Origin of the sequence: Agarivorans sp. Z349TD_8, assembly GCF_050870825.2 — a bacterium.
Taxonomy (GTDB): Bacteria; Pseudomonadota; Gammaproteobacteria; order Enterobacterales; family Celerinatantimonadaceae; genus Agarivorans.
In genome coordinates, this window is sequence record NZ_CP194037.2 from 2304104 (window position 1) to 2361774 (window position 57671).

Annotated in this window: 48 protein-coding genes and 6 tRNA genes (2 of these 54 running past the window's edge); 44 read left to right on the top strand and 10 right to left on the bottom strand. The window is 44.4% G+C overall.

Going from position 1 to position 57671, the window contains the following annotated elements:
* On the top strand, nt 1–267 hold the 3' portion of the coding sequence (locus tag ACRRS1_RS10445; protein ID WP_432453246.1) for a lipase family protein. Its footprint begins 555 nt before the window's first position; only the last 267 of its 822 coding nucleotides appear in the window; its start codon lies beyond the left edge, outside the window; it ends in the stop codon at nt 265–267.
* Between the two features lie 18 nt (nt 268–285).
* Here ACRRS1_RS10445 and ACRRS1_RS10450 read toward each other — a convergent pair whose 3' ends face one another.
* Nucleotides 286–729 carry a hypothetical protein gene (locus ACRRS1_RS10450; RefSeq protein ID WP_432453245.1) on the bottom strand — a complete coding sequence of 148 codons (444 nt, stop codon included), beginning with the start codon at nt 727–729 and terminating at the stop codon, nt 286–288.
* Nucleotides 730–910: 181 nt separating this feature from the next.
* Between ACRRS1_RS10450 and ACRRS1_RS10455 the strand changes: the two genes are divergently transcribed.
* Nucleotides 911–1078 (top strand): hypothetical protein, encoded by a 168-nt coding sequence (locus ACRRS1_RS10455; RefSeq protein WP_432453244.1) that lies wholly within the window; start codon nt 911–913, stop codon nt 1076–1078.
* Nucleotides 1079–1090: 12 nt separating this feature from the next.
* On the opposite strand, the gene ACRRS1_RS10460 is transcribed toward ACRRS1_RS10455, so the two are convergent.
* Both ACRRS1_RS10460 and rssA read right to left on the bottom strand, forming a co-directional pair.
* The gene (locus ACRRS1_RS10460; protein ID WP_432453243.1) at nt 1091–2032 is read right to left on the bottom strand and encodes a YeiH family protein; all 942 of its coding nucleotides are present in this window, start codon (nt 2030–2032) and stop codon (nt 1091–1093) included.
* Between the two features lie 181 nt (nt 2033–2213).
* Nucleotides 2214–3128 (bottom strand): patatin-like phospholipase RssA, encoded by a 915-nt coding sequence (gene rssA / locus ACRRS1_RS10465; RefSeq protein ID WP_432467851.1) that lies wholly within the window; start codon nt 3126–3128, stop codon nt 2214–2216.
* Between the two features lie 148 nt (nt 3129–3276).
* Here rssA and ACRRS1_RS10470 point away from each other — a divergent pair, with 148 nt between their 5' ends.
* From ACRRS1_RS10470 to ACRRS1_RS10555, 18 genes are all read left to right on the top strand, one after another.
* The gene (locus tag ACRRS1_RS10470; protein ID WP_432463259.1) at nt 3277–3909 is read left to right on the top strand and encodes a TetR/AcrR family transcriptional regulator; all 633 of its coding nucleotides are present in this window, start codon (nt 3277–3279) and stop codon (nt 3907–3909) included.
* 224 nt (nt 3910–4133) lie between these two features.
* The gene (ruvA, locus tag ACRRS1_RS10475; protein ID WP_432453240.1) at nt 4134–4754 is read left to right on the top strand and encodes a Holliday junction branch migration protein RuvA; all 621 of its coding nucleotides are present in this window, start codon (nt 4134–4136) and stop codon (nt 4752–4754) included.
* Nucleotides 4755–4769: 15 nt separating this feature from the next.
* Nucleotides 4770–5777: a Holliday junction branch migration DNA helicase RuvB gene (gene ruvB / locus ACRRS1_RS10480; protein WP_432453239.1), complete on the top strand. Its 1008-nt coding sequence runs from the start codon at nt 4770–4772 to the stop codon at nt 5775–5777.
* Nucleotides 5778–5950: 173 nt separating this feature from the next.
* Nucleotides 5951–6349 carry a tol-pal system-associated acyl-CoA thioesterase gene (ybgC, locus tag ACRRS1_RS10485; RefSeq protein WP_432453238.1) on the top strand — a complete coding sequence of 133 codons (399 nt, stop codon included), beginning with the start codon at nt 5951–5953 and terminating at the stop codon, nt 6347–6349.
* Entirely contained in the window at nt 6339–7022 is a 684-nt protein-coding gene (gene tolQ, locus ACRRS1_RS10490; protein ID WP_432453237.1) for a protein TolQ, read from the top strand. The genes ybgC and tolQ overlap by 11 nt, the downstream gene beginning before the upstream one ends.
* An 8-nt stretch (nt 7023–7030) precedes the next feature.
* Nucleotides 7031–7468, top strand: a complete 438-nt coding sequence (gene tolR, locus ACRRS1_RS10495) for a protein TolR (protein WP_432453236.1) — start codon at nt 7031–7033, stop codon at nt 7466–7468.
* 13 nt (nt 7469–7481) lie between these two features.
* Entirely contained in the window at nt 7482–8546 is a 1065-nt protein-coding gene (gene tolA / locus ACRRS1_RS10500) for a cell envelope integrity protein TolA (RefSeq protein ID WP_432453235.1), read from the top strand.
* Nucleotides 8546–9895, top strand: a complete 1350-nt coding sequence (tolB, locus tag ACRRS1_RS10505) for a Tol-Pal system beta propeller repeat protein TolB (RefSeq protein WP_432453234.1) — start codon at nt 8546–8548, stop codon at nt 9893–9895. The genes tolA and tolB overlap by 1 nt, the downstream gene beginning before the upstream one ends.
* 30 nt (nt 9896–9925) lie before the next feature.
* Nucleotides 9926–10483, top strand: coding sequence for a peptidoglycan-associated lipoprotein Pal (gene pal, locus ACRRS1_RS10510; protein ID WP_432453233.1), 558 nt, complete (start codon nt 9926–9928; stop codon nt 10481–10483).
* A 25-nt stretch (nt 10484–10508) separates the two neighbouring features.
* Nucleotides 10509–11270, top strand: coding sequence for a tol-pal system protein YbgF (ybgF, locus tag ACRRS1_RS10515; RefSeq protein ID WP_432459339.1), 762 nt, complete (start codon nt 10509–10511; stop codon nt 11268–11270).
* 197 nt (nt 11271–11467) lie between these two features.
* Nucleotides 11468–11543: transfer RNA gene (locus ACRRS1_RS10520), tRNA-Lys, on the top strand.
* Between the two features lie 30 nt (nt 11544–11573).
* Nucleotides 11574–11649 (top strand) — tRNA-Lys (locus ACRRS1_RS10525).
* A 19-nt stretch (nt 11650–11668) separates the two neighbouring features.
* A tRNA-Lys gene (locus tag ACRRS1_RS10530) sits at nt 11669–11744 on the top strand.
* A gap of 17 nt (nt 11745–11761) precedes the next feature.
* Nucleotides 11762–11837 (top strand) — tRNA-Lys (locus ACRRS1_RS10535).
* 35 nt (nt 11838–11872) lie between these two features.
* A tRNA-Lys gene (locus ACRRS1_RS10540) sits at nt 11873–11948 on the top strand.
* Nucleotides 11949–11971: 23 nt separating this feature from the next.
* Nucleotides 11972–12047 (top strand) — tRNA-Lys (locus tag ACRRS1_RS10545).
* Nucleotides 12048–12164: 117 nt separating this feature from the next.
* Nucleotides 12165–13223, top strand: coding sequence for a quinolinate synthase NadA (nadA, locus tag ACRRS1_RS10550; protein ID WP_432463255.1), 1059 nt, complete (start codon nt 12165–12167; stop codon nt 13221–13223).
* A gap of 436 nt (nt 13224–13659) precedes the next feature.
* A complete protein-coding gene (locus ACRRS1_RS10555; protein WP_432453230.1) occupies nt 13660–14709 on the top strand; it encodes a GMP reductase in 1050 nt (349 codons plus the stop codon).
* Nucleotides 14710–15220: 511 nt separating this feature from the next.
* Here ACRRS1_RS10555 and ACRRS1_RS10560 read toward each other — a convergent pair.
* Nucleotides 15221–16252, bottom strand: coding sequence for an aldo/keto reductase (locus ACRRS1_RS10560; protein WP_432453229.1), 1032 nt, complete (start codon nt 16250–16252; stop codon nt 15221–15223).
* Nucleotides 16253–16335: 83 nt separating this feature from the next.
* Between ACRRS1_RS10560 and ACRRS1_RS10565 the strand changes: the two genes are divergently transcribed.
* On the top strand, nt 16336–17259 hold the full coding sequence (locus tag ACRRS1_RS10565; RefSeq protein ID WP_432453228.1) for a LysR family transcriptional regulator: 924 nt from the start codon (nt 16336–16338) through the stop codon (nt 17257–17259).
* A 533-nt stretch (nt 17260–17792) separates the two neighbouring features.
* Here ACRRS1_RS10565 and ACRRS1_RS10570 read toward each other — a convergent pair.
* Nucleotides 17793–19061, bottom strand: coding sequence for a hypothetical protein (locus tag ACRRS1_RS10570; RefSeq protein ID WP_432467850.1), 1269 nt, complete (start codon nt 19059–19061; stop codon nt 17793–17795).
* A gap of 280 nt (nt 19062–19341) precedes the next feature.
* Between ACRRS1_RS10570 and ACRRS1_RS10575 the strand changes: the two genes are divergently transcribed.
* The 6 genes from ACRRS1_RS10575 (at nt 19342) to ACRRS1_RS10600 (ending at nt 28080) form a co-directional block, all read left to right on the top strand.
* Nucleotides 19342–22419, top strand: coding sequence for a contractile injection system protein, VgrG/Pvc8 family (locus ACRRS1_RS10575; protein ID WP_432467848.1), 3078 nt, complete (start codon nt 19342–19344; stop codon nt 22417–22419).
* Nucleotides 22416–24977, top strand: a complete 2562-nt coding sequence (locus tag ACRRS1_RS10580) for a DUF2169 domain-containing protein (RefSeq protein WP_432467847.1) — start codon at nt 22416–22418, stop codon at nt 24975–24977. The genes ACRRS1_RS10575 and ACRRS1_RS10580 overlap by 4 nt, the downstream gene beginning before the upstream one ends.
* The gene (locus tag ACRRS1_RS10585) at nt 24964–26028 is read left to right on the top strand and encodes a pentapeptide repeat-containing protein (protein ID WP_432463231.1); all 1065 of its coding nucleotides are present in this window, start codon (nt 24964–24966) and stop codon (nt 26026–26028) included. The genes ACRRS1_RS10580 and ACRRS1_RS10585 overlap by 14 nt, the downstream gene beginning before the upstream one ends.
* Nucleotides 26025–26582 (top strand): hypothetical protein, encoded by a 558-nt coding sequence (locus tag ACRRS1_RS10590; protein WP_432463230.1) that lies wholly within the window; start codon nt 26025–26027, stop codon nt 26580–26582. Before ACRRS1_RS10585 ends, ACRRS1_RS10590 begins: the two co-directional genes overlap by 4 nt.
* A gap of 5 nt (nt 26583–26587) precedes the next feature.
* Entirely contained in the window at nt 26588–26986 is a 399-nt protein-coding gene (locus tag ACRRS1_RS10595) for a DUF4150 domain-containing protein (RefSeq protein WP_432453222.1), read from the top strand.
* A gap of 104 nt (nt 26987–27090) precedes the next feature.
* Complete coding sequence (locus tag ACRRS1_RS10600) at nt 27091–28080, top strand: hypothetical protein (RefSeq protein ID WP_432467845.1); 990 nt, start codon at nt 27091–27093, stop codon at nt 28078–28080.
* Nucleotides 28081–28088: 8 nt separating this feature from the next.
* Here the strand turns inward: ACRRS1_RS10600 and ACRRS1_RS10605 are convergent, their stop codons facing one another.
* From ACRRS1_RS10605 to ACRRS1_RS10615, 3 genes are all read right to left on the bottom strand, one after another.
* Nucleotides 28089–28577 (bottom strand): hypothetical protein, encoded by a 489-nt coding sequence (locus ACRRS1_RS10605; protein ID WP_432453220.1) that lies wholly within the window; start codon nt 28575–28577, stop codon nt 28089–28091.
* Complete coding sequence (locus tag ACRRS1_RS10610) at nt 28574–29017, bottom strand: SPOR domain-containing protein (protein ID WP_432453219.1); 444 nt, start codon at nt 29015–29017, stop codon at nt 28574–28576. The genes ACRRS1_RS10605 and ACRRS1_RS10610 overlap by 4 nt, the downstream gene beginning before the upstream one ends.
* Nucleotides 29018–29098: 81 nt before the next feature.
* Nucleotides 29099–30229: a GNAT family N-acetyltransferase gene (locus ACRRS1_RS10615; protein WP_432453218.1), complete on the bottom strand. Its 1131-nt coding sequence runs from the start codon at nt 30227–30229 to the stop codon at nt 29099–29101.
* A gap of 386 nt (nt 30230–30615) precedes the next feature.
* Here ACRRS1_RS10615 and ACRRS1_RS10620 point away from each other — a divergent pair, with 386 nt between their 5' ends.
* The 15 genes from ACRRS1_RS10620 to ACRRS1_RS10690 all read left to right on the top strand — a co-directional run bounded on the left by ACRRS1_RS10620 (nt 30616) and on the right by ACRRS1_RS10690 (nt 51596).
* A complete protein-coding gene (locus tag ACRRS1_RS10620) occupies nt 30616–31647 on the top strand; it encodes a sigma 54-interacting transcriptional regulator (protein WP_432453217.1) in 1032 nt (343 codons plus the stop codon).
* Between the two features lie 410 nt (nt 31648–32057).
* Complete coding sequence (locus ACRRS1_RS10625) at nt 32058–32288, top strand: hypothetical protein (RefSeq protein ID WP_432453216.1); 231 nt, start codon at nt 32058–32060, stop codon at nt 32286–32288.
* Between the two features lie 83 nt (nt 32289–32371).
* A complete protein-coding gene (gene tssC, locus ACRRS1_RS10630; protein WP_432467844.1) occupies nt 32372–34444 on the top strand; it encodes a type VI secretion system contractile sheath large subunit in 2073 nt (690 codons plus the stop codon).
* A 71-nt stretch (nt 34445–34515) separates the two neighbouring features.
* On the top strand, nt 34516–35136 hold the full coding sequence (locus tag ACRRS1_RS10635) for a type VI secretion system tube protein Hcp (RefSeq protein WP_432453214.1): 621 nt from the start codon (nt 34516–34518) through the stop codon (nt 35134–35136).
* A 118-nt stretch (nt 35137–35254) separates the two neighbouring features.
* Entirely contained in the window at nt 35255–35605 is a 351-nt protein-coding gene (locus ACRRS1_RS10640) for a hypothetical protein (protein ID WP_432453213.1), read from the top strand.
* 41 nt (nt 35606–35646) lie between these two features.
* Entirely contained in the window at nt 35647–37446 is a 1800-nt protein-coding gene (gene tssF, locus ACRRS1_RS10645) for a type VI secretion system baseplate subunit TssF (protein WP_432453212.1), read from the top strand.
* On the top strand, nt 37410–38576 hold the full coding sequence (gene tssG, locus ACRRS1_RS10650; RefSeq protein ID WP_432467843.1) for a type VI secretion system baseplate subunit TssG: 1167 nt from the start codon (nt 37410–37412) through the stop codon (nt 38574–38576). Before tssF ends, tssG begins: the two co-directional genes overlap by 37 nt.
* Nucleotides 38573–39043 (top strand): hypothetical protein, encoded by a 471-nt coding sequence (locus tag ACRRS1_RS10655; protein WP_432467842.1) that lies wholly within the window; start codon nt 38573–38575, stop codon nt 39041–39043. The genes tssG and ACRRS1_RS10655 overlap by 4 nt, the downstream gene beginning before the upstream one ends.
* Complete coding sequence (tssK, locus tag ACRRS1_RS10660; protein WP_432467840.1) at nt 39040–40434, top strand: type VI secretion system baseplate subunit TssK; 1395 nt, start codon at nt 39040–39042, stop codon at nt 40432–40434. Before ACRRS1_RS10655 ends, tssK begins: the two co-directional genes overlap by 4 nt.
* A 1-nt stretch (nt 40435) precedes the next feature.
* Nucleotides 40436–41197, top strand: a complete 762-nt coding sequence (locus ACRRS1_RS10665; RefSeq protein ID WP_432467839.1) for a DotU family type IV/VI secretion system protein — start codon at nt 40436–40438, stop codon at nt 41195–41197.
* The gene (locus ACRRS1_RS10670; protein ID WP_432467838.1) at nt 41197–45276 is read left to right on the top strand and encodes a type VI secretion system protein; all 4080 of its coding nucleotides are present in this window, start codon (nt 41197–41199) and stop codon (nt 45274–45276) included. The genes ACRRS1_RS10665 and ACRRS1_RS10670 overlap by 1 nt, the downstream gene beginning before the upstream one ends.
* Nucleotides 45277–45286: 10 nt before the next feature.
* Nucleotides 45287–46405 (top strand): type VI secretion system protein TssA, encoded by a 1119-nt coding sequence (tssA, locus tag ACRRS1_RS10675; RefSeq protein ID WP_432453206.1) that lies wholly within the window; start codon nt 45287–45289, stop codon nt 46403–46405.
* 34 nt (nt 46406–46439) lie between these two features.
* Nucleotides 46440–47243 (top strand): M91 family zinc metallopeptidase, encoded by an 804-nt coding sequence (locus ACRRS1_RS10680; protein WP_432453205.1) that lies wholly within the window; start codon nt 46440–46442, stop codon nt 47241–47243.
* 22 nt (nt 47244–47265) lie between these two features.
* Complete coding sequence (locus ACRRS1_RS10685) at nt 47266–47850, top strand: hypothetical protein (RefSeq protein ID WP_432453204.1); 585 nt, start codon at nt 47266–47268, stop codon at nt 47848–47850.
* Nucleotides 47851–49094: 1244 nt separating this feature from the next.
* Nucleotides 49095–51596 (top strand): pectinesterase family protein, encoded by a 2502-nt coding sequence (locus ACRRS1_RS10690; protein WP_432467837.1) that lies wholly within the window; start codon nt 49095–49097, stop codon nt 51594–51596.
* 71 nt (nt 51597–51667) lie between these two features.
* Here ACRRS1_RS10690 and ACRRS1_RS10695 read toward each other — a convergent pair whose 3' ends face one another.
* Nucleotides 51668–52516, bottom strand: a complete 849-nt coding sequence (locus tag ACRRS1_RS10695) for a D-hexose-6-phosphate mutarotase (protein ID WP_432453202.1) — start codon at nt 52514–52516, stop codon at nt 51668–51670.
* A gap of 63 nt (nt 52517–52579) precedes the next feature.
* Nucleotides 52580–53575 (bottom strand): type I glyceraldehyde-3-phosphate dehydrogenase, encoded by a 996-nt coding sequence (gene gap, locus ACRRS1_RS10700; RefSeq protein WP_432453201.1) that lies wholly within the window; start codon nt 53573–53575, stop codon nt 52580–52582.
* 317 nt (nt 53576–53892) lie between these two features.
* Between gap and malQ the strand changes: the two genes are divergently transcribed.
* The gene (gene malQ, locus ACRRS1_RS10705) at nt 53893–56088 is read left to right on the top strand and encodes a 4-alpha-glucanotransferase (protein WP_432453200.1); all 2196 of its coding nucleotides are present in this window, start codon (nt 53893–53895) and stop codon (nt 56086–56088) included.
* A gap of 171 nt (nt 56089–56259) precedes the next feature.
* On the top strand, nt 56260–57671 hold the 5' portion of the coding sequence (glgB, locus tag ACRRS1_RS10710; protein ID WP_432453199.1) for a 1,4-alpha-glucan branching protein GlgB. 799 nt of this gene lie beyond the right edge of the window; 1412 of the gene's 2211 nt are visible here — the first part of the coding sequence; the start codon lies at nt 56260–56262; its stop codon lies beyond the right edge, outside the window.

The following is a 57671-nucleotide window of genomic DNA, read 5'->3' on the forward strand; positions in this document are numbered from 1 at the left end:
CTGTGGAATTTTAAGCGTCACTATAAACTTCATCGTAAAACCTATCGAATCTGTTGTGACTTAGATATTGTGACTTTCTTACCGCCTTTGCCTTTTGTTTACTGGCATGTCGGGAGGATGCTGTGGTTACATGATGAGAAAATATATGAGAATACGCCCACTTGGTATCGAATGTCGAAGTCGCTAATTAGCTGGATGCTGTTGCCTTTTACTTATCATTACATGCGTAAATATATTCGAAATAAAGATTATTTTGACGAGCATTAACTGCAAAAAAGTATTCCATCAGTTCGCATAAGCGCGCGCTGACTTCAGTTGTGCTTTGTTAATCGTGAGGGTCTCGGTTCGAGGCCAGCGGCCACAGAGTATCGTCAGTTCTTGTTCATTTTCTTTATAATAAACGTAACGTTGCCCCTTACCTAAGCTACAACAAATCGCTTGGTCACCTAGATAGCTGATGCTAATAAAGCCCTTCTCAGAATGAATATTTGGACACCAGTCTTTACTATTGCCACCGTGAGTATTGGGTTGTCGTGCACGCAATACCTCGAGTACATCGATGGTATTCACGGGATGAGTAGAAAACCAATTGAGGTATTCTTTAAGGCTAAGCTGCTTTCCATAAAATTCGGCAAGGGTAACTTTTTGCATTTCCAATATCAGTAGGATAATAGCGAGTATTACGATGATGAAAGGAAATAGTATTCTGTAGAGCAATGTTTGAAGCATGTTTCTGCCATTAATTTCAATAATTGCTGACGATTTTAACAAAAACGTGATGTAAGTCTAATATTTGTTACTTTTTGCGTCTGCCTCTCACTTATACCCGAGTGAACTAGCTTATGGATATTCGGAATTTGTTACGGCCTTTGATTGGTTTAAGCTTAGCTTGCTTAAATGAGGAGCCAATATGTTACAGACTCTGTTGTGGATACTTATCCCTTTATTTTTATTACTATCGGTCTTTAGTGGCGAGTTGATGCGTTTGATTTTTGAATCTTTGGCTTTCCTTAGCTTACTGTTGATTTTGGCTAGCAAGCTTAAAGCTAAGGATGAAAAAGCCAGTCATGAAAGCTGAACATCGTCGATGTTAATAATAAGCGAGGATAATCAGTAATGATGCGCTAGCAATGCTAAACCATAGGCTAAGGCCTAATAGTAAGGGTTTCATCCCAGCCGCTTGAATATTTTTTGTGGTAAGCCCATAACCAATGAAAAACAGACAAACCCCGAGTAGTTGTTTCGATACCTTAAATAAACCTTGATAAAGTGACTCAAATATTGGCACATAGTTACTGACCAACATTGCTAAGATATAAAACAAAATGAAGTAAGGTACCGAAAGCTTACCGTCTTTTTCTTTAAATAATACCGCGCTAATTAAGGCCACTGGAATGATCCATAGAGCTCTTGCCAGCTTGACGGTGGTAGCAACGTTTAAGGCTTGGTCTCCATAACTTGCGGCAGCGCCGACTACAGAAGACGTATCATGAATGGCAATCGCCGCCCAGTAACCAAATTGGACTTGGCTGAGGTGAAGTAAGTGTCCTAGCAGTGGAAAGATAAATAAAGCACAAGCGTTGAGAATAAATACGGTGGCTAAGGCTAAGGAAATCTGCTTGCTGTTGGCCTTTATCGCGGGAGAAACCGCGGCAATTGCGCTACCGCCACAAATCGCGGTACCCACAGAAATGAGATAAGCCGTTTTTCGCTCTACTTTTAGCAACTTTGCGACCACAAAACCTAAACATAAGGTAAAGGCGATAGAGCCAACAATTAAACCAAAGCCTGCTTGGGTATATTCAATGGCTTGCTCGATAGAAATGCCAAAGCCAAGGCCAACTACGGAAATGGCTAACAAACGCTTGGTGACTATGCCGATATTTATGTTGTTTGGCGTCAAGCCTAAACTGGCTAAACATGCACCAATAATCAGCGCTCCCGGCCCATTTACCCAAGGGGTTAATACTGATAAAGCAACCGCAATACATAGATAATCATTAGTCGATAAAAGTTTTAATTTGTTCAGCATAACGTGCCCCTAACTGTGAAGTTTTATTATAGAGCACTGATGGTTTAGTTAAATGGCTAATTAAGACCTGAAAAAAAGCAATAATTGACCATTAATAATTGATTTAATAGAAGTTAATTTGTCGTTATCAATATTATTGATTAAAGTAATCAATAATATTCCTAGATCAATATAGCTGTTTTTATCTCAATTCTTCTTCGATATGTGGTTGTAGTAACTCGGTGACTCGCCGTCCTTCTTGAATCGCTTCTTCGGCGCGGTGGAAATCCATCACACTAATACTACCTAATTTAGGGTTTAACAAAATATCAGGTGGATCGCCGGCCATACGGGCCCGGGTAAGGCGCTCTTGCATAATATTAATTGAGGTCGACATAACGCCGATCATTCCTGGTGACCGATCATCATTATTCTGTTTGATGCTTGCCAGCATTGATGTTAAAAATTCTTTACCTCCGCCCAATAAGCGTAAGAAGGGTTGGTCGTGTTCATTAGTGCTATCTTTAAGCTCATCGTCGAAGTTATCGAGGTGAGACTTGTCACTATTTAGGTTGACAGCAATCACCACATCGGCGCCCATGGCTCTGCATAGCGAAACAGGAACGGGATTGACTAAAGCGCCATCCACCAACCATTGATTATTCAGCTGGTAAGGAGCCATTAAGCCTGGCATGGCACAGGAAGAGCGGACCGCATCGCGGACTCGGCCTTGCTGCAGCCACACTTCTTTCCCCGATCCCAACTCTGTTGCGATAGCACCAAAGGGAATACTTAATTGCTCAATATTGCTACGTCCAATATATTGCTCGGCGGCGTTAAACACTTTTTCACCAGTTAATAGCCCCCCTTTATAGAACGAAAAGTCCATAAGGTTGAATACTTGCCAACTAGATAATCCTAGCGCCCAGTTGGTTAATTGGTCGACACGTTGGCATGCATAAGCCGCGCCAACAAGAGCTCCAATGGAGCAGCCTGCGACTAGGTGTGGACGGATCCCCATCTCACGTAATGCCAAAATTACGCCTAAGTGAGCCCATCCTCTGGCGGCTCCACTGCCAAGTGCTAAGCCGATCACTCTGTCTTTTCGTTTGGCCATGGACTACCTCCTCGGGGGTGATGCACATATTAATGACGCGAAACAAGTCGTTTTCACCGTTTTATATTGAGTTAATTGTGCCAATATATGAGGTGATTTGTGTAGCTATTCAGTAAACTATTCTATAGCTGATGAATAGGAAAAAGTAATGAATTCAAAAAATAAAGTCGGTCGACCGAAAGGTGAGAGTCAAGCCCGGCAACGGTTATTAGAGGTGGCAACAGCGTTATTTATTGAGTTTGACTATGACCGAGTGTCGTTGAGGATGATTGGTAAGCAGGCGCAATTAGATCCTGCCTTAATTGCTTACTATTTCGGATCTAAGGCTGGTCTATTTGGCGAAATGCTAAGCTCGGTATCCAGTCCGGTGTTTGCTACTTTACAGCAGGTTACGGCGCAGCTAGGCAGCCGCAGCTTAAATGACTTAATGCGTATTTATTATCAAACGATGGCCGATAATCCTCATTTTCCGAAGCTAATCTTTCAGTTGGCAAGTATGCCCGGCAACCATGAAAGTCTCGAGCAATTGAATTTAATTTTGCAAAATCTTGGCCGTTTGTTGGGGAAGGGCCTATTTCAACGTTTAGCGGCAGAGGGCTCTTTTGCGGAAGGGGTTGATGCTGAATTAGCTCAGTTGAGCTTTATGAGTTTAATGGTCTTTCCGTTTTTGATCCCGGAGCGTTTATTGCAGGCCAATCACATTAGTCTGCCAAAAGATAAATTATTGAAACTGGCAGAACATAACATTGCTTTGTTGGCTCGTGGACTGTTTAAAAATTAATAGATACCTGAGTCGCTATCGTGGTTAAGTTCTGTGCTACTTTGATTTTAAGCCGCTATTTATGAATCGTTTTGCGCAAAATCCGCTTCGAATACGGAGAAAGACTGGATAAATATCCAGTCTTTGAGTTAAGCTAGCTTCAATTTATCAGCGTAGTGTGCCAGCTTTATGATTGACTTACTCAGGTGAGTTAGCTGGTATTGTATTTAGACGGAGTCATCTTAGTGATAGCCACTATCAAAGGTATTTTAGAAGAAAAAGTACCGCCTTTTGTGTTAGTCGACGTAGCTGGCGTGGGTTACGAGATCCAGTTACCCATGAATTGCTTCTATCAATTGCCCGAATTGGGCGAGCCAGTGCGTTTACTGACCCATTTTATTGTTCGTGAAGATGCTCAGTTGCTTTATGGTTTTCATGATAAATCTTCGCGCGCCTTGTTTCGCGAGTTGATTAAGGTGAATGGAATAGGTCCAAAAGTGGCGCTGGCCATCTTGTCAGGACTCAGCTGTGAACAATTTGTCTATGCGGTAAAACATGAAGATTTATCCAGCTTGGTAAAAGTTCCTGGGATCGGCAAAAAGACGGCTGAACGGCTATTGGTCGAGATGAAAGATCGTTTGAAAAACTGGCATGCAGAACCACCAGCTACGCCATTAAGCGATGGTATTACAGCCAATGGCGATCTACCGCTGAGTCCTGCTACCGATCCCAAAGAAGAAGCCGTTGCAGCCTTAGAATCGCTGGGTTATAAAGGCGTTCAAGCTGAAAAACTCGTGAAGCTAGTATGGCAGTCGGGTATGAGCAGTGAACAGTTGATCCGTGAAGCCCTTAAGGCTGCATTATAATTTAAGGTTCAAAAGATGATAGAAGCAGATCGTTTGGTAGCAGCCTTGCCCGTTGCAGAAGAAGAAACCGTCGATCGGGCTATTCGGCCAAAACGCTTAGGTGATTATACCGGCCAACAGGCGGTTGTTGAGCAATTGGAAATCTTTATTGAAGCCACGCGCCGCCGTGAAGATGCCTTGGATCATTTATTGATTTTTGGCCCGCCAGGTTTGGGCAAAACGACGCTTGCGAATATTGTGGCGAACGAACTTGAAGTGAATATTAAAACCACTTCCGGCCCAGTGCTTGAAAAAGCGGGAGACTTAGCGGCACTGTTAACTAATTTAGAACCTGGCGATGTGTTATTTATCGACGAGATTCATCGTTTAAGTGCAGTTGTTGAAGAGATCCTTTATCCGGCAATGGAAGATTATCAGTTGGATATTATGATTGGTGAGGGGCCAGCCGCGCGTTCTATCAAACTTGATTTGCCGCCGTTCACCTTAATTGGTGCAACCACTCGAGCGGGAATGTTAACCTCACCACTTAGAGATCGTTTTGGGATTGTGCAACGCTTAGAGTTTTATAAAACTGATGATTTGGCTGATATTGTGAAGCGCAGCGCTCATTATTTGAATTTAACCTTGGATGAAGCGGGTGCTTGGGAAGTGGCTCGTCGCTCACGTGGTACGCCGCGGATCGCGAATCGCCTGTTACGTCGGGTTCGAGATTTTGCCGATGTAAAATTTGATGGCAAAGTCACTCAAGAAATCGCAGCACAAGCTTTGGATTTGCTTAGTGTCGATAGTGCTGGCTTTGATTATATGGATACCAAATTGTTGCTTGCCATTACTGATACTTTTGGCGGTGGCCCTGTTGGCTTAGATAACTTAGCCGCAGCTATCGGTGAAGATAAAGAAACCATTGAAGATGTACTTGAACCTTTCTTAATTCAACAGGGTTATCTGCAACGTACTCCTCGCGGACGGATCGCCAGCGACCGTGCCTATTTGCACCTTGGTTTAGATTTACCTAAACGTTAGAAATGCTGTCGTTTATCGGCGACAGGCAAGTCAATAAAACGGCTTAATGTGTTCATTTTTAAGCCGTTGGCCGAAATTTGTATCGCAATTGTTCAAATTAAATGGTTTGAGTCTTAACCTTAAGCACTTGCCTGTGTATAGTATTTTCTAATTGAAATACTTAGGTAGGTGTAATGTCGGTTTTAAGGGTTCGAGTGTATTACGAAGATACTGATGCGGGTGGGGTTGTTTATCACGCAAATCATATTAAGTATTTCGAACGAGGTCGTACCGAATGGTTGCGAGAATTAGGTTACGAACAAGACCGTTTGATGGCGCAAGATCTATGTTTTGTGGTTCGAGCGCTGCAAATTGACTACAAACTACCAGCTCGTTTTAATCAAGTACTCACGGTTGAAACTCGTATTGAAAATATGAAACGAGCCAGCATGGTGTTTGAGCAAACGATTAAAAATGCTGACCAACAAGTTATTGCCCATGGAATGGTTACCGTTGCTTGCGTCACATTGTCGTCAATGAAGGCCACGGCCATTCCCGATCAATTAAAAGAGGATTTACTCGGTGCATTCTGATATGTCATTTATTGGCTTGTTTTGGCAGGCGAGCTTACTGGTTAAATTTGTCATGCTGCTGCTATTGAGCATGTCGGTTTATTCTTGGGCGATGATTATTAATCGTAATAAAATCTTGAAGTCGGCAAAAACTGCCAGTGATAGTTTCGAAAAGAAATTTTGGTCTGGCATTGACCTCAATAAGCTCTATCAAGAAAGTAATGCTAGAGCCGAGCATCTGCAAGGTATGGAACAGATATTTCATTCTGGTTTTAGAGAGTATGTTCGTCTACATAAATCGGGAAATCGAAGTCCCGATGCGGTGATGGATGGTACTTATCGGAGCATGCGAGTCTCCTTGTCCCGCGAAGTCGAGGCTTTAGAGAATCAGTTGCCGATGTTGGCAACGATTGGTTCTATTAGCCCCTATATTGGCTTATTTGGTACGGTGTGGGGGATTATGAATGCTTTTATCGCTCTGGGAGAAGTTCAGCAAGCCAGTTTAAATATGGTTGCTCCCGGGATTGCCGAAGCACTGATTGCAACTGCGATGGGATTGTTTGCGGCGATTCCTGCTGTGATCGCTTTTAACCGTTTTTCTACGGGCGTTGGTAAGTTAGAACATAATTACGCCAACTTTATGGAAGAGTTTTCAAGTATTCTGCATCGCCAAACCCACAGTGGTACAAATTAGGAGGCGTCGTGAATTATTACCAACGCCCCAAGCGCCGCTTGGTTGCTGAAATCAACGTGGTACCTTATATCGATGTGATGTTGGTGCTATTGATTATTTTTATGGTGACAGCGCCTTTGATTACCCAAGGGGTCAAAGTTGATTTGCCACAAGCGAGTGCCGAGGCTTTGCCAGAAGATAGTAAACCGCCGCTAGTGGCGACGGTCACTGAAAGTGGGCAATATTACTTAGATACGGGGAATGACTCTCAATCAGCTACTGAAGTTTTGTCGGGCGATGATCTGCAAGCCTTGGTAATGGCGCATTTACAGCTTGACCCTAAAATACCAGTAGTGGTTCGCGGGGATAAGAACGTTCGTTATGAGCAAATCATCAATTTAATGGTACTGCTGCAAAATGCAGGTGTACCATCGGTTGGCCTTATGACCCAACCTGAAAACAACTAAATTAGGATTAGCATTGAAATCGCCATTTAGCCTGTCGGTTGTTATTTCCATTTTACTGCATGCTTTGTTGTTTATTGCGTTAGTGTGGTCAGTTGATTTTGAGCGCGTTAAGCTCGAAGCAACGCCCAGCGCTCCGATTATTAAGGCTACCGCGATTGATGCGAAACAGATAAGCCAGCAAGTTGAACGTTTAAAGCAACAGCAAAAGGCCGTAACAGACAAAGAGAAACAGCGAGTTGCTCAAGCAGAGAAACAAGCGGAATTGGCCCGTAAGAAACGTTTGTCCGAAGAAAAACGGATTAAGCAGTTGGAATTAGAAAAGCGCCAACATGAACAAGCCAAGAAAAAAGCTGATGAGCAGGCGCGTCGTGCTCAAGAAAAACAAAAGTTAGAACAACAGCGAGCCAAGCAAGCTGAAGCCGAACGGGTCAAACAGGAACAACAGCGCAAGTTGGCGGAGGCGGCAGCAGCCAAAGCAGAGGCGGAGCGGGTTCGTAAGGTTGAGCAACAGCAGAAAGCTGAAGCCGCAGCTGCAGCCGCAGAAGCAGAGCGAACTCGTAAGCTTGAACAGCAACGGCAAGCCGAAATAGCAGCCCAAAAAGCTGAACAGGCAGCGCGCAAAGCTGAGTTGGCTCGTAAGCAAAAAGAGAAGGAAGCTAAATTGGCTGCAGAGAAAGCCGCGAAGGCCGAGGCTGAGCGTCAACGTAAAGCCGAAATCGCTCGTCAAGAAGCTGAATTTGAAAAGCAATTACAAACAGAGATGGCGGCCGAAACGAATGTACGACGTCAACGACAAGTATTAAGTGAAGTGGATAAATACAAAGCCATGATTATGTCGACAATTCAACGAAACTGGCTCACCGATCCAAGTATGTCTGGCAAGCAATGTCGTATTGACATTCACTTAGCCACCAATGGTTTTGTGACAAAAACCAGCGAAGGGCGTGGAGATAAAGCGGTGTGTGAGTCGGCTCGTCGAGCGATAAAAAAGGCAATGACTTTACCGGTTTCTAAAGACCCGGATGTTTTTGCCAAACTTAAAACCATTACTTTAACTTTAAAACCGGAACAGCTGTGATGATTAAAAAACTGTTAACGGGCGTTTGCCTATGGTTTGTCTTTTCAAATCTAGCTCAAGCTAACCTAGAAATTGTCATTACCGAAGGGGTCGACAGTGCCCGTCCGGTAGGCGTGGTCCCTTTTGTTTGGCAAGGACACGGCGAAGCACCTTTGAACTTAGCGAAGGTTGTTGCCGATGATTTACGCCGCAGCGGTAAGTTTAATCCTGTGGCGATTAGCCAGATGCCGCAAACTCCGCAATCAGTGGAACAGATTGACTATCAAGCGTGGGCAGCGCTTGGCGTAGAAGCGGTATTGACCGGTAAAATAGAAGCCTTGGCTGATGGCACTTATAAGGTTAATTATGCCTTAGTCGATGTACTGCGTGGGCAGGTGAGTGCCGGCAATAAGCAACAACTTAAAGACGGTCAATTAGTCACCAGCCAGGATCATGTGCTGCTCGATCGATATAAAAGCGTAGGGAAAGCTCAGTTACGACAGATGGCCCATTTAATTTCCGATGGTGTTTATAAATCTTTGACTGGTGAAAGAGGGGCATTTTTAACCCGAATTGCTTATGTAGTTGTGAATGCCGATGCTAACTATCCATATCAACTTCGTATTGCAGATTATGACGGTTATAACGAAAAGACTTTACTTCGCTCACAAGAGCCACTGATGTCTCCGGCGTGGTCTCCTGATGGTGAAAAGCTTGCTTATGTTAGTTTTGAAAATCGCAGTGCAGAAATCTATATTCAGGATATTTATACCTCGCAACGCACTAAGTTGAGTGCTTTTAGTGGCATTAATGGTGCGCCCGATTGGTCGCCAGATGGACGTCAAATTGCATTGGTATTATCCAAGGATGGCCAGCCAGATATCTATGTGATGGATGTCGCCACTAAGCAACTTAAACGGATCACTAAAAGTCGTCGGATTGATACCGAACCTAGCTGGTTACCATCTGGACATGAATTGCTGTTTTCTTCCGAGCGTGGTGGTAAACCGCAAATCTATCGAGCTAATTTGAATACAAATAAAATTAGTCGGGTGACCTGGGAAGGCGAAATGAACTTAGGTGGGGCGGTGACACCCGATGGCTCCGCGTTGGTAATGGTGAGCCGTGTAAATGGCCAATATCGCATTAGCCGACAAGATTTTGATACCGGTTATGTACAAGTATTAACCCGTACTCAATTAGATGAATCGCCAACCATTGCACCGAACGGCAGTATGATTATGTACAGTACCGTGGCCAATGGTCGCCAAGTATTGGCTTTGGTTTCTATGGATGGAAGATTTAAAGCGACGCTACCAGCAAAAGAGGGCAGTGTTCGCGCACCAGCTTGGTCGCCATTTTTAAACTAAATAACTAAATCTGATCATAAGGGATCCATAATGCAATTTGAAAAGTTAGCTAAAACTCTATTTTTAGGTGTGGTACTCACTGGCTTAGCCGCTTGTAGTTCTACCCGTAGTAGCGATAGTGATTTAAATGAACAAGGCAAGGCTGGCGGAGATTCCTCAATGGAAATCACTGGCACCGAAGCAGCTGGCGGCGTAGAAATGGGTTCAGTTGACCCAGTACTTAGTGCCGACGAGCAAGAGCGTCTCAAGGCTGCTGAGTTACGTCAGAGTCAAATCGTTTACTTTGAGTTTGACCGAACCGATATTCGAGAAGAGTTTGCCGAAATATTAGAAGCGCACGCTAGCTATCTGCGTGATAATCCTTCGGTAACGGTGTTAATTGAAGGCCATACCGATGAAAAAGGGACGCCTGAATATAATATTGCTTTGGGTGAGCGTCGTGGTAAAGCGGTCTCGAAGTATTTACAAAGCTTAGGTGTCTTAGCCTCGCAAATTTCTATTGTTAGTTATGGTGAAGAGAAAACCGTTGATAATTCACACACCGAAGTAGCGATGGCTAAAAATCGCCGCGCGGTGTTAGTTTATTAATAAACTTACAAGTGTAGAGTGAGCTATGAAACTTAAAATGATTACGGCTACTACAGTGGCCGTTTTATTAGCAGCCAGTGTTAATGCCGCTGCGCCAGTCGAAGAGGCGGGTAATAGAACCGCTGTTTCTTTAAATTCTCCCAGTAGTCAACTAAGCCTTGAGCAAAGGGTCGAACGCTTGGAAAGGATGTTGCAGGCTAGAAATCAGGTCCAGTTAGAACTACAAAGTCAGGTCGATGAGCTGTCCAATAGCATGTCAACCATGGTTGGTCAGCTAGAACAGAGTAACTATCAGATTGAACAAATTACTGAACGTCAACGTGAACTCTACCAAGAGTTAGACCGTCGATTTGCTCAGTTGCAAACAGCCGTGCCTAAAGTTGCCGCCACAACTACTGCTGCCCCTGCAGCGGTTGGAGAAGATCAGGCTTACGACGCAGCCGTGGCGCTAGTGATGCAAGATAAAAACTATGATGCAGCGATTCCGGCCTTTCAAGCTTTTATCCAGGATTTCCCTAAGTCTGGCTATGCACCGAATGCACATTATTGGTTAGGCCAGCTACAATATACTCGTGGGCAACGGGAGCAAGCCGCCCAGCAATTCCTTAAAGTTGTTAACGATTATCCCAAATCTAATAAGGTTGCTGAGTCATTGTTAAAATTGGGTATCATTGCGCAGTTTCAAAAAAATAATGATGAAGCCAAAAAATTGTTTACTCGAGTGGTCCAAGAGCACCCTAATAGTAGTGCTGCGAGTTTAGCGAAGAATCGATTAGGCCAACTTTAGTACAGTTTTTGAATAATAAACTTTAGCAAATTCAAAATTCTGTACAAAGTTGAAGCTGGTTGCTTATTTGCTGAACGCTTAGAAAAAAAGATTCAAAATACTATTGCACAACAGTCTTAAATCCGTATCATAGGCCGCCGTTGAGTCGGGTCAATTGCTAACACAGCAGTGAGGCGGATTTAGCTGAAGTTCAAAGCGGGTTGTTAGCTCAGTTGGTAGAGCAGTTGACTTTTAATCAATTGGTCGAAGGTTCAAATCCTTCACAACCCACCACTTTGTAGCTTTAATGTAGTAGATGTATACGGGTTGTTAGCTCAGTTGGTAGAGCAGTTGACTTTTAATCAATTGGTCGAAGGTTCAAATCCTTCACAACCCACCATATCTATTACCACTTTAGTGGGTCGTTAGCTCAGTTGGTAGAGCAGTTGACTTTTAATCAATTGGTCGAAGGTTCAAATCCTTCACGACCCACCACTATTTTGAAACGTTACGGGTTGTTAGCTCAGTTGGTAGAGCAGTTGACTTTTAATCAATTGGTCGAAGGTTCAAATCCTTCACAACCCACCACGCTTTTCGTTTCCAAATAGGTGATTTACAGTTACGGGTTGTTAGCTCAGTTGGTAGAGCAGTTGACTTTTAATCAATTGGTCGAAGGTTCAAATCCTTCACAACCCACCATCACTGTAAATACCAAATATTATGGGTTGTTAGCTCAGTTGGTAGAGCAGTTGACTTTTAATCAATTGGTCGAAGGTTCAAATCCTTCACAACCCACCATCATTTTATCATTACAAATCATGACTCTATTACCTCATCTAATTCTTTAGTCCAATGACTGACATCTGCACTCTCTGCGGTGTATAATACTCTAATTATTTTATCTCAGATGTAGTTATGCAGCAGCCCGAATATTTTAACGAATCAATTTACCCCTTTCCGCCTAAACCCAAGCCTTTGAGTGAGCAACAGCGTTCGGCCCATAAGCAACGTATAAAGCAGTTGTTAGTTGAGCAAGATGCAGTATTAATCGCTCATTATTACACCGATCCTGAAATCCAAGCCCTGGCCGAAGAGACTGGTGGTTGCGTTGCTGATTCTTTAGAAATGGCACGATTCGGTAATCACCATCCAGCAAAAACCTTGCTAGTGGCGGGGGTGCGTTTTATGGGGGAAACCGCCAAGATCTTAACGCCAGAGAAAAAGGTCATCATGCCGACCTTAGAAGCCACTTGCTCTTTGGATTTAGGCTGCCCAGAAAAAGAATTCTCTGCGTTTTGTGACCAGCATCCAGAGCATACGGTTGTCGTTTATGCGAATACTTCCGCAGCTGTAAAAGCGCGGGCCGACTGGGTCGTTACTTCTAGCATTGCCGTGGATGTTGTGGAACATTTAGATGCCGAAGGGCATAAAATTATCTGGGCGCCTGATAAACATTTGGGGGGCTACGTTGCGAAGCAAACCGGTGCCGATATGTTACTTTGGCAAGGCGCTTGTATTGTTCATGAAGAGTTTAAGGCCAAGGCCTTGTGGGCGCTTAAGCAGCAGTTTCCTGATGCGGCTATTTTGGTTCACCCTGAGTCGCCAGAAAACGTAGTTGCGATGGCTGATGCTGTGGGTTCGACCAGTCAGCTCATTGCGGCTGCTCAAACGCTGCCGAATAAAAAGTTAATTGTTGCTACCGACCGTGGCATCTTTTACAAGATGCAACAGGCTTGCCCAGATAAAGAGATGATTGAGGCGCCAACTGGCGGCAATGGGGCGACTTGTCGTTCTTGTGCGCATTGTCCCTGGATGGCTATGAATGGCTTGCAGGCCATCGAAGAGGCCTTAATAGACGCAAAGGGTAAAGAGGTATTTGTAGACAATGCCTTGATTGATAAAGCGTTGGTCCCATTAAACAGGATGCTCAACTTTGCTAAAGGTAACCAATTAAAGGTGAAAGGTAACGCTTAGTCTGCGTTGCTTTGCTTGAAAAAACCAGCTTTAGAGCTGGTTTTTTACTTTTAGTGCACTCGATTGAATTCAGTGGCTAGTTATGCCAATTTAACTTTATTCTTAAAAGCCTAAATCATCGTCAGTTGCATTATGTATCTTGTCACTAGAGCCATTAGTTAATGCGCTTCATGCCTCGTTATCGGCAGATTCATCTGCGCAATAAGTTGCTTATATAATGAATCAGATTGGTATTGTTCATGACTTAATATATGGAAGTTATTTGCAAAAATGATCTATTCTGCAGAGTTTCGACGAGTACTTTTTTTGCACTAATATTGGCAAAACTAATTCTCACAGTAATCCTATTTCGAAATCATATTATTAACGTTTTTGTTATCAATAATGGTTTGTTATACTTCGTGGGTTTTGTGCCTAATAACTAGCAGAGAAGTAAATGAGAGTTGAAACAGATATAAAGCTGGGATTTAAAGACGTCTTGATTAAACCTAAACGTTCAACCTTGAAGAGTCGCTCACAGGTTGTACTTGATCGGGAGTTTACCTTCAAAAACAGCAATAGTCAATGGCACGGTGTACCTGTTATTGCGGCGAATATGGATACGGTGGGAACTTTTGGCTTAGCAAAAGCGCTAGCGGAACATCGTATGATGACTGCGGTTCATAAACATTACAGCATTGAGCAGTGGTCACAGTTTTTAGCATCGATGGCACCAGAAAAAATTAAATATTTAATGGTTAGTTGCGGCACATCAGATGCTGAATTTGAAAAAACCAAGCAAATTTTAGCGCTGAATCAGAATTTACAATTTATTTGTGTTGATGTAGCCAACGGCTATTCTGAACATTTTGTCGCATTTGTACGTAAAATGCGTGACAGCTTTACTGACAAAGTCATCGTGGCTGGCAACGTAGTAACGGGTGAGATGGTTGAAGAACTGATCTTAAGTGGCGCAGACATTGTGAAAGTAGGGATTGGCCCCGGTAGCGTGTGTACCACTCGGGTGAAAACTGGTGTGGGTTACCCGCAATTATCGGCCATTATAGAATGTGCGGATGCTGCCCATGGCCTAGGCGGACAAATCGTTGCAGATGGTGGCTGTACTCAGGCAGGGGATGTCGCAAAAGCTTTTGGTGGCGGCGCTGATTTTGTGATGCTCGGCGGTATGCTGGCTGCGCATGCTGAAAACGGCGGCGAACTTGTAGAACAAAATGGTGAAAAATTCATGAAGTTCTACGGTATGAGCTCTCAAACTGCGATGGATAAACATGTTGGCGGTGTTGCAGAGTATCGTGCCTCTGAAGGCAAAACGGTATTACTCCCATATAAAGGCAGCGTGCAATTCACGATTCAAGATATTCTTGGTGGCGTTCGTTCGGCTTGTACCTATGTGGGTGCATCTGAACTGAAAGAACTCACCAAACGAACCACTTTTATCCGAGTTCAAGAGCAAGAGAATCAAGTGTTCGGTATTACTAAAGTGTAATCAATCGAAGGTTTTGTTGAAACAACCATACCTAGAAATGGTATTAAGAGCGTATCATGCTTTTGATAGCTAATGTGGTATGGTTGTTGTTCTATATCCAGTCCTTTTAATTTCAAACCGATGGCTTCTTTGGTTTTGCATCGCTTAAAGTTGACTTGGAACAGGCCAGTGAATTGGATTGGAGTTCGCTATATGTGTTCAGTTAGAACTTTCCGATAAGAGGCTCTAGCCTTCAATAAGTGCCTCAAATCCTCCCGCGATAATACTCTCCAAGTTATGTGAAGCAATGGCGAGCAGTGAAACTTATCTGGTTTAAGGTATTTGCTAGGAGCAACGAGTCATAATGTATCTACACCATTGTTAAAAATAAAGTTGGGTAATTTGGCCTTCAATAGTGTCATTGAAAGCTATGTTAAAATGATCGCTTGATAGCGATCATATCGAGCGACGAGTTATTTAAAAACACCTTCTACCTTGAGCTACGTGAGACGACTATAGAAGGTGTTTTTATTCAGCAGGCTGGCGGATTTCGTTCAGTAAACTGGCCATTCCAATAGGGGTAATAAGGGTAGGGGATTGCGGTCTGGCTGATTTGGTCTAGGCGTTTGACTTGATCCTCGGTTAGACGCCAGCCGAGTGCTTGTATGTTGTCTGTTAGTTGCGATGCATTGCGAGCCCCGATCAGTACCGATGACACACTGGGGCGATAAAGCACCCAATTTAAAGCAATTTGAGGAATGGTTTTTCCTGTTTCCTCGGCGATGTCTTCCATGACATCAATCACCTTATATAAATGTTCGTCGCTAACGGGTGGTGCAAACTGAGCGGTTTCATGTAAGCGACTTTGCGCTGGGATCGGCTTGTTACGGCTGATTTTCCCAGTTAATCGGCCCCACCCTAGGGGACTCCAAACGATAGCCCCAAGTCCTTGATCAAGTCCTAAGGGCATCAACTCCCACTCATAATCACGGCCTAAAAGTGAATAATAGCTTTGATTGGCGACAAAACGACTATAACCGTAACGGTCGGCTATAGCTTGAGATTTCATCACCTGCCAACCAGAAAAGTTAGACACACCAATATAACGAATTTTACCTGATTTCACTAAGTGGTCGAGTGTTGCCATGACATTTTCCATGGGGGTCATAGCATCGAAGTGATGCAGCTGAAAAATGTCGATGTAGTCGGTATCTAAACGTTTTAACGCGTTGTCTATGGATTCGATTAGGCGATGTCGAGAGGCTCCAATGTCATTGGTTCCTTCTCCCATTCTTAAGGTCGATTTTGTAGATACGATAACTTTATCTCTTCGTCCTTTCATGGCGAGACCAAGCAGGCGTTCTGATTCGCCATCGGAGTAAACATCTGCAGTATCAAACAGATTGATCCCGTGGTCTAGTGCGATATCCATCATATGCTTAGCTTCCTTTTCTTGGCTGTTTCCCCAAGCACTAAATAACGGACCTTTGCCACCAAAAGTACCAGCACCAAATCCTAAGGCTGATACTTTAAAGCCGGATTTTCCTAAAAATCGATATTCCATTTTATTTCCTAATTACGATTGAATGGTTTTAGAGTACCCGCTTGCTTTTGTCAAAAAAACAGCAACAATAGAGAAACACTTTCATGATATTGTTGATAATAGCGATGAGTAATTTGGCGGATATATCCCTTTTTCTTCGAGTTCTCGATCTTAAGTCGATCAGTGCGGCTGCCCGCAGTCTTGATATATCACCAGCCCTCGCCAGTAAACGCTTACAGGTGTTAGAACAACAGCTGGGGGTTCGTTTGTTGCATCGAACGACAAGAACCGTTAGCGCCACCGTTGAGGGGAGAGAGCTGGCATTAAGAGGTCGGCATTTGGTTGAGGAATTAGCAACTTTAACCAGTGATCTTAAAAAAGTATCGCAGGAGGTATCGGGAACCCTTCGTATCACCGCGGGTGTTTCGTTTGGTCGTTTGTTTATTTCGCCTTTGTTACCTCAGTTTCTAAAGCAGCATCCCGCTTTAAAAGTACAACTTAATCTGAGTGATGAGCGAGTGAACTTAGTCGACTCGGGGTTCGATCTGGCGATTCGAATCTCAAGTGCTCTAGAAGACTCAAGTTTGCTCGCCAAAAAACTTAATACCAATAAACGAATCTTATGCGCTTCTGCTGATTATTTAGCTAATTTCGGCCAACCCAATAGCCCTGCGGATTTGGCTCAGCATAATTGTTTAATTTTATCGGGAGAATATGGCCGTGAACACATATGGCAACTGATGAATAAACAAGGTCTGGAAGAAAAAATAAAAGTACAAGGGACCTTAGAAAGTAACCTCGGTGAAGCGTTGTATCAGGCAGCTTTATCGGGTCTGGGTATTTCTCTGCATTCAGACTGGCATATTAAAAATGACTTAGAAGCAGGTCGTTTGTGCCATGTATTACCTGATTACTATAAGCAAACTTCCATTTACGCTGTGATGCCACAACGCCAGTTTGTGCCGTTGCGGGTGCGAGCGTTTATCCAATTTATTGAACAGCAGTTAGCTGCTCCCATTGAGAAATAAAAAGTCATTTGTTTGTGTCTGTCTTGGGAGCTCTAAAATAGCTACAGCGCTGACGATGTCTTTGAATAAGATAGAGCATTTACTCATGCAGAAGTAATCATATGCCGCTAGCGAGTCGACTTTATATAATCTTTGGTTATGATGTTGTTTAGAGGAAAACAGAACGCGTGAACAAGCGGAATACGCAGCAGCGTACAGAGTTTTCGGCTTCGGGTAAACTGTCTTAAAGGCTCTCTTTGCATACAAAGACAAACGTCACTTATTGCAGTTTTTTAACGTATGTTTTGTCATTCAATCAATGTAGAAATTAAACAGCCATCTCAAGTACACTTCAATTTGCCCACTATCCCATTCGTGACAAGTCTCCAAAGTAGGTTTTTCCAGTTTTACTCGCTAGGATTACCAAAGCAATGCAGCTTGAATATAAGCTGAATATCGCCCTAATTGGGTAGCCGGAGAGGTTTAGGTCCCTCTACAATCTGTATATGCGCTGCCACACTAGGTGTTTCCTGAGCTAGCAAGTGCTTATCATCTCAGTCGGTAAAGGTGAATTTGGGCGATTTGATCTTCCGCACTGGACTAAGCGGAATATTTTGTTGAGCTTTAGCTTGATTCTGGGTATCCATTTGCCCAAGGCTGCTCAGATCCAATCGGGTGGTTTGAGAGCTGGGATGCTGATTAAACGTAATGTTGGGTTGCTGTGAGATGCTTTGCTGATGAAGCAAGTCCATTGCTTTGCCAACATCCCCTTGCGCAGAACTTAACAAGTGTTTATGAGTTGCTGGAACCAGGCTGTCGCGACCAGCAATCAGCAAGTTTTTGGCAATATGCATTTTATCGGTTTCCCGAACGACTTGTTGCCGTTGTGCGAGCTTGTCAAAGTTTTGCGAGTGAGAGTCTGTAATATCTCCAATATCCGAGAAAACTGAAAAGCGAGCTTGTGGCATGTTTTGCATTTGTAGTTTGCTTGTTTGCAGCTCTTCTGCCGGAGATTGAAATAGCTGAACAGTTGCTAACTTTCCGATAATTGCCAGATCAGATGGTTTACGCTTTGGATCGGTGAGTGTTTGCATCACAATTTTTCCCCTTCGCGTGTCGCGGGTGCCATGCTCCTTAGTTTTTGCACCTTTGGTTCCTTTCACTTGTAGAGATTTCAAGCCTGGTGTATGCGCCGAAAGTGGCTCCGAGTTATCGGTATGATCACCATACATTAAAAGCGTAGGGGAATTGGTTTTCCACACTAATGCGCCTTGATGACTGCGTTGGTTAAAGGCCATTTCCGCTTCAGAGTCAGTCATTTGTGAACGTTTATCGCGTTGGATCTGAGTTCTGATATTTTCGTCGGCACTGACTCCCCAGTCTTCCATATTTCCAGTATTGGCTTTGATCCGAATATCGGTGCTTCTCGGGGATTGCCTCGCAATATAGCTCGGCAGTTGTTTGCTTAATTGCGCCTGTCGGGATTGACTCATTTGCCAAAGACCCATTTGCTTGACACTTTGTTGCTGATCAAAAACACTGAAATCGAAAGGCTTGTGTTGCGATGAAGAAGTGTCGTGGCTCGATGATTGGGGAGCAAACAGATTAGGAAAACCAAAGGGGGATGGGTTTGTGACGAATGGCTGCTTGAGTTTTCGCTGGATCCTTTTATTTCGGGGGAGTTGTGAGGAAAGCTTGCGCAACTGAGATGAGGACCACATCGGGATTGCTTTACCTGAGGCGCTCTTAAATCTTTTTGCTGGTAATTCATAATCATCGAGGCCTGCTTGCGAGGCTGTGCGCTTTCTTCCTTGGTTATACATCGGGTATTACTCCTTAGTGTATAGAGCTCTTATGATTAGCAACATTCAGGCCATCACGAATCACTATTTGTGAAGTGCTAACGGAGCACAGTGAATTAGGGAGAAAAGCCAATAGCTTGACGAAGGGAGAGAGCTTAACCTATTTCGCCGTGGGTATAATTTTACCCACTATAAGGTTTACAAAATGAAAAATTTATCAATAACAGATAGATATAAGTTGGCACTGTAACTGCTAATAGCTTGAATAGAAGATTTTCTATGCTACGGAGTTAAGGGTTATATGGCGCTAACTGATGTCGCGATAGCAAGCGAGCGACGCCTAACACGGGCTTTGCAACTCAGAGTGGATGGGATCAGCTCGCTTAATGCGATGACCGATGATTTCTTGCGCTTGTCGTCGCTGCAGGGGCAGGAGGGGATTTCACAGGCCTATCAGTTTAATTTGGAGTTGAGGGCAAATGATGTAGAACAGTTAAACCGACAGCAAGTGGAGCAGTTAGCCAGCTTTAATGCTGCCGCGGTGGTCGGTTTATGGGGAAGTGTCCGGATTGCTTGTGCTTGGCATCAAGACCGTTTTGCCCACCACCCAGTAGATGACGCTGCCGATTGGGAAGGCAGCACGCCGTCACGCTATTTTCAGGGGATTGTAACTAGCATGACGCTGATGGCCCCTGGTTGTTACCAACTGGCGCTGGGTTCACCTTTACATTTTCTTAATTTACGTAATCGCTATCACATTTATCACAGCATGGATGTTGTTGCTTTGTTTAGTTGTTTACTAGAGCGGGAAACTGCGTCGGGACGCTTAAAGCTTGAATTTCGTTTTGATGAAAGCCTAACCGTGAGTCGGGTGCAAGATTGGTTGCAAGCCGGTGAAACGGATATGGCATTTTTACAGCGCATCGCTGGTCACGTCGCGGTGCATTATTACTTTATACATCACTCAAATGAACTTAGCTTAGTGTTCTCTAATCGGCCGACGGCGCTACGAGAAGTAGATATCCCCAACTGTGATCAGCAGCCTCTAGCCTTGCGTTACAGTTATTCTAGTGCGGAAAAACTGGGTCTACAGCAAAACGATTTGTTTTGTGACATGAGTTATCAAGTTAAACTGGTGCCTCAGTCAGTGGATGCAATCCTCACCCGCGAAGAGGCGCAGTGGGAGCAAAATGATGTAGCGGGCTTTACCAGTTACAATGGCGACCCAGAACAGCAAGATAACCCACAGTATTTAAGGCATCGTCGCTACGCCTATGGCACGGATCGTAGTGAGGCAGAAGGCCAGTTAAAGAAATTAAAGCAGGAGTTGGCAAGCGATCAAGAAACCTTGTCGGGTAGCTCGACTTCACCCTTATTGAGCCCGGGGTATACCTTTCAATTGTCGCAACCGACAGCCGCCAGCAGCAACGAGATGCGTTTAATGCGTCAGTCTTTTAGCGGCAAAACCTTCGTGGTCACCAGTATTCAGCACAAAGCGAGCGATCAACAGCCCTATAAAGGTACACTGCAGGCAAGTGAAGTCAATCCGCAAACCGACAGTAGTCAAGGCACGCTACTCAGTCCTTTTTCGATGGAAAGTACGCAACAGGGAAGTGTGCTGGCCAGGGTGTTAGAAACTGCGGTACCAAGGGGGTGGCGTTACCGGGAAAAAAGTAATTTTCAGGTGGAGCAGGCACAGAATTCTTTTGCCGGGGACGATGAAAAAGAAAAAGGCTGTTTGGTTCAGTTTGCCACCGCGCGTGATAGTTCCGAACAGTTTTGGGTAAGGTTGAGTTCGCATAGTTCATCGGCACCCGAAGTGGGGGCGATGGTGATGGTTTCGCGCGCTAATAACGATAGCGAATTACCCGAGCTTAGCGTTGTCGCATCACACGGTTCAAAGACCGTGCAACCTCCCGATCGGCGTAATCAGTCCTGGACGGCCAATACCAATTGGGGTTCCAGTTACTCTTGTAGTTATGGCGATGGCATTAGCCTGCGTTATGGTTATAGCTCGGTGGTTGATTTTGAGCGTGAAAAAGCAATTGTCGAAAGTGCCTATGATAACGCCGATATGCATGGCAACAGCTATGATAATGTCAGTTTTTCGCGTGGTGGTGGATATAACCTCTCATTGAGTAATCAAAATGCCGATGGGGTGAGCAATGCCAGTGTCTCCGCCGGTAGTAGTTATAATGAAAATCATGCCAAAGTAAGTTATGGCTACAGTGATACTGGTAGCACGCAAAATTACTCTCAGGTGGGTAAAAGCGTTAGTCGTTCAGTAGTCGGCAAATACGATGGCCAAGTTGATTTAAGTCAGCCGAGCTTCATCAATGGCAGGGTGCCTGAGCAGTCGATTATCGATATCGCCAATACCTTAGCCGAAGGCGATAGCTACAACGAGCACCATGCCAAAGGACGTAGCATATCGCTGAGTGGGCAGGGGATTGCCCCGCCAAGCTTTGGTGGCACTAGTGCAGTGGTCTATTCCGACAGCATTGTCTGTGGTAATACCGAAAGTAAATCGCAGCACATGGGTAACTCCAATAATAGTAATCAGCATATTGGTAATAGTAATTCCACCAGCCTTACGCTGGGCAATAGTGACTCCAGTCATACGACGCTGGGGAATAATAGCTCCATATCGGCTCAAATCGGCGATACCTTTGCTATGAACTCCTTTATGGGGGGTCGTACTGACATCTCAACAACGCTGGCAACGGTCACCAATATGTCAACCTTCTTAGGTTTGACCTCGCATATCGATACTTATATGGGCTTGAAGAACAATATCTCTACCCAGCTTGCGGCAACGAGTAACATTAATACTAGTATGTCGGCCGTTAGTAATATTGAAACCAGTATTGGAGCTAGCAATACCATCAGTACCAACATTAGTGCCAGCAATGAGCTCAGTACTAAAATTGCGGCGAGTAATGCCATGGCGACCCATATTGGCGCATCGAACAGCGTCACCACGAACATCAGCGCTAGCAATAATGTGTCAACGACTCTGGGAGTGGCCAATCATACCGAAACCTACTTAGGACTTAAAAACTCAACGTCTACATTTATCGGCGCGACTATGGATAGCAGCGTAAAACTCGGTAGCAGCATCTCGTCATCGGTGGCCTTGGCCAGTGATATCAGTTCGTCTACTTTTATGGGGGCGAAAATTGAAGATTCGAGTTTCTTTGGCATGAAAGCCGAATTCTCAACTTTTATGGGGATCAATATCACCAGTAAAACGGTTGCTTCGGTGGATATTGAAATGAAAAGTGCACCCTTAGCGCTCAAGCCACTGAAAGCCTCGGTTGAGATTGAAATCGACTCGGGTCCACAAATCAATATGCTGGTCATGCAGATTAATCTATGACGATGCAGCTGATTAAACCTCGATGTTTAGGCCTGATATCGCGGCCTTATCGCTTTGATGAATGGGGCTTAGCCATTGGCGCCTTAAGTTTTTTTTCGTTAGAGAAAATACCCCGCTTGCTGCTTGAAAGTGAGCAATGGCCGCTCATGACCAAAGCGTTGGGGCAAACTCAGGTGCTGGATATGGGATTCGCCAAACCGAAGGGGGAAGTATTGGTCGCGGGCGCGGCATACCCGTCCCAAGGTCAGGCTGCCGAGCGTTGTCGGGTTGCGCTGCAGGTGGGGCCTGTAGACAAGAGTCTTGTTGTCGTCGGTGATCGTTACCTCAGGCATCGCTGGTTAACGAAACTCAGCCAGCCGCAGCCCTTCAGTCGCATGCCGTTGAGCTATGAGCGGGCCTATGGCGGGCCTAACATGCCCAATAACCCTATTGGTCGCGGTGCTGGTTGTAAAAATCAAGGTACTAAGCTGCAGCCTTTGGCTAACTTTTACTATCCTTCCGATAATCAGCGCTTAGGATATCAGCCCAAGCATCCCGCTGGCCTTGGGCAACTGGATATTGGCTGGCCGCAGCGTAGCCGATATCAGGGAACTTATGATGAAAAATGGCTTGCGGAACGCCACCCCGGATTTCCGCAAGATGCTGATCCAAAGTTGTTTTTAGCCGCAGCAGAAGACCAACATTTTAATGCTTTCATTGAGCCCCAAACGGCCTTTAAGCTTAGCGGATTGCATCCTGAAATAAGTACCATTGCAGGTATTTTACCCAATATTCGGATTCGTATGTTGGTTCAGCAGCAGTTGGATGGTGCGCTTTGTTACCGGGAAGTCGAAAACCACATTGATACCCTATGGTTGTTTCCTGACGCGTTGTTGGGGGTGGCGATACATCGTGGGGTTGTGCCAATTGAGGATGTCGATGGTTTGGACATCAAACAACTACTGTTAGCCTGCGAAGGTGTGGATGACCCCCCTCGCTCGCTGGCCCATTACCAACAGCAACTGGCAGAGCGCAGTGACCCGACATCGGCCACTAATAGTCTGTTGAACGAAGCGCCACTGTTGCCCGAGAAGACGCCGCAGCAATTGGCCCGCCGCAAAACTCTCATCACCAATGCTCAAAATGCGCTACAAGAACGCAAGCGAGCTAAACTCTCCGCCTTAAAGGCCGGCCAGCCAGAGTTGGGTTTAGCCAGTCCTGAAGACGACTCGGAGCTTGACTCGCTGGCAGCGATCCCCTCTGAACTGATGAGCGAATTCGATTACGATCTATCACCTGTCATGGCAAAGGTAAATAGCTTGTGCGCGAAGCTCAAAGCGAGCAGTACCGCTGCGAGCCCTGTGCAAGCAAGCAAGCCACTCGGGCAAAGCAATCAGCAGTTGCGAGCGCGACTCATGCGGATTGCTGGTGAACGGGATGCAACAGCAAGCGGCTTATCCCCGCAGGCACAGGCGGAGCAACTACAAGCGGCGTCAAGCCTGCAAATGCGTCAACTTAGTCCGACCATGACCGTCGATTATCTCCCCCTGCCAGAGCAACAATCTTCGCTACTTCGAATATGGCTGCAAGAGCTACTTGCTGCAGGCGAAAGCTTGTCAGGGCGAGACTTAGCTGGCGCCAATTTAAGTGGCTTAGATTTTAGCGGGCAAAATTGCCGCAATGTAATGCTGGAGGGGGCAGATCTTAGTGATTGTAATTTCTCGTCCTGTGATCTGAGTGGTGCAGTGCTCACCGGAGCCTGTATTGGTGCCAGTAACTTTAGCAAGGCCAAGCTGCATGCTAGTAATTTGTCTGCAACCACTGGTGATGGGCCTTGTTTCGATGGTGCTGAACTCATTAAAACCCAGTTGCTGGAAGCGCAGCTCAGCAATGCCAGCTTCATTCAGGCTTCGCTTAAGCAAGTCAATGCGACCAAGGCCAAACTAAAAGCTGCCAACTTTAGCGGGGCCGAGCTCATAGACAGCCAGTTGCTGCAAACCGAATTAGTCGGCAGTGTCTGGCAGCATTGCCAGGCTAGCGTCCTCGTTATGTATGGGGCCGATTGCTGTGACAGCAACTGGCAGCATGCTCAGGTAAAGCGTTGCGTCATGGTCAACATGCGGCTGAGTTTTAGTCGTTGGCAAGGGAGCCGTTGTGAACTGCTACAGTTCGGCCCTGGGGGGGAGTGGCAAGGGGTTAACCTGAGTCGCGCAAGCTGGAAAATATGTGGTTTGAGAGCGCTCAGTTTAAAAGATTGCACAGCAAGTTCGGCGGTGTTTGTCGAATGTGATTTTAGTTCGGTGCAGTGGGTCGATTCAGACTTAAGCCAAAGTACCTTCTATCGTTGTTTGATGGGCGATGCCCTGCTTCATTCATTGGATTGGCGAGCCAGCCTACTGCACCAAACCAAGCTACGTAAAGTTAAGGCCAGTCAGGTCGACTGGCGAGGTGCCACTATGCATGAAGTCGATACTGACCATGGTGCTTTTGATCTGTGCCGTGTTCATGGGCTCAAGCAAAGCCCCAAACCGAAAAAACTAATTCCTGATCAAGAGGTTAATACTAATGCAGCCCAATGATTTACAAGAATATGCAGCAACAGGCAAACCGGTGATGAATGCCGAATTTTGTGGTCAGAGCTGGCAACAAATTTCGATAGAGGGGCTAACTTTTATTGAATGTAAATTTAACCAGATGAACTTACAGGCATGCCAATTGACTCGCTGTGTGTTTATCCGCTGTGATTTTTCCCAAAGCAGTTTAGTTCAGCTTCATTGGCAACAAAGTAATCTGTTGCAGTGTCAGGCTAAAGATACGCACTGGCAAGGGCAGTGTCATGGGGCCACTTTTGCGGAATGTAACTTCACTGGCGCCGTGTTGAATAACTTCGAGATTGAGGCCAGTACTTTTAGCGACTGTCAGCTCGATAAAGTCGCCGTCATGCGTTGCAGTTTTAAAACGACCGCTTTAAACCAGTTATCTCTGGATGGCGCATTGCTCGATAGTTGTCAGTTAAACAACGTGGCGTGGCTGAAGGCTGATTTAAGCGATGCCAAGCTCATCAACTGCCAGTTTAATCAGGTTTTGCTGCTGGAATGTGATTTGAGCGCTCAGGACTTAAGCCAAGGACAATTACAAAATTGCACCTGCTCAGAGAGTCGATTTATTGGGACGCAGTTTAAAAACGCCCAGCTTCAGGGGAGTAACTTTTCGAAATGTTTGATTGAAGAGGCTTGCTTTGAAGGGGCGCAATTGCAACGTAGTTTATTCATCGAAGCGACGATTAAAAGCTGTTCATTCAACCAAGCCCACATGCAGGGCGTAAATTTCCAGCAAGCGACGCTTGATGCTTGCTTACTCAATCGATGCCAGTTGAATGAGTCTTGGTTTAAACATGCGGTGATCAGCAATAGCGATTTTTCTGCGAGTGAGCTAAGCAATGCCAATTTTTCCCATGCAGTGCTTAAATCCTGCAATTTTCAGGACGTGGCTCTACAGCGTACCAACATTCATGCGATGCAGGACAAAGATTGTAAATGGCCCAAATTTACAGAGGGAGCGGTGCTGCAAACCGATGTCGATTTAAGTCAGATCGAACAAAAACTAAATCAACTGGGGATCGTTCTATGAAGCCATATGTTGCTTATCAACAATTGAGAGTCGAGCTACCACAAACCACAGCAAAGCCTGAACAAGCTGCTTATACAGTGGCTCATGTGACCGCCGTGATTCACGATGAAGCGGGACGAGCGGTAAAATATCAGCTTGATCATGATATTGAAGTGGTGCTGGCAATGAGTTCACTAATTCAGCCGGTTCGTGGTGATTTAGTTGCTTATCTTAAGACCGAGGCTGGTTGTTTTCTGCTGCATATTCTGCAACGTAATTGCGAGCAGGTGACGCAAATAAACAGCGTCCATCCGATACAACTGCACGCGCCCAAAATTGTTCTTTCGGCAGAGCAGGAGCTTGAATTGCTTTCACTGAATCGCTTTTCTCTCACCGGTCAACATGGGCTTATTTCGGTGAGCGGAACCTTGGTGAGCTGTGCTGATTTCATGGTGAAACAGGTGAATCAGTTGATGGTCACAGCCAAAGGTTTACTGCGCCTGTCTGGCAGGCAGCAGGTGATTACCGCCGAAGAAGATGTACGTATCGACGGCAAACGGATCAATATGGGGTGAATATTATGTTTGCAAATACCCAAATGACGGCGATTAATTTGGCCTTTCCCGATGTCTGTAAAACTCTGGTAGGGGTGGCACCAGTGCCGCTCCCTTATCCAAATATTGCGACCACCAGTATGGCGATCCCAACGGTGTTTAATCAGTTCACCGAAGCCATGCCAGATCACAACTTGTTGACGACGGTGGTGTTAAGTAATGGTGACGAAGCTGGCCTGTTGTTGGGATTGGTATCGAACCTGATTATGGGGCCATGTAGCCACGTGGTCGGGAGCTTTAAGGTCTTCAAGTCGGTCATGCCTGCAACCAAAATGTTATCGATCACTGGTCAGAATGGCCCCTTGGCTAATGTACCCGGTGTGACCTTAAGCCCCTGCCAGGTGAAGGTGATGATATTGAGTTAGTGGCATGTATTCATGTCTATATAAAGTTTATTGTAGTTTGTTGAGCCGGATTTTTTGGCTGTTGAAAGGAGCACAACATGGAAGATGGGTCAGAAAAAAGAGCGGTGTTAATTGCTGGGGCGGGTAGCTTAAGCCCAAGTCCGTTACTCGAAAAAGCGCGGCAGCTTAGAGCAAATAAAAAAAGTCCAAACAAAGTTCAGCAGTCTGTTCCTGCTCATTCAGAGCCAAGTAAACGACAGCTTAAATCTGATGGGACAGCGGTGTATCCGAATGTATCCTTAGATGTTTCGCAAGGTGCTAGAGCCAAAATCGAGCAAAAACGTAAAGAGTTGGCGCAAAGCCGAACCTTGCCCTCATCAGGTGAGGTTTTTATCGCAACAGGGCCTTCACGTCCAGAGATGACGGTAGATGGGGTTATCATAAAAAATAAGAAAAAGACCAACACGAGCACCAAAATAACTGATCCTACATTTGGTTTTAAAGAAGGTGTTAGCCAGTTTTCAAACGGAGACTCAGAATTTACAAACAGGATATTTACCTCATCAAGCCCCGATTGGACAAAAACCAAATATGGTAGCCACGATGAATTTCTAGAGGCTTCAAAAGCGGTTCAATCGGAGATTGCTTCCGGTGGACATGCTTTATTTCGGGCAGATCCTAGCAACGTTGGCAAGGGGTATTTGGGCAAACATGATCCTGTATTGAGTGTTGCCAATTTACGAGAGCGATTAAATAAGCAAACCATTCTAGGGATTGGCACCGGTATGCCCACATCTACATCCTCAAAATTCACTTCATATAAGGCCTTTAATCAGTCGGAAAACATGGCGAGAACTGAAGCTTCGCTGTTGCTTGCAAAAGATACAGCCAAGGTTGGTGTATTTAAGGGACAAGCTTCTTATAAGGCAACTTCTGATTTTAAAAAGGATATCGGTATATCAGTTGAAAAAGGCAAACCGGGTACCACCATGGTACAGAGAACTCAGGTTTCGCTAAATTCGAGCCTTGACCCCACTCAAGTGAAAACTGAGTTGAATGCGGGCCGGGCATTTACCGTGCCTTGGACGGTTGCTCAACATTTTCCGACAAAATAGACCTAGTGTTATGAGCGGAAACTATTAAAGCCTGAGCCTTTTGAGGAAAAACTCTGTTGATGCTGATGTTTAGGCTGAGCGTGTGCATTTGAGTGGGCCATTGGTGACAGGCTTAAGCTTGGCTCTATCTTGTTACTAAAGCTATGGCTCCCAAGTCCGGTGCGCAGCTTGGTGCCGGGAATGCTGTCATTTCGGCTGACAATGTTGGGGCTTACACCACTAAAATAACCGCGGGTTTGGGGGTTTAGCTGATGATACATAATCGTTGTATCCCGTTTAGAAAACTCGCCGCCACTTACTGTCGGTGCCGGGCGTCGTGGGCTGGAACTGGGCTCGCCAAGCTCTTCTAGAGTGCGCATGCGCAGCTCTGTATGACTTACTTTGGAACCTAGGCCATAGGCGTTTGCCAGCTGGTAGTGGTCGTTAACCCCTTTATCGCGAACAATTCTAACCAATTGTTGATAATCTCGCAGCGGTGCGGCAATGGTAGATTTCATGGTGTTGTTTGCTCCTGTTTGACCGTTTGCTCAGGGGGACTATCAGGCCATTGAACTAGCGATGTTGCTAAGTTGAAGTGCTGCTGTTGCCAATGCTTCGCGTTATCAATCGTGCTAAAAGGACCAAGTAATGCAACATACCATTGTCGCTGATTGTCGTGAGTGGCAAAAATATTAGCGGTTTGACTTAACTCGAGTTTATTCAAGGCGAAGCTGGCTTGTGTTAAATCAGAGTATAGGCCAATTTGAACCGCAAATTGGCGATTGCCGGTATCAGCGACTTTAAGCTGTAAGTCTTGATTGCTGAGAGGCGATTTAAGCGACGCGCTATCAAGTTTAAATTTAAGCGGATTTAATACGGTATTCGGCGGAAGGATGGCAGTTAAACTTACGCCAATCGCGGCAAATAACACGAAGATAGCGAGCAGTGTCTTTGCCATGTTCTTATTCTCTTTATTGTTAATAATGTAAATTTAACAACTTTCGCTGGGTTTGCAATTAATAAGCTGTCATTTTGCCGCTTAGCTGCAAAATAGACTGGCAAAGTTATGGTCGGTGTTAGTTTTTGATGTCCTGAGTTTGAGTGCTGATGTGATGGTAGACAAGGGGATTAGCTGCTTTTCATCGTTCAGGTTAAAGATCTCATGGATCTCCACATAATGCTGATACAAGGTCTTTGGTTTACCTCGATAATAAATCCGTTGGTTGTCATCGGGCGCTGAAAAGGTGAAGGGTAGCATGCTGAATTTTAGCTTGTGCATTGCGCTGATTGAGGCTCGGTTATGGGCAAAAGCACAAGCATAACATGCGCTTATCTTGTGATAGTGTTCTCCCAAATATAGTAAGGTCTGCAATGCTTGAGGACCAAGTTGCTTGCCTTGAAAGTCTTTACCCAGCCAGAAGTAAAAAAAGCCAATGTTCTGCCGGATCCGTAGGCAAACCGATCCCACAAAACCCCAATGATCATGGATCAAGGCGAATACTCGCTGGTCTGGTTGTGATTGATTTTGATGAAGCCAATGTCGCCATTCGGCTTCACTGGCAAAGTTTGGTAAATTGCATAACTCGGCGATTGAGGGTTCATAAAATTGCCAGATAAACGCATTGTAGTGCTCGTAATCCAAGGGGATTAAAGTGAGCAGTTGATTGGAGCAATCGTCAGGGTGGTAAGATATGTTGCACTGACGTTGTTGCAGTAGCGTTATACTCTGGGTTAATTGTTGGGCTTCTGGATAGTGCAATAGTGCATTGCGTAAGCTTGCTTCTGCGTTATTTAGGTTTCCAGTTTTAATTAATGTCACCACGGTCTGATAGCAGTTATCAATCGCATTTTGTTGTAAACCTCGGGTACTTTCTAACCCAGCAATATATTTATGCAGTTGACGTCTTAAAATTAGTAGCAAGGACCAGTCTTCAAGCCAATCAGCTAATTCAATTGCTTTGATGAGTAATTGCGCTGAGGTTTGGCTCACTGGGTAAGCTTCTAATTTTTGTTGTCGTAACCACAGTAACCACGTTATACGCTCACAGGGAGAAATGCCATGTTGTAAGCCGTAGGTAATTTGGCTAGCAACCCGCGAGCCCATTTTATTGTCGAAGATCTCATGGCTTGCTAAGCCGGCGAATTTGAGTGAAAAATTGAATGATTCCATAGGCTTTAACCAAGTCTTTTGGGGATAAATAGCAATTGTTTAGAAAACGGTTCTGAAAATATATTCAAGCTTAATGCCAGTGCGAATAAATCGCAGATTAATTCAAGTAAGCGTCACTCGGACATGGTATTGACCATCAATATTGGATAGCGCTATGGATTCCTGGAAATAGATACATTGAGGCGCTGTGCTGGAGGGCTGACTAGATTTCAGGTGATAGATTCATGCAATCATCATCAGCATTATTTACTAACCTATCTGTCAAATAATGAGTTTGTCAACTAATGTATTGTTTATGAGTGAAAGCCGATAGTTTGTTTTTGGTTGTTTATAGGGTAAGGATGAACCCGGCACTATCAATAACTCAAAGATAGGAACAGGGAATAGTGAAAGACATATTGGAACAAAATATTGTTGGTCACTCGTACGCTATCAAAAGGGTGATCAAAGCCATTCGAACTCAGGCTGTATTTCCCACACCAGTGATTATCACGGGTGAAACAGGAACCGGTAAGGAATTGGCAGCACGTGGTTTGCATTATTCTGGAGGCCTTTCCAGTAGGCCATTTATTGCGCTTAACTGTTCCACCTTTAATGATGATTTATTTGTCAGTGAATTGTTTGGTCACAAGAAAGGTTCATTTACCGATGCTAAAACCGATCGTCAAGGCTTGTTAGCTGCGGCAGAGGGGGGCACTTTGTTTCTTGATGAGATCGATAGTTTGTCACTTAAATCTCAGGCGACGTTATTGCGTTTTTTACAAGAAAAAGAATTTCGTCCGGTAGGAAGTAACGACACCTGTAAAGCGAGTGTTAGGCTTGTGACTGCAACCAACTGTGATCTAGCAGAGCAGATCACCAAAGGTTGTTTTCGTGAAGATCTTTACTATCGTCTATTGATTTTGACCATTCATATGCCTCCCTTGCGTGAACGTATCGAAGATATGCCCGAACTGATAGAACACTTTTTGAGTAAGTTCGACAGTCAATACCAGTTAGGGCGAAACAGAGTCAGCGAACGAATCATGCATCAGCTGTGTCAACATAATTGGCCTGGTAATGTTCGAGAGTTAGAAAATACCTTACATCGGCTGTATTTAACCGCAGAACTCCCGCTCATTGATAATGTTGAGTACTTGCTGTTTGCATCAAAAACTTTGCGCGAGACCCAAACTGTGGTTGCTAAATCGAAGATTGCCACTGAGCCGGAAAATTTTGATGGTATTTCTTTCGCCGATGCTAAACGTCAAACAGTAGAGGCTTTCGAACTTGCTTTTGTGAAACATGCCTTGGTGAAGTGTAACGGTAATATTACTAAAGCTGCATCACTTTGTGGAAAAGAGCGCAGGGCATTTGGCAAGTTGGTGAAGAAATACAATATCAGTAAAAATTACCCTGACCTCGGCTTATCCTGCTGAGTTTTTCCTGTGAAACTTGGCGATTACTCAAGGGATCTGGTATCCATTCAAGGCGAACAATAAAAGTAATATTAAACTTTTAATGAATTCATAAGTCATGTTTACCCATCTCGGACCCTATCTATATAGCCTTAGCTACATCTTATGTGCAACTTACTTACCAAAATGATAAGCGATACGAACTTAAATGATGGGGTTGCAGCATCACTCAATAGCTCTCTGAGTCGAAATGTACCGGGCTACAACTTACCCACTGGGTATTAATTCACGCGTTCCTGATCACCTAAAATATACGCAGATAACATCTAACTATATATATCCCATTGTTCTTACTTGTTAATTATTTGTTTTATCAATTTGGCATCAGTTTTGCTGAAGGTTTAGTTATGTCGTTAACCACGAGGGTAACTATGACGGACGAAGTACAAGACATCAAGTTGGTGATCTTACGTTACCTGCAGCAGCATCCGGGATCAGAAGACTCCCTTGCAGGAATTACCGACTGGTGGGTAAAGCGGCAACGTTTCGATGATTCTATGATGGCGGTAGAGACAGCATTGAAGCGTATGGTAGGGGAACAGATCGTGGTTGAAACAAATCGCAACGGTGTTTCTTATTACCGATTTAATGCGAAGGCATGACCAAGGACGTGAGTCCACAATAGTAGTTTTGAGTGCTAGTCATAAGGAACTTTTGACTAGCCAAATCGTTAAGGAGTGAAGTTTTGGAAAGTTTACAAAAGAAACTGTCACGCGTTCGTTCTCCACGAGTACATATTACTTATGATGTGGAGATTGGAGATGCGATTGAACAGCGCGAGTTACCCCTGATGGTGGCCATTTTGTCAGATCTTTCTGGTGACCTGCCGTCCGTTGCACCAAATGACCCAGCATTAACACCGCTACCCGCGATTAAAGAACGATCGTTTGTTGAGATTGATCGTGACAGCTTCAACGAGGTAATGACGGGCTGTCAGGTGAGGTTAAAGGTTGATGTAGAGGATGTTCTGAGCGAATCGTTGGAGGCACCCGCGGCGAAGGAAAAAGGTGGGAAAGCAGCTAAGACGGCTAAGGAAGGTGACGTAGAGGAAGGTGACAAAGACCCTGCCTCTGAAGCTGCTACGGACAAGAAAAAGAAAGTCTTTATCCTCGCTTTCAATTCGATTGATGATTTTAGCCCAATGAATCTGGTGAATAATATTGAACCTACCGCTGCTCTCTACCAAGGCCGTTGTTATCTGCGAGACTTTTTAGGTAAGCTTGACGGGAATGATGCGCTTGATGAGCTGTTGGTGAAACTATTTAGCGACAAAAAGTTGCAGGATGAACTGATTGGTACTTTTGCAAAGGCGGATGACTTTTCTGCAGTAACTCCCACAGGCTTCACTCAACTGATGTTGACTGAAGGACATATGGCATTAGATGACTCGCAAATTCCTTATGTTCTTAACCTGATCGGCCAGTTCACGGTTGATGTGGTGCAAAAGCTTGATCCCAATCAGCCTGCTTTTGCGGCGGACCTGATCAATGATCGTATTTCCCACGTCGACAATTTGTTGAGCCTGCAGATTAATCTAGTACTGCAACATCCTAAATTTCAGTCTTTAGAAGCGACTTGGCGTGGCTTGCACTTTTTAGTGATGAATACTGAAACCAGTACTCAATTGAAGTTGAAGGTGTTCAATGTGTCTAAGGCCGATCTACTGAAAGATTTACAAAAGGCTGTTGAATTTGATCAGAGTGCTCTGTTCAAAAAAACCTATGAAGAAGAATTTGGCACTTACGGTGGTGACCCTTTCAGCTTTATGGTTGGGGATTATGAATTTGGTCGCCATCCTGAAGACATTGAACTCCTGGAAAAAATTGCTGGTGTAGCGGCAGCGGCTCACGCCCCATTTATCACCTCTGCTTACGCTAAGTTGTTTGATTTAAAAGATTTTTTCTCTTTAGCTCAACCGCGCGACTTGAGTAAGATTTTTGAAAGTGCGGAGCTTATTAAGTGGCGCAGCTTTCGAGAAACTGACGATTCTCGGTATGTCACGTTGACCTTACCTAAAGTGCTGTTACGTTTACCCTATGGACCCGATACGGTGTCGGTGGAAGGCTTTGACTTTAAAGAAGATGTAGATGGCCGAGATGCATCACGTTATTTATGGGGAAATGCAGCATATATTTTAGCACAGCGGATCACTAATGCTTATGCTAAGTATGGCTGGTTAGCCGCAATTCGCGGTGTGGAAGGTGGCGGGCTGGTGGAAGGCTTGCCAACGCACACCTTTAAAACACCTTCCGGTGATATCAAACTGACTTGTCCTACCCAAGTGACGATTAGTGATCGTCGAGAGAAAGAACTTAACGATTTGGGATTTATGGCCATTCTACACCGTAAGGGCTCTGATAAGGCCGCATTTTTTGGTGGGCAAACAACCAACTTGCCGAAGAAATATAACACCGATGCCGCGAATGCCAATGCCCGTATTTCAAGTATGTTGCCCTATGTATTGAATGCGTCGCGCTTCGCTCACTACATCAAAGTCATAATGCGTGACAAGGTGGGTAGCTTCTTAACCAAGGATAATGCGTCAGACTTCCTTAATAACTGGATTGCGAACTATGTGCTGGTTGATGACTCAGCCCCACAAGTGATGAAAGCGAGTTATCCGCTACGTGATGCAAGGATTAACGTGACCGATGTTCCTGGCTCACCAGGCAAGTATCGTGCAACGGTATTTCTTCGTCCGCATTTCCAACTGGAAGAGTTATCGACCTCGATTCGATTGGTGGCGGAGTTACCGTAGTTTCGACACCGAAATGCAGCACCAAGTAAAGCTTGGCTGCTCAGAAATATGGACAAAATGAGAGATAAATTATGGATTTGATATTGCTACAATTTGGTGATGACAGCTTCACTAAACCCCAAGATCCTGCGGGTAGCGGCTTTCTAGACCCCTCTGGTGGATCACTTATCGACGGTGCCGCCGATGGCGATACTTGGTCAGCACTGGCCGATAATGCGGGTGGCTCGGGTTTCGATGCGAAAAAATGTGTCGAGTTAGTGTCGATTAATCAAGGTCTGCAGCAGCAAGTCACTACCGATGTGAGTAACAGTGCACGAACTTCTGGTCGGCCCATCATCAGTGATTTTACGTGCGTAAAGTATGTTGATGTGAGCTCACCCAAAATGTACGACTATTGTTTACGAGCGAAGCCTCTCGATACCGACCCTAGCAGCCCAACCATTATTTTTGTACTGCGTAACTCTGGGGATCAGCTCAACATTATTATGCGCTTCGAGTTGCGTCTCGCACTGATTAGTGAAATTCAGTTTCAGTCTCATCCGAATGATATGGCGACCGAGCAGTTTAAGCTGAATTTTACTGAAATTACTTGGCATCATCAGTTACAAGGTCCTGGAATGCAGAACAAAGGAACCATGGCAGCGGGTTGGAGTATTGCCAAAAACCGTCCAATTGGTGCTTTGTCAAGCTAACAATCTGAACCACAGGATGGGCCGGGATATGCGCGTGCTAGTCCATGCCATTGCAGGGGGCCAACACTTGATAAGTAAGAGCTTTGTTGCTTAACGAATACCAGCAAAGGAGTTAGAGATGGTGAGTAAAACACTGTTCGAACGCTTATCGTTTCCTGGTGAGGAGATCGTGTTAGTGGATTCTGTTCGACGCAACATTCAAGCAATTTTTGACTCGCGAATGTTACTCGATGGTGATGTGCACAATGCCAATCGTGGTTTAGTGCCGTCTTTAGTAGAGCAGGGCGCGGATAGCCATGCCGATCTCGACACCTATAAAGAGCGCTTAGAGCAGTTGATATTGCGTTTCGAACCGAGGGTTAAGGCTGTTGAAATCAGTGACCTTAGTTTTCGAGAGGTAGGTAATGGTAAATGTGAATTAAAGCTACAGGTGCTTGATATGGATTTAGTTGAAGACTTTCAATTTTGAGTATCGAGTTTTAAGGCAGATGAAAACAGGAATGGTCGTGCATGAATCACTATGACAGCTTTCAACAGGAATTGCAGTTTTTGCGTCATTCGGTGGAGCAGTTTGGTCAAGCTTACCCTGCGGCTGCCGCTGAGCTAAAATTAAGTTCGGGTCGTTCGGCTGATCCTCATGTGGAACAATTATTACAGTCTTTTGCTTACCTTACTGGAAAATTACGCTCTGACATGGCGGAACAGCGCGGTGAAATACCAAATCAGATGCTGCAAACGCTATACCCGAGTCTGGTGCATTCACAACCGTGCATGACGGTGTTGCAGGCTAACGTTGAGACCGACGGCGCAAATTTTGTAAATGGTTATATGTTAAAAAAGGGGCGGCAGTTTGTCACTAAAGCCCGGGCAAGTCATAGCGATAAGAGTTACGACTGTATGATGCAATGCTGTTATGACACGCCTCTGTGGCCTTTTGACATCACTGGTGTGAAAATTTTACCCAAAAATTATTACAGTCAAATCGATCAACGTCGCGACACTCAGGCCGTTCTTTCGGTCACCGTAGCTAGTCGAGGGATGGATAATGTATATGAATATCCTTTGGATAAGCTGCGATTCTATTTAAACAATACCAGCCAGCGAGCAGAGCTATTTCAACTATTCAATGACAAGTTAAGAGCGGTGGCGCTTAAAGTTGGAGATAACATTCGGATATTACCAGACAGTTCAAAGCAGCATGTACTGAGCTGGCTGGGTTTTGAAGCTTCACATAACGTATTGCCCGATGGCGACGGTAGTCAGCGTGCCTATCGTTTGCTTCAGGAATACTTTGCCTTCCCCGATAAATTTTATTTTTTCGACGTGAATGGTTTAGAACTTGATGGTTGTGTCGATGAGTTTGAGTTGCTGTTTTTACTGGATGAAGCAAAAAGTTCGATTCACCTTGCTCGTAACAGTTTGTCGTTGAACTGCTTTCCGGTGATCAATTTATATCCAAAAACTTTCAAGCCCGTTCAATTGAAGCAAACTGAACATGAATACCGCTTAACAGCAGATGAGCAGCAATACCTGCTGGCAGAGATCCATCAGATTACTGAGGTTCGTAGCATTGGTTTTGATGGCAAGGCCAAATTGGTGGACCCGTGGCTGGGAGTCAAGCGTGAAAATAGCGCGGAGCAATACTATATCACTCGCTTAACTTCATTGCTAAAGGCAGAGCAGAGCGGTTGTGACACGATGCTTGCACTTTACGATGGTCAATTTAATACCTGTGATCCGATTGATCAGACCTTGGTGATAAAAGGTTGGTGTAGTAATCGACGTCTCCCAGAGTTTTTGCGGATGGGGAATAAGTTAAAGCCGGTAGGAAGTGCACCAATGATGACTGCTAACGTGATGGAGCAGCCAACCCGATTCAAAGGAGCACGATTACAACCGGGTAACAATGTGAAATTGCTGTCGCAGTTAAGTTTAAATCATTTTGCGCTTGGCGAAGGGCGTAATCGATTAGCTTTGCTCAAACAAATCCTCACACTATATGCTGATAGTTTCGCTTCATCGCAAATGCGCCAAATTGAGGGGCTCATGGATTGGCATGGCGAAAGTGTGGTTAAGCGCATTGGTCGGCAGGCTTGGCGTGGTCACTGCCGAGGAACTCGGATCACGATGACGGTAGACGAACACTACTTTGGTGACGCCAACCCACTATTGTTGGGGCAAGTTCTAAGTCATTTTTTGGGTCTGTATACGACTTTGAACCATTTTGTTCAGTTACAGCTTGTGAGTCATCAACGTGAAGGAGTGTGGAAACAATGGCCACCGCGCATTGGCGAACAGGTTTTACTGTAGCTGACTTATATACTAATCCCGAAGCCGGCTGGTCGTTTTATCAGCTGGTGCGTTTACTATTATCTGAAGAATCACAGGATCCTGAATTATCTGAAACAAGCGATTCGGTAGGCGATGCGCAAGCGGTTCTCGGTGAATTGAAAGATGTGAGCCATTTAGAGATTCATCGTGCCACGCGAGCTTTCTACTTGAGTCAAATAGAACAACCACAGTCTATCGAGAACCGACTGGTTCAATCTTTAGATAAACACTTCTTCTTTAGAGCATCTTATGAAGCTCATTTTCCAGCGGGAGAAGTGAGAGCGGTTACAGTTATCGATTCGGGGCGGGATGATGTTAGTCATAAATATCAAATTGTTAGCTTAGGCAATCATATCAGCGGCTTAGCTGGCCCGTTGCCCGATGGCCTCACCGAGCTGGTAGTTGATGATATAAAAAACCGTCAAGCGGTGTTAGCACATTTTTTGGATCTGTTTAACCATCGCCTGCAGAGCTTACGATATTTATTCAGAAGCTTGACCGACGCCACTCTTGCCCACGCACCAGCGGAGCACTCAGAAATAGGCCAAATGTCACTGGCTTTAAGTGGCAATCTACTTAAAGTGCACCGCCAGCTGTATCAACAAAATACCGATCGGTTTATTGGACTTGCAGGCTCACTGGCGAATCGACGGATGTCCTTACCGCTTATTCAAGAGCTATTTCGAGCGACTTTAGATGTCCGCTTAAACCAACTTAAGCATTGTATTGGTCGTTGGCTAAGAGTTGAAGTCGAAGATCATATTCGGCTTGGACAAGCCAACCATTGTTTAGGTGGAGAGGCGACTCTAGGAACTCAAATATGGGATCAGCAAGCTGCGATTGGCGTGGTCCTTGGGCCTTTGCCTGATTTGAGCCTTAAACGTCTGTTACCCGAGGGGGACCGATATTCGCAGTTATATCGCCTACTGTGTTGGATTACCGATCGCAAGTGTGATTGTGAGGTCACTTTACTCAGCGATCAGGCTGTTTCTAAAGCGCTTTGTTTAAAAGGGGAAGGCAACCAATTAGGCCGTCTTAGTCGGTTGGGTGAATTCCAAGGGCGTGAACGGGTAACCTTTATGGTTGATTTAGCGAGAACAAATTTATGAGTCGATCAGTTGGAATTTTGTTGACTTGTATGTTGCTGATGACTGCTTGCTCATTAAAGGAATACCTAGGGCTTAGCCATGCCAATGACTTAAGCAAAGTCTCTGTAAGTAGTACCGCTGATTGTAATCAGAATAATCCAGTGGCGTATGACCTAGTGCTGATATTCGATACTGGAGCAGCCGCGACTTTAAGCACAATGAGTGCCCCACAGTGGTTCCAGCAAAAAGAAGCGATGCAATTGAGTTTGGGTAGCAAAATTGCCGTACTGAGTTACGACATTGTTCCACTGACTTCCGAGCAGTCAATCACACTACCCAAGAATTCAAGAGATGCCACTACCGTGTTGTTGTTCGCTAATTACCTTGCTTCGCTTGGCCAAGTTGCCGCGCGTATCGACGGTTATCCATCGGTTCGAATTCAGTTCGAGGTGAATCAATACCAGATTATAGCGGGTGGCAAATCATGAAAGATATAGATTGGGAGTCTCTCCCGCAAGCTCTATGTTGGTCTGAAGGAATGATGCTGTCACCGCAGCACTTTCAGCAAAACGATGTGTACTGGGAAAGTCAGTTGCAAGTACTTAGAAAACTGGTTTCCCCGCATGCTTGGGGCTTAACTCTTTTAGATATCGACCATGGGAAGTTAATGCAAGGTGAGGTCGTGGTAAGGCGGGTCAGCGCGATTTTGCAGGATGGCTTAGTTGTGAACTATCAAGAAAATGAGCATGACCGCTTACAGCTTGACCTGACGACGCTTTCGGGAATTGATCAACTGACTCGGGTTCGTATTCATTTGGTCGCCCCCATTCGAACACCTGGTTGTGTGAGTGATAGTGCCACCATTCAACGCTTTGAAGCGGTTGATGGTCCGCCTTCGGTCGATGATAACACCGGACAAGGTGAGATAGTGACCCAGCGCCTAAGTCCCAAACTGGCCTTGCAGGCAACCGATCGAGTTAGTAGCAAATACGCGAGCGTACCGTTATTTGAGATTTGCCAACCTGATGTGGGTAATTTTCAACTCGGTGAGTATTGTCCCGCGCTATTAAATATCGCGGCAGAAAGTTTCGTATTCGATCAGAATACTATCGGTACTCGTAAGCCGATTCAACAACGTTGCCAAGCTCTTGCTTTAAGCATCCGTAATAAGGCGCGGCAGCTTGCTGGCTATTCTGAGCAGGGGGAAGATCGACTGGGGCATAAAATTGGCCAACTACATCGGAGTTGGATAAGAGCCTTAAGTCGTAATCTGCCAGAATTTGAATTGGCTAGTGATGATCAACAAACTCATCCCCACACACTGTACATGTTGTTAGCACGTATGGTTGGTATTTTTAGTGAGTTGGATCCAGTTGGGGTGCCACCTAAACTGGCTGCATATCAACATAGTAATTCTCTGTCTGGCTTCAATCAGGCTTTGGATTACCTGCAACAGCAGCTCTCTAACGTGAATATGCGCTTCACCAGTATTCACTTTGAGCAAAACCGAAAAGGTGTGTTCACCCTGCAGTATGATAAAGCATGGGCTGGTGGGGAGTTACTTGTAGAGTTGTCGGCTTTTGATGGTGGTAGCACTGAAGAGCTGAGTGAGTGGTTTAAGGCCTGTCGTATTGCATCATTTAAGATGCATGAGTCGTTAGCCAAACACCGCATGCTGGGCGCTTCGGTTCGTCAAGTGAGTGTCGATGAGCAAACAGGTATTGCTGCCGGACCGGGTCGGGCGTTATTTGCCATTCAAGCCGACGAAAAGCTGATCCTGCCGGGGCAACAACTGGTTATTGTATGTACCAGTGGACAGCTGAAGTTGCAGCAACCTCGGCGCATCACCTTGCATGTCCCTCATGAGTTAAGGGTTTAGTATGAAAACTAAAACTAATCAGCTCGACTTACTTTCGTTAATGGTGCAGTTTTACGAACTGATTGCCATATTCAAACAGCAAAATCAGCAAGGCATACTAGATGACGTTGTAAAACGAGAGATAGCGTTAGCCGAAGCTCCGAAACCGGAAGAAATTGCTTACGCTGTTCAGGCGCGTTTGCGATTGTGGTTGGAAGCCACTCGGCACCAATATAACGAGCGAAATACGGCCCGTGAAAATCAATCGATGAAATGTGCGCTTTACGCTATGGTTGCTTTGGCTGATGAGTTGGCTCTATTTGAAATTGACTGGGTAGGGCAAGCTCACTGGCAAGACATATTGCTCGAAAAATCGATGTTTAAGAGTTGCCGAGCCGGCAGCACGATGTTCGAGTTAATTGAAAAACTACTGAATGCGCGCAGCCATACGTCGATGGAACGCCAATTATCGACCGTGTATTTATTCATGTTACGTTTGGGGTTTGCTGGCCGTTATCGTGAGCAACCGGAAAAATTGGCAAGTTACAGACAGCGTTTATATCGACTTCTGAGAGCGGAGGTGAACGGACAATCTACTCCGATATGCGCGACTGCTTATAAGCATTTGTTGGTGTCAAATGAGCAGCAACGATTGGCTCCTATCGCCAACTGGTACCGGAAAATGGCTTGGGTAACGCTGACCTATTTAGTACTCAGCTCAGCCATTTGGGCATTACTTAATTTGCCGCTTAGTCAGCTCTCGCTTCTGGGACTGGGTTCGTAATGGCCGAACTATTTGCTAAGTTAAACTCGCTATGGGGAACCTCTGAGGTGTGGCTAAGAGAGGTCAGCGGTGGCGTGCAGCAACGTTTATCCCCGCTGGTGGTTATGCTTGACCCTTACTGGAACGATCCTGTATGGCGTGTCTTATTCATCTTTTTTTTACTGTTACTTATCGTGATACTGGCTTGGTGGCTATTAAAACTTGGCTTCACTTGGATTAGCGTTTTGTTTTCAACCATCAATGTAGGAGCGAAAGCCTTACTCTGCTGGTTGGCAAAACCCTTTTCGGTTGCGCGGCTGTGGTTTGACAAGTATCGAGAGGCTTATCGTCGAAAAGCGCGTCAGAATTTAAGGCTCAGGATTCGCATGAAACGAATTCGCGACACTTTAAAGTATTTAACCACTAGCCGCCAGTGGCGTTATAAAAGCTCATGGTTTTTGTTGCTTGGCGAAGCGGGATCGGGCGGAAATGCGTTACTTGAAGGGATCCGTTCTGGCAAGCGTGCAGCATTGCTGCATCGAGAAAAACAGCAACATGCAGCTGGTAGCCAATGGCATTTCTTTGACAATGGGGTGCTGATTGAAGCCGACCAAGAGCTATTAGTAGAATCTCAAACTGGACACAACCCTAGTGGAGAAATGCCTCGACTGGCTAAACTGTTAGAAGTCATTCACCGATATCGACCAGAGCGACCGCTAGACGGTATCGTTATGAGCATCTCTGCGAAGTCTTTGTTAATGGCCGATAATATCTATCGGCAAGCTGAACTGAGTGAACAGCTATTTAAGCAATTATGGTTAGTGCAGAAAAAAAGCAGTTTTGTGCTGCCGATTTATCTAGTGGTAACCGAGTGCGATGTTATCGAAGGTTTTGAAGCTTTCTGGCAGGCTCAAAGCGACCAACGTTGGCGGGAGATGATTGGTTGGTCAAACCCACTGCAATTAGAAAGTAGCTTTGATCCGAATTGGATAGATTTGGCATTTGAGCAAGTGGTAGCAGATTTACAGCTCGCTCAACTGGAAGTCGCAGCCTCAAGTCGTGAGATAGTCGATATAGACCAATTTATGTTGTTTCATCAGCATTTTCGTCGCATGCAATCTCCCCTTAAAAAAGTCATGGAAGGGACATTCAGTCGCAGCCAATTTCAGGCACCTCTACCGTTAAGAGGGGTGTTCTTTTGCGGTGCGGTTGAGCAGGTCCCGGCATTTACTGACCAATTGTTTAACCAAAAAATATTCGCAGAATTGAATTTAGCCACCCCGCTGGAGCGACGGCTGTTGTCCTCAGAAAAGCTCCTACAGCGGTTTCAACTTTCGACTATGGGGTTTGGAGCCTTGTTATTGTTATGGTTGTGCTTTGACAGTGTTCGCATGCTTAACTATAACCACAACTTCACTCGCGTCCTTAAACAAGCAGCGAGTGAAATCAGCGATTCGACTACGAATTGTCCATCACTGGGGCAAAATCCTTACCGCTTATTGGCTCACTTAGCGGAAGTAGGGCACAAGCCTTGGAACCTATCGATGCCAGTATCGTGGTTGGATACCCAATTGTACAAAAATCAGCTGGTTGTTGGCAATCAACTACTGAGTCCTCAATTGTTCAGTAGTCTTGAATGTCGCTTAAGCGTCAAAGCCATAGAATTAAATAAATTGGAACAGCAAGGCTCAAAAAGCCAAGCTAATGAGTCAGCTTTAACTGAGCAACTATTTGTATTTGTAGACTCGATGTCGATATTTAATACCAGTGTTGACGACTTCGTATATTTGGCGGGTCCATTGGGTAGCGATAAGCAAGTACAAGCTAGGCTCACCAGTTTACTCGACTACGCATACGATGTTCCAGTGCCAGAGGCTTCACGTCCTTCATCCCCTCTGGTTACTGGGGCAATACAGGTGATGGAATACAAAGTAAAGCAACAAACTTTAACCGATCCCGAACGAAACATTACTCATTTACTGCAGTCCGCGAAGAGATTACATCAAGCCCTTATTGACAGTACTCATCCTAGATTTTTATCTGAGCTTGGCAAAGATGACGCGCTTACCTCCAATTTATTAATTAGTCAGTTAAGAAGTTTGGGGGAATGGTTAAGCACCAGTAACCTTAAATGGACGGTTCCCTATAGCGCTAGTCCCTGTGGTAAGGTCAGTACTCATTTGGCTAGCGCGATCAAGGGATTACGCAAGTCAGGCGATCATCCTGCATGGATCTTAGATGAGATCAGTGAATTATTTGGTGAACAGCGTTGTTACCAGGTTGCGCAGCAGAAGTTATTAGCGGTCAATCTAGCACAGCATGGTTCAGCTTTTGTGTCAGCAGGCAAATTAGTACGGATGAGCCCAAAACTTGTTACTTTACAGCAAGAAATTAAAGCACTAGAGCAATTGCCATTTGTGATCCAGCAATTATCCGGAACATTGAGTCCGCTGCCAACAACACCGATACAGCGTTGGCGTCTGGGGCCTCTGAATCAGGCATTGGAGAGTATTCGTCAGTATCAAGCATTTGAGGCGCGTTACTACCATAGCGCCGATTCTTTCTACGCCAATTCGATTCGACATAAGTTAAGCGATGTCATCACCAACCAGCTTAACGACGCGATGCAACGGCAAGCTCGCTTAGCCAATTCTTTAGAGAATAGTGATAAGGAAGCTGAGCTTGCTTTAAGTATCAACAACTTTGTAAATGTACAGGATGCTATTTTAAATCTTGAACAACTACTGATGCAGTTGGGTGATACTCGTAACCGAATTTGGCTGAAACAGTCCGCGCGTAATCATGCGCGACAGTTGTTAGAACAGATTGATGAGCTAGTGAGTCTCGATAGGCTTTATGTTGCAGAAAAGAAACCAGATTGGCAGCAATTGAATTTTGCTCAGGCCCTGTTTGCAATTGAGACTGACAAGCAACTTAGCCAATATGCCATTGCTCAGCGCCAGCGCTTGAGTTATTTGGCACAAAGTTATGCGCAGCCACTGGTTGGCTTTTTATTGAATAGTGGGGGAATTGAACAGTTAGGCGGTAGTTCTCAGCGTTGGTTTGATACCTTGAATACCTTAGCGAAGTATCAGCGCAAAGATCCTGATAATGACTTGAGTAAGCTGGAGAGCTTAATTACCACGACATTGCCAGAAATGACGATGCTGCAATGCAGCGATGTTGATGTCAGTCCTCAACGGGGGGGCAGTTGGTTTGGCGAGAAGTTGCAAAGACTTGATCTACAGGTGTGGGCGCACTGTAAAAAGTCAACTCAGGCTCGAGCAATTGATAGTTATTTGGCTATGGCGAGGAGATTTGATCAGCAGCTAGCCGGTCTGTTTCCGTTCTCTGAGGTGAGCGAAGCAGGTAAGAATGACTTGCCTTTAAGTACCGCGGTCGGATTTTTTACGAGCCCAGATAATGACCCTCAGTTGCTGTCTGAGCAATTAGATGCGATGGCCAAAGCTTATCCAGCAAAAATTCCGACCAGCTGGAAGCGCTTTTTAAAGCAGCTTAATCAATTTAAAAACTGGCTCAATAGTGGGCTCGCTTCAGACGGACAAACTTGGTCAGCCGAATTAGATGTGCAATTTAATGCACTGTCAGGGAAGGCCAAAGGAACCAACCAAATCGTTCGTTGGGAGCTCAGCAGCAGTCAGCAGCTTATCGGTTTTCCTAATCAAGGCGAAGTCATTCATTGGCAAGTTGGGAGGCCGCTGGCATTAGAGTTATTTTGGGCCGATAGTTCTCCCTACCAGCCTTACACTTTGGCAAACTTACCTCACGCGACATTTGTTTCACAGCGTTCAGCGGTACGTTTTGAGACCACGGGTGCTTGGGGTCTGTATGAATGGCTTATTCGTTACGCGGATAGTATGCATATGAAACCTGAAAGCATGGCGGCAGGCACTCAGTTACTGATGTTTAATGTCCCTGTCTCTTATAAAGAAAAACTCCCACAGCAACAAAAATTAGCCTACGTTAGCCAGCCTAATATTGCGCTGACCGGACAATATACCGATGCCAAAGGTCTTCGTCATACCATGAGTTGGCCGCAGGCCTTGCCCCAAAAAGCTCCAAATTTTAGCGATAACTGAGGAAATCTGAATGCGATTACCTGCCTCTGGACAGTCAGTTGATGACTATATTCAACAACACTTTGGCATACCGTTAGAGACGCTAATAGCGCCTGTGGGCGATAACCAAGTAGGGGATTCAGTTCGTCATAACGGTGTCTATTTTAACATTAAGAATGCCCGCAAGTCTGACGATCCAAGCCTTCCTATGGGAGTTTGGAGCCACGAACTGAAAGTCGCTGATTGGCAAGAAGTTAGAAAAATAGCCTTGGAAGCATTAAGTGAAAAGTGCAAGGATCTACAATTAGGTGTTTGGCTGCTTGAATCGAATATTCACTTGTATGGATTTTCCGGTGTTGCTCCCGCATTGGTGCTAATTTTACAATTGTGTAAGCAATACTGGGACACCATGCACCCTCAAATGGTAGACGGCGATTTAGAGTATCGTACCAACCCGATTAATTGGGTTAATGAAAAGCTCACTTTACAACTCCGTTTAATCAAAATTACCGATACCCCCTTAGATGGAAATGAGTACAGTTGGGATGATTGGGAAAATGCGCTGCGTTATCAACAATTACACAACCAAAACAAGCTATCTAGCGCTTGGGATGGCCCCAATCCTAAGTTATTTAAACAACGTATAGCTGCCACGGCACCAGTTACGCTGCTAGATCTTCATCAGGCATTGGATGATGGCATTGTGGCGGTAGATGAATTTCAGCTGTGGCTCGATGAAACCTGTGATAGTGATAGTCCCAGCTTAAGTGACTTACGTAAGTTGCTAAGTAACGTCAATGAAATGGTCTGTAATGAATTATTTCGCCGGGGCATTTCTTTGGCTAATGCTAGTGAATCAGATGGGCATGATGAGGGAGGAAGCGCAAGTGATACGCCGCCCTCGTCGGCTGGCGGTGGCGGAGGCCACCATAGTGAGCTGCGTGATCGAGCGGATGCGTTTGTGATGTTGCGGCGTGCGGCAGAATTTTTAATGGAAGATGACCCGCATAGTCCCGTTCCTTATTTGGTATATACGGCCTGTAACTGGGGAGAGATGAGCGCGCCAGACTTATATCAGCAACTATTTTTACAAAAAGGTGGTCAATTAAACATATTTGAGTTGATGGGGCTGGAAGTGAGTAGTGATTAGCCTATGTAGTTTAGATAAAATAAGAGGCATCAGTATGAATGACAAAGCGAAAAAAAGGCAAGTTGTCGTTGGCCAAGCGGGTAAGTCCGATAGCGACTTACACCGTCATGTACGACAGCATCTACGTCATATCGCTGCTCAGCCAACATCATCTAGTCTGCAGCCTCCCGTAATCCAGAAGCGACGTGATGCTAAATCGCAGCTTAAACCAGTGACCGAAATTAGCGTCGCACATATTCCTTCGGTCTCGATCATCCGTGATGGTGCGCATGCTGTCTATCAAACAGGCAGCGCATTGCTAGATTTCACTTTAAGAGCAAAGCGAGATTTAAACTTACTGTTAGCCATGGAGTCAGGACAGAAGGTTTTCGATACGATTCATGGTTCGGGCTATAAAGTGAAAATTCAAGATCGAGGCGATAAGCCCAAACACGGAGGCTCACAAAAAGCGTTGGATAGATTAGATGCGAAAACCAACGGTGTAGGTTCAGATTCCTTAGTGCCCCATCAGACTGACCGTTCAGTTCTCGAACCACGGTCGCATGCAGCTCCAAGTTCTTCAGTTATCAGTTTGGGACATGAACTTATTCATGCTACTCATTCCGCAACTGGAACCCTACAAAGCTGTAAACATGATAACTATCATGTTTCGCCAGGGGTAATAAAAGAGGAGCGTGTGACCGTAGGTGCCGCCGATGGAACTGGAGGAAGCAATGGACTACCAACGGAGAATTCCTTGCGGATTGATTTGGCCAAGCAGCATCAAGGGATCACGCCAACATCCAACGGACAATTTATCCCACGATTAAAGTACGGAAAAATGGATTTGAATTTCTAAATAACGAAGTAGGAGAACTGCAATGCCAAGTTATAAAGAAAGATACGCCCGCTATAAAAAAGAAGTAGATGCCAGTATGGGAAAATCACTCGGAGGATGGGGGCAGTTTAAAGCGTTATTTGCCCCAAATAAGAGTTTTTCCACGGCTAGAAAAGCTGCTATTGACCAAGCAGAACAAAATCATCTCGGTGCAACCACTGCTGATAAACAAGCGGATCGCCTTTACCGACCATTTAATCTTATTGGAACCACTGGTACCGATGATGCGCATAAAACTCGCTATTATCGTAGCAGTAGCGGTACTTTTGGGCACATTACTCCATTTCACAGTCCTCATAATGTTGGCCGGGAACCTGCTCGTAAACATGCCGATTACCACATGGAAAATGTAAACGGTCGATTGCATGAATATATAGGCGACAAATTGATACATCCTTCGAGAAACCCCTTTGTTCCGATTACTGATGATACTCAAAGAGGGCAGCATCATGCCCAAGTTGCTCATTTCGATTATATTAAACATCATGGGCGGAGAGACAGTGTTATCTATCGGCATAATCCGATGCCAAATATCCGAGCTGAACCTAAGGACTATCAACAGGGCTAGTGGCTGATAAAACCCGCGAAATCTGGCATTTGTACAAATTGTGATAAATTAACATGGAACAATTAGTGTCTGTGAGTCACCGCAGAGTATCGGAAGGAATAGGTTCTATTTCTAAATTTTAGGCGTTTAATCGATGTTTGTCAGTGAAGATACTGATAGGTTTTGAAGCTTGATTTTCATAAAACATACGGAACCATGGAACGCTACGGGTTTAGTGTTTTTATTGAAAAAATACTAAACCCGTAAATCTCTTGCTCTTAAAATATAAATCAAACTACTCCAAGGCATCCCTTTATTCCCCTCTGCTGATATTCTATTTTTTAGTAACATCTGTTAACTTATTTCTTGATGGCATAACAAACAACTAAAATTTATATTTAGAGATTTTTGGCTTCGTGGTTAATTATTTTTATTGCTCCGCCGATAGATTTTTGCATGTGATTATCGGTCTAATTTTATTCTAGATTCATGCGCGGGTTTGTTTTTTATAAAACAAGTTTCTTTTTTTTAAAACGTTGGTTTGTTTTTATATGATTATGTATATAGCAGGCGGTTCTTTCTGGTTTAGGATTGCGTTATCGCTGGTATTTATGAATGACAAGCTTAGTTTTATCCTTTAAGTTTTTATTCTATTTAAATTTCATTTATGGCTGTTGGTATAAGGCCTGTCGTCCAATTCACTTCCAGATAAGCGCTAGTTTTAATCCACTCTTATATGATCTATGTAAGTCCTTCACTTTGTATCTTGGAATCATTTAATCGCGCAGTTTTCTGTAATCATCGAAAAGTTAAGATGAACCATAAGTGTTTGATGAGCTAAAAATTCCGTTTTTCGCAATACTTACGTCGGATAAGTTCATCTAATCGAGTTTTGAGTATGATAGGTATTTGTTGCTAGCACTCTGCTGTCAGTACAAAATTAGAAATTATTTACTCGGTAAATACCTGTTCTAAGAGCGAATTTGGAATAGCTTCAGTTTTTCGGTTTAGTTGTCATAGTTGTACTAAATTTAAAGTGTTGTTTTATTACCACAAATAAAAACAACCATAATTGTCTATTTTGTCAAAATAGTTTCTTATTGAAACGTTGTTCTAAAAATATTTGATCAGATTCAAAAAATATACAAAAAATCGTTTTAAATTAAATCGTGGATCACATAGTTGTCTGAGTAAATATTTTTTTAAGGTGCTTCCATATATTGTATTTGTATTGCTAAATGCAACTCATCGATAAGGAAATATTAATGAACAAAAGATTTGTACTCTCTGTTTTAGCTGCATCTATCGGCCTTGCCGGTTGTGGTAGTGACGACGATAGCGCCAGCCGTATCGTGGTTGAGCCTTCTGTTGATAATTGTAAAGATATGGATAATTTATATTTTTGTGACGGCTTCTCAACGGATAACATGGCAACTAATTGGAAAGTATTGGCGGTTGAGGGAGCAAATGATGGTACCGCAGCCGGTACATTTGATATCCCAGCGAACAAAGGCTATTTACGTTATAACGCAGGTGGTAAGGGGGGGGAGATCCTACTTGCTAGTGATGCTGCAATGGCTGATGTTCCATCAGGTAACTATTTTGTGGAAGCGAAAATTCGTCCTCGTCAAAATGGTACCACAGCCAATAAACAAATTTTCTTAATGGGCCGTTACGACAGCGAAGGCAACTGGTTTGGCGGTGGCTTGAATGTGCAAAACTCTCCTTCGAGTACTCAAGTTGAAGCGGTTATAAGTACCGACGGATCGATTAGCCGGCCAGTACAGTCTAAAAGACCGATTGCCTTAGGAACTAGAAATACTGACAGTGAAACCTTTGAAGACGGTACTTGGTATGTGACTCGATTTGAAATGATCGACAATCATCTTAGCGTATATTTGGACGGTGAGTTTATCGGTACAACCGATAGTGATAAGTATCAGTCTACTGGTAAGTTTGGTCTCTTTACGAATAACCGCGCCTTTGAAATCGATTATATTAAGGTAGGTGACCCAACAATCAAACCAGTACAATTGACTTTAGATTATATGTCGACAGCTTGGGAGAACGCCGTTGCAGGGGGAGACCCGTTGGTGGTTAATGTTACAGCTGTACAAAGCGATGGAACTACCGAAGATACTTATGAGGTTTCGTCTAGTGACGAAGATGTTGTGCTGGTAAACGAAGTCAATGGTCAGGTGACCATTGAGCCTATGGCCGAAGGTACTGCGGTGATTACCTTTATCTCAGGTTCGGATGCTGATTTAACCAAGTCTATTGCAGTGACCGTTAATCGCGCATTTGTAATGCCAACAGCTGATTATGGTGATTTGAGTGGTAAATTGATGCCAGCAATCGATAGCACGGAGCAATTTATTGATGGCCAACTTTCTATCACTTTTGATGATGATATAACTTTAGGTGAGATTGGCGAAATCCGTATTTATAAAAACGGTACAACCACTGATCCCGTCGACACGATTAAAGCAATGAATGAGCTGAATGTTCTTGGTTACGAGGGACAGGATAAACGCCGAGTGGTTAACTTTAATCCTTTAAGTGTGGGTGACGATGGTAAGACTTTAAAGATCGCATTGCACGACGGCGTACTCGATTACGGCACAAGCTATTATGTGGTAATTGGCGAAGGGCTGGTTAAAGGCTCTAAATTGAACGGAAATAACTTTGTCGGCCTCGGCGCGAATAGTAATTGGAAGTTCACAACAAAGAGTGCTCCTGCAACTGGTGCAGATGTCACAGTCGGTCCTACTGGTCAGTTTGCCTCTGTTCAAGGGGCGTTAACTTACTTAATGAAGAACGTCGATAAGAATGCAGCCAAAACAGTTACCGTTCAAGAAGGGACCTATGAAGGGCTATTGTTCCTCCGCAGCGTGAATAATGTCACTATCAAAGGTGCTGGTAAAGACAAGACTTTCATTCAATACGATAACTATGACACCTTAAACGGCGGTGGTGGTAAGAGCTCTGCAGGCACTTCTTCAGCCGAAGGTGGACGTGCGGTATTCTTGGTCGAAACCGTGGATAATCTCGTGCTGGAAGATCTTACTCTGAAGAATACCCATGTACGCTCAAGTGCATACTCTAACCAAGCTGAAACCATTTACTTCAATAGTCCATACCGTTTAATCGCGAAAAACGCTAACTTTATTAGTGAGCAAGACACATTGTTATTGAAGGGATACACTTGGTTCTACAATACGCTGGTGGCTGGTAATGTCGATTTTATTTGGGGTTACAGTGTCGCTTCTGTGTTTGAAAATAGCGAAATCCGTACTTTAGGGGATTCAAAATCTGGCGTTGAGGTCGAAACCTCGGGTGGTTACGTATTACAGGCTCGTACGGCAAATGAAGGCGATCCTGGATTTGTATTTATTAATAGTAAATTTACCAGTGGCGTAGGCCCTGTTGGTAATACTGTGAAAGATGGTTCAACCTATTTTGCACGGAGTAGCGGTAAATCGAATGCCTACGATAATGTAGTCTTGATTAACAGCCAAGTAGGTCCACATATCGCAGATATTGGGTGGGCAGGTAAAGATGTGAACGGTCAACCTGCGCCGAAACCAGCATCAGCAACATCTGGCTGGAGAGAGTACGCAAGTCAGGATCTGACAGGTAATGCACTTGATGTAACAAAACGCGAAAGTGGTATTGTGCTGAGTGCTGAAGAAGCGGCACCTTATTTAACTCGTGATAAAGTATTTGCTAGCTATAACGATGGATCTGGTTGGAAACCTCAACCTTAAGCTAAGTTGATTGAGAGGAAGATAATGTTGTTTGCCTCCGGCTTGTCCGGAGGCTTTTTTTGTCTGGCTCGTTATACAATTTGTTGCTCTAGGCTGTGGGATTGTTTTGGCTCTAAGTCGATGGTTGTTTGGGTGAGGGCTGTTTCGATACAGATAAACTGTGTTGAGTACTGTTGGATGTCGACCATATTGCTTGCCAGTTCAGTGCCTGGATTCCAGACCACGACCGAATTATGACCGCGGTGATGAATGTTGACCAAACCGTAAGATGAGTCGAGTCGAGTCGTTGCTTCTGGCTGTAAATAAATTCGGTCGGTTCGGGGTGCTAAAGAGAATGGTTCTGTGACCGTAACATTTTGGCGAGTGACTGAATCAAAATAATGATCGCCCAAACCAGTAATCTGTAGTTTAGCCACATCTGCGCAAAAATAGCTGTGTAGCGCGCCATTAAAACTAAATATTTGCTCGCTGTTATTGGTCGTTGTTAATTGAATACTGGCTTGTTGATTCAGAACATACTCACACTTCAAGTCGATAAGGGGATCTAAACGGCTATTCAAACGGAATATTAGTTTACATTGTTGTTCAGTGGTGTCTATTTCTTCCAGGTGCCAGTCATTGATCCTTGCATATCCGTGCCCCGGCAGACTTGGATTTGAATCGCCAAAACTAGGCCAGCAAATGGGCACGCCACCACGAATAGCGCTACCAGGCTCGAACTTAGTGATTGGACTGAGCCAGAGTTTTTCTTGTCCAAGATTTGGACGAAAACTAAGTAATTGTGCTCCTTGCTGGGAAATGAGCGCTTTCACCTTAGGATGGTCAACCCAATAAAATAACATCCCAGCGGTGTTCATGACTTCGAAGACGGCATTATCGATTTGTTTTACAACCTGTAAGTTCAATCGTTCAAGAATCATTATTTGTTCTCCCCAAAAAAAAAGCGACCCGAAGGGTCGCCTTTGAAAATTTAGTTACAGTTCTTATTTTGAAATGTGAGTAATTAAATCAAGAACTTTGTTTGAGTAACCGATTTCGTTATCGTACCAAGATACAACTTTAACGAATTTGTCAGTTAGGGCAACACCAGCCGTTGCGTCAAATACTGAAGTCTGAGTCTCACCAATGAAGTCTTGAGAAACAACTGCATCTTCAGTGTAACCAAGTACGCCAGCCATTTCGCCTTCAGAAGCGGCTTTCATTGCTGCACAAATTTCTTCGTAGCTTGCTGCTTCTTTAAGGTTAACTGTTAAGTCAACAACAGAAACGTTAGCAGTTGGTACGCGGAAAGCCATACCAGTTAATTTGCCGTTTAACTCAGGAAGAACAACACCTACTGCTTTCGCTGCACCAGTTGAAGAAGGGATGATGTTTTGAGAAGCACCACGGCCACCACGCCAGTCTTTCGCTGAAGGACCGTCTACAGTTTTCTGAGTTGCAGTGGTTGCGTGAACAGTGGTCATAAGACCAGATTCGATGCCCCACTTGTCGTTTAATACTTTAGCAATCGGTGCTAAACAGTTGGTTGTACAAGAAGCGTTAGAAACGATGTCTTGGCCAGCGTAAGACTCTTGGTTTACGCCCATTACGAACATAGGCGTTGCGTCTTTAGAAGGACCAGTTAAAACTACTTTTTTCGCACCAGCGGTGATGTGTTTACGAGCAGTTTCGTCAGTTAGGAAGATACCAGTTGCTTCAGCAACTACATCAACACCAATTGCGTCCCATTTAAGATCTTCAGGGTTACGCTCTGCAGTTACACGAACAACATTACCGTTTACGACTAGGTTACCGTCAACGACTTCTACGCTACCGTTGAAACGGCCGTGAGTTGAATCGTATTTTAGCATGTAAGCCATGTAATCAACGTCGATTAAATCGTTGATGCCTACAACTTCAAGGTTGCTGCGCTCAACAGAAGCACGGAATACGAAACGTCCAATACGGCCAAAACCGTTAATACCAACTTTAATTGTCATAGTGATACCTAATGTTCCTAGTTGTTAGAAGATGTATAATTTGGTTGTAAACTTACAACATTCTGAAATTTCTTCAAGTCGAATCGACAATTAATTTGCGCGATATCAATTAATGATTTAAAAATGACCAAGCCTACTTTCCAAATAGGAAGTATTGGGTGAGTCGTTAAAAAAAACAACCTAAATAGCCTAATCTCAGATAAAATAAATAAAGCGAATGTTGTGCTAGATCGATAAATCGAGCTTTAGGATGAGTACAATACAGACGCAAAAAAATAATAATTAGTTAGATACAAAGCAATAACTTGGGAAATGTTATGTCAGATCAAATCATTGAACAGTTGGTAAAGCTTCGCGGCATAGAAACCAACTACGTTGACGCTTGGGGGAATCCGACTCAGGTCGTGCCTGAAAGCAAAGTAAAATTATTAAAAGCACTGGGTTACCCTGTAGATGATGCAGAGCAATTAGCGCAAAGGTATGAAGAGGATGTATTAAATTACTGGCAGCAGCTTATGCCTACCGTTAAAGTCGTGAGAGTCGCACAGCAATACCCTCTAGAGATTAGAGTTCCAATTGAGTTGGCTAACAAAACTTTTAGTTGGAAACTAGAAACGGAACAAGGTGAGGCGTTTAAAGGCCAAGTTGTCCCCGTCGATGGTGAACTAGTTGAAGCGCATGCGATTCACGATGTTGAGTATCAGACTTACATCGTTCTTTTAACGATTGAGCTTCCGATTGGCTATCACCATTTGAGTTTGGCGTTGAAAGGAGGGCGCAAAGTTCTTGCTGAAACCCGTTATATCGTTGCGCCCCAAGCGGCTTATATTCAACCAGAAATTGCTTCTGGGAAAAAAATATGGGGGCCAAGCGTCCAGTTATATTGTTTACGTAGTGAAACAAACTGGGGTATTGGTGATTTTTCTGATCTCAAATTGTTAGTGAAAAACATCGCAGCTAGTGGTGGTGACTTTGTTGGATTAAATCCTATCCATTCTCTTTATCCAGCTAACCCAGAGGCTGCAAGCCCCTATAGTCCCTCTTCTCGTCGCTGGCTAAACATCGTTTATATCGATGTAGAAGCGATTGCTGAGTTTGCAAACTCAGAGGCAGTGGCTTTGGTCGAGAGTTCGGTTTTCCAGAATCGTTTACAGCAACTTCGTAAAAGTGAATGGGTTGATTACACTGGTGTTACCGAAGCGAAACTTGAAGCTTTGAGATTGGTTTTTAAACAATTTCAAACCATTCAAAAAGGTCGTAGTAAAAGGGCAAATGCATTTCGGTCTTTCATTAAGGAAGGTGGAGAAAGTTTAGCCGCTCAAGCCACCTATGACGCCTTGCAGGAACATTTGTATAATAATATCGGTAATGCCTGGGGTTGGCAGGCTTGGCCAGATGAATATAAAGAGTATCACTTGCCAGGTGTCGCTCAGTGGGTGAGCGAAAATCAAGATGCAGTGGATTTTTATCTATGGCTGCAATGGTTAGCTGATGAGCAACTTGCCGAAGTTGATGCTGTGGCGAAGGCTTCGGGAATGGTGATGGGACTTTACCGCGATTTAGCCGTTGGTGTGAGTGAGGGAAGTGTTGAAATTTGGGCAAACGGTGATCTATATAGTTTAGATGCCAGTGTTGGCGCGCCACCCGATATCCTTGGACCTTTGGGGCAAAAATGGGGTCTTCCTCCTATGGATCCAGCAGTGCTCGAAGCACAAGCTTATCAACCCATGATTGACCTATTCCGTTCTAATATGCGCTCCTGTGGATCTTTACGTATCGATCATGCAATGGCTTTATTGCGACTTTGGTTGGTGCCTGTAGAAGATTCTGCCGATAAGGGTGCATATATTTATTATCCGATCCAAGATCTGTTAGGTATTCTTGCCTTAGAAAGTCACCGTAATCAATGTTTGATCATTGGTGAAGATTTGGGCACCGTTCCTGATGGAATTTTTGAAATCTTACAAGAAAATGGGGTTCACTCTTACCGAATTTTCTTCTTTGAACAAGCTGCTGATGGCGGCTATATTTCGCCGTCTCATTATCCAAGCCAAGCAATGGCCGCGGTGACCACTCATGATATGCCGACTTTACGCGGTTTCTGGCATTGTGATGATTTGGCATTAGGTCGTGAATTGGGGATTTACCCCGATGAAGCAGTGTTACAAAGTCTTTATCAAAGCCGTCATGACAACAAACAGAAGTTACTTGATTCACTGCATGGGCATCACAGTATTCCTGATTATATTTCTCGTGATGTGAATTGGGTCGGAATGGACCGTGGATTGAATTACGGTATTCAAGTTCATATGGCGAAAGGAAGTTGTAATTTACTTTCAGTTCAATTGGAAGACTGGATGGAAATGGATAAACCGGTGAATGTTCCAGGTACATCTAGCGAATATCCCAACTGGCGCCGGAAATTAACTTGGAATTTAGCGGACTTGTTTGGTAATGATGATGTACAACATTTAATGCAGCAACTCACTGACGCTCGCCTTAAAGCCAGTTAAGTTTTGTGTTATATATCATCAAGCGCTCTTTGGAGCGCTTTTTTTTTGCTTATGAAAATGCTTTCGATCTCACTTTAGTGGTCATTTATGCAGAAAAGCAAGGTGACTTGCGCTAACCTAAGCTTAACTTAGTAAATTGTCATATTCTCAGGATCTTAAGGTGAGTAAATAATGAAACGATCTTTGTCTTCTCAGGTTTCTCGGTTAGTTCAACAGTTGTCTAATGTTCGCTTAAAAGAGCCATTTAGTGTGCTTGGTTTAAATCAAGATAAAAATAAATCAGGGCTGGTTTTAAGAGCTTGGCAACCAGATGCTACAGCGATTACGGTTAAATCTTTATCGGGAGAAATCTTAGGTTCAATGCAACAACTCGCTAAGCAGGGGTTGTTTGAGTTGAAGTTCGACACTGAGCAACGTTTCAACTACTGCCTCGAAGTTGATTATGGCAAACACACTCTCGCAGTTATCGATCCCTATCAGTTCACAGAAGAGGCCTATGAGGGATTAGCAACTATGTCCCATGCGCCTGAAAATATTTATCAGGTACTTGGGGCCCAAGTCAAAAGTTTAGTGGTAGACGGCGTATCAGTGAATGGGGTGCGTTTTGCGGTATATGCACCAAGCGCCTTTAGTGTGAGCTTGATTGGTGATTTCAATCAATGGGATGGGCGTCGCATGCCGATGCAGCGTTCTTTAGATGGTCACTGGGTATTATTTGTTCCGGGTTTGGCGGCAGGAACTAAATATAAATATGAACTTAAAGATCTACACGGGAACAGCTTGCCGCATAAAACTGATCCTGTCGGTTTTTACGCGGAGCAATATCCGTCTTTTGCTTCGGTGGTGTGGGATCATAGCCAATATCAATGGAACGACCAAGCTTGGATTGAATCACAGCTGAATGACAAACTTACCCAGCCAATGAGCATCTATGAAGTGCATTTGGGATCTTGGAAACGAAAAGTTGAAGGGCAAGAAAATCAGTATCTTAGTTATCGTGAATTGGCTGTCGAACTCGTTAATTACATTAAGGAGATGGGTTACACCCACATTGAGATATTACCAATCTCTGAGTTCCCTTTCGATGGATCTTGGGGATACCAGCCAATTGGCTTGTTTGCACCCACGAGTCGTTTCGGTAATCCAGATGATTTAAAATATTTGATTGATCAATGTCATCAGCATGGTATCGGTGTGATTGTTGATTGGGTACCTGCACATTTTCCGAGTGATTCCCATGGATTAGCTAAATTTGATGGTACGGCTTTATATGAGTATGAAGATCCCCGTCGTGGTTGGCATAATGATTGGAACTCTTACATTTATGACTTTGGACGCGATACCGTTCGTCAATTTTTAGTGGCGAGTGCCTTAATTTGGTTGGATAAATTTCATGTCGATGGTTTACGCGTTGACGCTGTGGCATCGATGTTATATTGGGATTATTCACGGGAAGAAGGTGAGTGGGTACCAAATGTTGACGGTGGTAATCATAACTATGAAGCAATCAGTCTTCTAAAATGGTTTAACGAAGAGGTATACCGCCAGTATCCACATGCGATGACGATTGCTGAGGAGTCAAC

Coding starts and splice junctions, on each gene's coding strand:
- tssK (WP_432467840.1), top strand. CDS start 39,040: ATGAAAGATATAGATTGGGAGTCTCTCCCGCAAGCTCTATGTTGGTCT.
- ACRRS1_RS10560 (WP_432453229.1), bottom strand. CDS start 16,252: ATGGAATATCGATTTTTAGGAAAATCCGGCTTTAAAGTATCAGCCTTA.
- ACRRS1_RS10565 (WP_432453228.1), top strand. CDS start 16,336: ATGATATTGTTGATAATAGCGATGAGTAATTTGGCGGATATATCCCTT.
- pal (WP_432453233.1), top strand. CDS start 9,926: ATGCAATTTGAAAAGTTAGCTAAAACTCTATTTTTAGGTGTGGTACTC.
- ACRRS1_RS10655 (WP_432467842.1), top strand. CDS start 38,573: ATGAGTCGATCAGTTGGAATTTTGTTGACTTGTATGTTGCTGATGACT.
- ACRRS1_RS10640 (WP_432453213.1), top strand. CDS start 35,255: ATGGTGAGTAAAACACTGTTCGAACGCTTATCGTTTCCTGGTGAGGAG.
- ACRRS1_RS10610 (WP_432453219.1), bottom strand. CDS start 29,017: ATGGCAAAGACACTGCTCGCTATCTTCGTGTTATTTGCCGCGATTGGC.
- tssA (WP_432453206.1), top strand. CDS start 45,287: ATGCGATTACCTGCCTCTGGACAGTCAGTTGATGACTATATTCAACAA.
- ACRRS1_RS10625 (WP_432453216.1), top strand. CDS start 32,058: ATGACGGACGAAGTACAAGACATCAAGTTGGTGATCTTACGTTACCTG.
- ACRRS1_RS10690 (WP_432467837.1), top strand. CDS start 49,095: ATGAACAAAAGATTTGTACTCTCTGTTTTAGCTGCATCTATCGGCCTT.
- ACRRS1_RS10455 (WP_432453244.1), top strand. CDS start 911: ATGTTACAGACTCTGTTGTGGATACTTATCCCTTTATTTTTATTACTA.
- ACRRS1_RS10580 (WP_432467847.1), top strand. CDS start 22,416: ATGACGATGCAGCTGATTAAACCTCGATGTTTAGGCCTGATATCGCGG.
- gap (WP_432453201.1), bottom strand. CDS start 53,575: ATGACAATTAAAGTTGGTATTAACGGTTTTGGCCGTATTGGACGTTTC.
- ACRRS1_RS10555 (WP_432453230.1), top strand. CDS start 13,660: ATGAGAGTTGAAACAGATATAAAGCTGGGATTTAAAGACGTCTTGATT.
- ACRRS1_RS10635 (WP_432453214.1), top strand. CDS start 34,516: ATGGATTTGATATTGCTACAATTTGGTGATGACAGCTTCACTAAACCC.
- nadA (WP_432463255.1), top strand. CDS start 12,165: ATGCAGCAGCCCGAATATTTTAACGAATCAATTTACCCCTTTCCGCCT.
- ACRRS1_RS10460 (WP_432453243.1), bottom strand. CDS start 2,032: ATGCTGAACAAATTAAAACTTTTATCGACTAATGATTATCTATGTATT.
- ACRRS1_RS10585 (WP_432463231.1), top strand. CDS start 24,964: ATGCAGCCCAATGATTTACAAGAATATGCAGCAACAGGCAAACCGGTG.
- ruvB (WP_432453239.1), top strand. CDS start 4,770: ATGATAGAAGCAGATCGTTTGGTAGCAGCCTTGCCCGTTGCAGAAGAA.
- ACRRS1_RS10450 (WP_432453245.1), bottom strand. CDS start 729: ATGCTTCAAACATTGCTCTACAGAATACTATTTCCTTTCATCATCGTA.
- ACRRS1_RS10670 (WP_432467838.1), top strand. CDS start 41,197: ATGGCCGAACTATTTGCTAAGTTAAACTCGCTATGGGGAACCTCTGAG.
- ACRRS1_RS10570 (WP_432467850.1), bottom strand. CDS start 19,061: ATGTATAACCAAGGAAGAAAGCGCACAGCCTCGCAAGCAGGCCTCGAT.
- ACRRS1_RS10665 (WP_432467839.1), top strand. CDS start 40,436: ATGAAAACTAAAACTAATCAGCTCGACTTACTTTCGTTAATGGTGCAG.
- tolB (WP_432453234.1), top strand. CDS start 8,546: ATGATTAAAAAACTGTTAACGGGCGTTTGCCTATGGTTTGTCTTTTCA.
- ACRRS1_RS10695 (WP_432453202.1), bottom strand. CDS start 52,516: ATGATTCTTGAACGATTGAACTTACAGGTTGTAAAACAAATCGATAAT.
- ACRRS1_RS10595 (WP_432453222.1), top strand. CDS start 26,588: ATGTTTGCAAATACCCAAATGACGGCGATTAATTTGGCCTTTCCCGAT.
- ybgC (WP_432453238.1), top strand. CDS start 5,951: ATGTCGGTTTTAAGGGTTCGAGTGTATTACGAAGATACTGATGCGGGT.
- ACRRS1_RS10470 (WP_432463259.1), top strand. CDS start 3,277: ATGAATTCAAAAAATAAAGTCGGTCGACCGAAAGGTGAGAGTCAAGCC.
- rssA (WP_432467851.1), bottom strand. CDS start 3,128: ATGGCCAAACGAAAAGACAGAGTGATCGGCTTAGCACTTGGCAGTGGA.
- ACRRS1_RS10685 (WP_432453204.1), top strand. CDS start 47,266: ATGCCAAGTTATAAAGAAAGATACGCCCGCTATAAAAAAGAAGTAGAT.
- malQ (WP_432453200.1), top strand. CDS start 53,893: ATGTCAGATCAAATCATTGAACAGTTGGTAAAGCTTCGCGGCATAGAA.
- ACRRS1_RS10575 (WP_432467848.1), top strand. CDS start 19,342: ATGGCGCTAACTGATGTCGCGATAGCAAGCGAGCGACGCCTAACACGG.
- ACRRS1_RS10590 (WP_432463230.1), top strand. CDS start 26,025: ATGAAGCCATATGTTGCTTATCAACAATTGAGAGTCGAGCTACCACAA.
- tssF (WP_432453212.1), top strand. CDS start 35,647: ATGAATCACTATGACAGCTTTCAACAGGAATTGCAGTTTTTGCGTCAT.
- ACRRS1_RS10605 (WP_432453220.1), bottom strand. CDS start 28,577: ATGAAATCTACCATTGCCGCACCGCTGCGAGATTATCAACAATTGGTT.
- ACRRS1_RS10615 (WP_432453218.1), bottom strand. CDS start 30,229: ATGGAATCATTCAATTTTTCACTCAAATTCGCCGGCTTAGCAAGCCAT.
- ybgF (WP_432459339.1), top strand. CDS start 10,509: ATGAAACTTAAAATGATTACGGCTACTACAGTGGCCGTTTTATTAGCA.
- tssG (WP_432467843.1), top strand. CDS start 37,410: ATGGCCACCGCGCATTGGCGAACAGGTTTTACTGTAGCTGACTTATAT.
- ACRRS1_RS10680 (WP_432453205.1), top strand. CDS start 46,440: ATGAATGACAAAGCGAAAAAAAGGCAAGTTGTCGTTGGCCAAGCGGGT.